The organism is Alteromonas sp. G5_S2_22_S1 (assembly GCF_054968525.1).
In genome coordinates, this window is sequence record NZ_JBQKUJ010000021.1 from 1 (window position 1) to 56188 (window position 56188).

General features: G+C 44.9%; 58 protein-coding genes and 1 tRNA gene (1 of these 59 cut by a window edge). 38 read left to right on the forward strand and 21 right to left on the reverse strand.

The genetic code is table 11. The features are described from left to right. Positions 1–28 precede the first annotated feature (28 nt). The 3 genes from ACTRWF_RS17440 (at position 29) to ilvN (ending at position 2910) form a co-directional block, all read left to right on the forward strand. The gene (locus ACTRWF_RS17440; protein WP_023559499.1) at positions 29–421 is read left to right on the forward strand and encodes a MaoP family protein; all 393 of its coding nucleotides are present in this window, start codon (positions 29–31) and stop codon (positions 419–421) included. A 273-nt stretch (positions 422–694) separates the two neighbouring features. After that, positions 695–2413 (forward strand): acetolactate synthase 3 large subunit, encoded by a 1719-nt coding sequence (locus tag ACTRWF_RS17445; protein WP_462835946.1) that lies wholly within the window; start codon positions 695–697, stop codon positions 2411–2413. Continuing rightward, on the forward strand, positions 2413–2910 hold the full coding sequence (ilvN, locus tag ACTRWF_RS17450) for an acetolactate synthase small subunit (protein WP_012517062.1): 498 nt from the start codon (positions 2413–2415) through the stop codon (positions 2908–2910). Before ACTRWF_RS17445 ends, ilvN begins: the two co-directional genes overlap by 1 nt. Positions 2911–3061: 151 nt before the next feature. Here ilvN and ACTRWF_RS17455 read toward each other — a convergent pair whose 3' ends face one another. Beyond that, on the reverse strand, positions 3062–4123 hold the full coding sequence (locus tag ACTRWF_RS17455; RefSeq protein WP_462835947.1) for a hypothetical protein: 1062 nt from the start codon (positions 4121–4123) through the stop codon (positions 3062–3064). A gap of 183 nt (positions 4124–4306) precedes the next feature. Here ACTRWF_RS17455 and tatA point away from each other — a divergent pair, with 183 nt between their 5' ends. Genes tatA through hemB form a run of 7 tightly spaced genes read left to right on the forward strand, consistent with a single transcriptional unit; the run spans position 4307 to position 9857 of the window. Next, complete coding sequence (gene tatA / locus ACTRWF_RS17460; RefSeq protein ID WP_012517065.1) at positions 4307–4546, forward strand: Sec-independent protein translocase subunit TatA; 240 nt, start codon at positions 4307–4309, stop codon at positions 4544–4546. Next, the gene (gene tatB, locus ACTRWF_RS17465) at positions 4546–4845 is read left to right on the forward strand and encodes a Sec-independent protein translocase protein TatB (protein ID WP_012517066.1); all 300 of its coding nucleotides are present in this window, start codon (positions 4546–4548) and stop codon (positions 4843–4845) included. Before tatA ends, tatB begins: the two co-directional genes overlap by 1 nt. Then, on the forward strand, positions 4846–5601 hold the full coding sequence (gene tatC, locus ACTRWF_RS17470) for a twin-arginine translocase subunit TatC (RefSeq protein ID WP_012517067.1): 756 nt from the start codon (positions 4846–4848) through the stop codon (positions 5599–5601). It begins immediately after the preceding gene. A gap of 25 nt (positions 5602–5626) precedes the next feature. Next, the gene (locus ACTRWF_RS17475) at positions 5627–6163 is read left to right on the forward strand and encodes a hypothetical protein (RefSeq protein ID WP_462835948.1); all 537 of its coding nucleotides are present in this window, start codon (positions 5627–5629) and stop codon (positions 6161–6163) included. Then, complete coding sequence (locus ACTRWF_RS17480) at positions 6164–6940, forward strand: TatD family hydrolase (protein WP_012517069.1); 777 nt, start codon at positions 6164–6166, stop codon at positions 6938–6940. It begins immediately after the preceding gene. 11 nt (positions 6941–6951) lie between these two features. Continuing rightward, a complete protein-coding gene (locus ACTRWF_RS17485; protein ID WP_462835949.1) occupies positions 6952–8850 on the forward strand; it encodes a diguanylate cyclase in 1899 nt (632 codons plus the stop codon). Then, on the forward strand, positions 8847–9857 hold the full coding sequence (gene hemB / locus ACTRWF_RS17490) for a porphobilinogen synthase (protein WP_015066116.1): 1011 nt from the start codon (positions 8847–8849) through the stop codon (positions 9855–9857). The genes ACTRWF_RS17485 and hemB overlap by 4 nt, the downstream gene beginning before the upstream one ends. An 88-nt stretch (positions 9858–9945) precedes the next feature. Here hemB and ACTRWF_RS17495 read toward each other — a convergent pair whose 3' ends face one another. Further along, a complete protein-coding gene (locus tag ACTRWF_RS17495) occupies positions 9946–11457 on the reverse strand; it encodes a Ppx/GppA phosphatase family protein (RefSeq protein WP_020742786.1) in 1512 nt (503 codons plus the stop codon). A 36-nt stretch (positions 11458–11493) separates the two neighbouring features. Further along, entirely contained in the window at positions 11494–12783 is a 1290-nt protein-coding gene (gene rhlB, locus ACTRWF_RS17500; RefSeq protein WP_020742787.1) for an ATP-dependent RNA helicase RhlB, read from the reverse strand. Between the two features lie 100 nt (positions 12784–12883). Between rhlB and trxA (ACTRWF_RS17505) the strand changes: the two genes are divergently transcribed. From trxA (ACTRWF_RS17505) to ACTRWF_RS17520, 4 genes are all read left to right on the forward strand, one after another. After that, entirely contained in the window at positions 12884–13210 is a 327-nt protein-coding gene (trxA, locus tag ACTRWF_RS17505; RefSeq protein WP_012517074.1) for a thioredoxin TrxA, read from the forward strand. Positions 13211–13481: 271 nt separating this feature from the next. Continuing rightward, entirely contained in the window at positions 13482–14747 is a 1266-nt protein-coding gene (gene rho, locus ACTRWF_RS17510) for a transcription termination factor Rho (RefSeq protein WP_012517075.1), read from the forward strand. A 226-nt stretch (positions 14748–14973) separates the two neighbouring features. Continuing rightward, positions 14974–16272: an amidohydrolase gene (locus tag ACTRWF_RS17515; RefSeq protein ID WP_278383808.1), complete on the forward strand. Its 1299-nt coding sequence runs from the start codon at positions 14974–14976 to the stop codon at positions 16270–16272. A gap of 22 nt (positions 16273–16294) precedes the next feature. Next, complete coding sequence (locus ACTRWF_RS17520) at positions 16295–19120, forward strand: ATP-binding protein (protein WP_462835950.1); 2826 nt, start codon at positions 16295–16297, stop codon at positions 19118–19120. Here the strand turns inward: ACTRWF_RS17520 and nhaA are convergent. After that, positions 19082–20356 carry a Na+/H+ antiporter NhaA gene (gene nhaA, locus ACTRWF_RS17525; RefSeq protein ID WP_012517078.1) on the reverse strand — a complete coding sequence of 425 codons (1275 nt, stop codon included), beginning with the start codon at positions 20354–20356 and terminating at the stop codon, positions 19082–19084. The two genes, ACTRWF_RS17520 and nhaA, sit on opposite strands and share 39 nt — an antisense overlap. A gap of 277 nt (positions 20357–20633) precedes the next feature. On the opposite strand from nhaA, the gene purE reads away from it, so the two are divergent. The 6 genes from purE (at position 20634) to ACTRWF_RS17555 (ending at position 25016) form a co-directional block, all read left to right on the forward strand. Continuing rightward, positions 20634–21128, forward strand: a complete 495-nt coding sequence (purE, locus tag ACTRWF_RS17530) for a 5-(carboxyamino)imidazole ribonucleotide mutase (protein WP_012517079.1) — start codon at positions 20634–20636, stop codon at positions 21126–21128. Continuing rightward, on the forward strand, positions 21125–22261 hold the full coding sequence (locus ACTRWF_RS17535) for a 5-(carboxyamino)imidazole ribonucleotide synthase (protein WP_015066123.1): 1137 nt from the start codon (positions 21125–21127) through the stop codon (positions 22259–22261). Before purE ends, ACTRWF_RS17535 begins: the two co-directional genes overlap by 4 nt. 60 nt (positions 22262–22321) lie before the next feature. After that, positions 22322–22397: transfer RNA gene (locus ACTRWF_RS17540), tRNA-Thr, on the forward strand. Between the two features lie 65 nt (positions 22398–22462). After that, positions 22463–23005, forward strand: a complete 543-nt coding sequence (locus tag ACTRWF_RS17545; RefSeq protein WP_278383810.1) for a copper chaperone PCu(A)C — start codon at positions 22463–22465, stop codon at positions 23003–23005. A gap of 186 nt (positions 23006–23191) precedes the next feature. Beyond that, positions 23192–23665 carry a Dps family protein gene (locus ACTRWF_RS17550; RefSeq protein ID WP_020742791.1) on the forward strand — a complete coding sequence of 158 codons (474 nt, stop codon included), beginning with the start codon at positions 23192–23194 and terminating at the stop codon, positions 23663–23665. Between the two features lie 181 nt (positions 23666–23846). After that, complete coding sequence (locus tag ACTRWF_RS17555) at positions 23847–25016, forward strand: PQQ-dependent sugar dehydrogenase (RefSeq protein WP_020742792.1); 1170 nt, start codon at positions 23847–23849, stop codon at positions 25014–25016. 54 nt (positions 25017–25070) lie between these two features. Here ACTRWF_RS17555 and ACTRWF_RS17560 read toward each other — a convergent pair whose 3' ends face one another. Together ACTRWF_RS17560 and ACTRWF_RS17565 are read right to left on the reverse strand one after the other, a co-directional pair. Next, positions 25071–27185 carry a prolyl oligopeptidase family serine peptidase gene (locus ACTRWF_RS17560; RefSeq protein WP_462835951.1) on the reverse strand — a complete coding sequence of 705 codons (2115 nt, stop codon included), beginning with the start codon at positions 27183–27185 and terminating at the stop codon, positions 25071–25073. A gap of 190 nt (positions 27186–27375) precedes the next feature. Then, positions 27376–27708: an Mpo1-like protein gene (locus ACTRWF_RS17565; RefSeq protein WP_020742794.1), complete on the reverse strand. Its 333-nt coding sequence runs from the start codon at positions 27706–27708 to the stop codon at positions 27376–27378. A gap of 196 nt (positions 27709–27904) precedes the next feature. Between ACTRWF_RS17565 and trxA (ACTRWF_RS17570) the strand changes: the two genes are divergently transcribed. Continuing rightward, positions 27905–28774, forward strand: coding sequence for a thioredoxin (trxA, locus tag ACTRWF_RS17570; protein WP_012517086.1), 870 nt, complete (start codon positions 27905–27907; stop codon positions 28772–28774). A 55-nt stretch (positions 28775–28829) separates the two neighbouring features. Here the strand turns inward: trxA (ACTRWF_RS17570) and ACTRWF_RS17575 are convergent, their stop codons facing one another. Next, positions 28830–29255, reverse strand: coding sequence for a hypothetical protein (locus tag ACTRWF_RS17575; RefSeq protein WP_012517087.1), 426 nt, complete (start codon positions 29253–29255; stop codon positions 28830–28832). 275 nt (positions 29256–29530) lie between these two features. Here ACTRWF_RS17575 and ACTRWF_RS17580 point away from each other — a divergent pair, with 275 nt between their 5' ends. The 6 genes from ACTRWF_RS17580 to ACTRWF_RS17605 all read left to right on the forward strand — a co-directional run bounded on the left by ACTRWF_RS17580 (position 29531) and on the right by ACTRWF_RS17605 (position 35185). Continuing rightward, the gene (locus ACTRWF_RS17580) at positions 29531–30709 is read left to right on the forward strand and encodes an aminotransferase class V-fold PLP-dependent enzyme (RefSeq protein ID WP_462835952.1); all 1179 of its coding nucleotides are present in this window, start codon (positions 29531–29533) and stop codon (positions 30707–30709) included. A gap of 33 nt (positions 30710–30742) precedes the next feature. Next, positions 30743–30925, forward strand: coding sequence for a DUF2065 domain-containing protein (locus tag ACTRWF_RS17585; protein ID WP_012517089.1), 183 nt, complete (start codon positions 30743–30745; stop codon positions 30923–30925). 306 nt (positions 30926–31231) lie between these two features. Continuing rightward, positions 31232–32530, forward strand: coding sequence for an adenylosuccinate synthase (locus ACTRWF_RS17590; protein ID WP_462835953.1), 1299 nt, complete (start codon positions 31232–31234; stop codon positions 32528–32530). 330 nt (positions 32531–32860) lie between these two features. Then, complete coding sequence (locus ACTRWF_RS17595; RefSeq protein WP_141153331.1) at positions 32861–34267, forward strand: aldehyde dehydrogenase family protein; 1407 nt, start codon at positions 32861–32863, stop codon at positions 34265–34267. Positions 34268–34278: 11 nt separating this feature from the next. Next, positions 34279–34707, forward strand: coding sequence for a VOC family protein (locus ACTRWF_RS17600; RefSeq protein ID WP_015066126.1), 429 nt, complete (start codon positions 34279–34281; stop codon positions 34705–34707). 7 nt (positions 34708–34714) lie between these two features. Next, a complete protein-coding gene (locus ACTRWF_RS17605; protein ID WP_012517093.1) occupies positions 34715–35185 on the forward strand; it encodes a LabA-like NYN domain-containing protein in 471 nt (156 codons plus the stop codon). Between the two features lie 73 nt (positions 35186–35258). On the opposite strand, the gene ggt is transcribed toward ACTRWF_RS17605, so the two are convergent. Together ggt and ACTRWF_RS17615 are read right to left on the reverse strand one after the other, a co-directional pair. Further along, positions 35259–36956, reverse strand: coding sequence for a gamma-glutamyltransferase (ggt, locus tag ACTRWF_RS17610; protein ID WP_462835954.1), 1698 nt, complete (start codon positions 36954–36956; stop codon positions 35259–35261). 51 nt (positions 36957–37007) lie between these two features. Further along, positions 37008–38384: a Na+/H+ antiporter NhaC family protein gene (locus ACTRWF_RS17615; protein WP_278383829.1), complete on the reverse strand. Its 1377-nt coding sequence runs from the start codon at positions 38382–38384 to the stop codon at positions 37008–37010. A 157-nt stretch (positions 38385–38541) separates the two neighbouring features. Between ACTRWF_RS17615 and ACTRWF_RS17620 the strand changes: the two genes are divergently transcribed. Both ACTRWF_RS17620 and ACTRWF_RS17625 read left to right on the forward strand, forming a co-directional pair. Then, entirely contained in the window at positions 38542–40605 is a 2064-nt protein-coding gene (locus ACTRWF_RS17620; RefSeq protein ID WP_462835955.1) for a glycoside hydrolase family 3 N-terminal domain-containing protein, read from the forward strand. A gap of 70 nt (positions 40606–40675) precedes the next feature. Continuing rightward, positions 40676–41746 carry a mechanosensitive ion channel domain-containing protein gene (locus ACTRWF_RS17625; protein ID WP_462835956.1) on the forward strand — a complete coding sequence of 357 codons (1071 nt, stop codon included), beginning with the start codon at positions 40676–40678 and terminating at the stop codon, positions 41744–41746. A 159-nt stretch (positions 41747–41905) separates the two neighbouring features. Here ACTRWF_RS17625 and ACTRWF_RS17630 read toward each other — a convergent pair whose 3' ends face one another. Both ACTRWF_RS17630 and murQ read right to left on the reverse strand, forming a co-directional pair. Then, positions 41906–43435 (reverse strand): exo-beta-N-acetylmuramidase NamZ domain-containing protein, encoded by a 1530-nt coding sequence (locus tag ACTRWF_RS17630; RefSeq protein WP_462835957.1) that lies wholly within the window; start codon positions 43433–43435, stop codon positions 41906–41908. Between the two features lie 18 nt (positions 43436–43453). Continuing rightward, entirely contained in the window at positions 43454–44449 is a 996-nt protein-coding gene (gene murQ / locus ACTRWF_RS17635) for an N-acetylmuramic acid 6-phosphate etherase (RefSeq protein WP_462835958.1), read from the reverse strand. Between the two features lie 190 nt (positions 44450–44639). Here murQ and alr point away from each other — a divergent pair, with 190 nt between their 5' ends. Beyond that, the gene (gene alr / locus ACTRWF_RS17640; RefSeq protein ID WP_015066134.1) at positions 44640–45716 is read left to right on the forward strand and encodes an alanine racemase; all 1077 of its coding nucleotides are present in this window, start codon (positions 44640–44642) and stop codon (positions 45714–45716) included. Positions 45717–46113: 397 nt separating this feature from the next. On the opposite strand, the gene ACTRWF_RS17645 is transcribed toward alr, so the two are convergent. From ACTRWF_RS17645 to ACTRWF_RS17655, 3 genes are all read right to left on the reverse strand, one after another. Further along, positions 46114–46818 (reverse strand): YitT family protein, encoded by a 705-nt coding sequence (locus tag ACTRWF_RS17645; RefSeq protein WP_015066135.1) that lies wholly within the window; start codon positions 46816–46818, stop codon positions 46114–46116. 222 nt (positions 46819–47040) lie between these two features. Further along, positions 47041–47352, reverse strand: coding sequence for a hypothetical protein (locus ACTRWF_RS17650; RefSeq protein ID WP_012517102.1), 312 nt, complete (start codon positions 47350–47352; stop codon positions 47041–47043). A gap of 115 nt (positions 47353–47467) precedes the next feature. Beyond that, entirely contained in the window at positions 47468–47854 is a 387-nt protein-coding gene (locus tag ACTRWF_RS17655) for a VOC family protein (protein ID WP_462835959.1), read from the reverse strand. 303 nt (positions 47855–48157) lie between these two features. Here ACTRWF_RS17655 and ACTRWF_RS17660 point away from each other — a divergent pair, with 303 nt between their 5' ends. From ACTRWF_RS17660 to ACTRWF_RS17675, 4 genes are all read left to right on the forward strand, one after another. Beyond that, positions 48158–49276 carry a TonB-dependent receptor gene (locus ACTRWF_RS17660; protein ID WP_012517104.1) on the forward strand — a complete coding sequence of 373 codons (1119 nt, stop codon included), beginning with the start codon at positions 48158–48160 and terminating at the stop codon, positions 49274–49276. A gap of 20 nt (positions 49277–49296) precedes the next feature. After that, the gene (locus ACTRWF_RS17665; protein WP_012517105.1) at positions 49297–50094 is read left to right on the forward strand and encodes a substrate-binding periplasmic protein; all 798 of its coding nucleotides are present in this window, start codon (positions 49297–49299) and stop codon (positions 50092–50094) included. Between the two features lie 166 nt (positions 50095–50260). Next, a complete protein-coding gene (locus ACTRWF_RS17670; RefSeq protein ID WP_462835960.1) occupies positions 50261–51532 on the forward strand; it encodes an NRAMP family divalent metal transporter in 1272 nt (423 codons plus the stop codon). A 115-nt stretch (positions 51533–51647) separates the two neighbouring features. Further along, the gene (locus tag ACTRWF_RS17675; protein ID WP_020745294.1) at positions 51648–52124 is read left to right on the forward strand and encodes a hypothetical protein; all 477 of its coding nucleotides are present in this window, start codon (positions 51648–51650) and stop codon (positions 52122–52124) included. 80 nt (positions 52125–52204) lie between these two features. Here the strand turns inward: ACTRWF_RS17675 and ACTRWF_RS17680 are convergent, their stop codons facing one another. From ACTRWF_RS17680 to ACTRWF_RS17690, 3 genes are read right to left on the reverse strand one after another with little or no spacing between them, the layout of a single operon-like run. Next, on the reverse strand, positions 52205–52534 hold the full coding sequence (locus ACTRWF_RS17680) for a zinc ribbon domain-containing protein YjdM (RefSeq protein WP_012517108.1): 330 nt from the start codon (positions 52532–52534) through the stop codon (positions 52205–52207). A gap of 24 nt (positions 52535–52558) precedes the next feature. Further along, on the reverse strand, positions 52559–52954 hold the full coding sequence (locus ACTRWF_RS17685; protein ID WP_287150529.1) for a GNAT family N-acetyltransferase: 396 nt from the start codon (positions 52952–52954) through the stop codon (positions 52559–52561). A gap of 56 nt (positions 52955–53010) precedes the next feature. Next, positions 53011–53433 (reverse strand): GNAT family N-acetyltransferase, encoded by a 423-nt coding sequence (locus ACTRWF_RS17690; protein WP_287150496.1) that lies wholly within the window; start codon positions 53431–53433, stop codon positions 53011–53013. Positions 53434–53694: 261 nt separating this feature from the next. Between ACTRWF_RS17690 and ACTRWF_RS17695 the strand changes: the two genes are divergently transcribed. Beyond that, entirely contained in the window at positions 53695–54117 is a 423-nt protein-coding gene (locus tag ACTRWF_RS17695) for a putative toxin-antitoxin system toxin component, PIN family (protein WP_287150494.1), read from the forward strand. Position 54118: 1 nt separating this feature from the next. Then, complete coding sequence (locus ACTRWF_RS17700; protein WP_012517112.1) at positions 54119–54340, forward strand: toxin-antitoxin system HicB family antitoxin; 222 nt, start codon at positions 54119–54121, stop codon at positions 54338–54340. Positions 54341–54433: 93 nt separating this feature from the next. Here the strand turns inward: ACTRWF_RS17700 and brnA are convergent, their stop codons facing one another. The 3 genes from brnA to ACTRWF_RS17715 are packed head-to-tail and all read right to left on the reverse strand — an operon-like array spanning position 54434 to position 55303. After that, on the reverse strand, positions 54434–54679 hold the full coding sequence (gene brnA / locus ACTRWF_RS17705) for a type II toxin-antitoxin system BrnA family antitoxin (protein ID WP_012517113.1): 246 nt from the start codon (positions 54677–54679) through the stop codon (positions 54434–54436). A gap of 52 nt (positions 54680–54731) precedes the next feature. Further along, a complete protein-coding gene (locus tag ACTRWF_RS17710; protein WP_012517115.1) occupies positions 54732–55025 on the reverse strand; it encodes a HigA family addiction module antitoxin in 294 nt (97 codons plus the stop codon). Then, on the reverse strand, positions 55025–55303 hold the full coding sequence (locus ACTRWF_RS17715; protein ID WP_462835961.1) for a type II toxin-antitoxin system RelE/ParE family toxin: 279 nt from the start codon (positions 55301–55303) through the stop codon (positions 55025–55027). The genes ACTRWF_RS17710 and ACTRWF_RS17715 overlap by 1 nt, the downstream gene beginning before the upstream one ends. Before the next feature lie 148 nt (positions 55304–55451). Here ACTRWF_RS17715 and ACTRWF_RS17720 point away from each other — a divergent pair, with 148 nt between their 5' ends. Continuing rightward, entirely contained in the window at positions 55452–55700 is a 249-nt protein-coding gene (locus ACTRWF_RS17720) for a type II toxin-antitoxin system Phd/YefM family antitoxin (protein ID WP_012517117.1), read from the forward strand. Continuing rightward, complete coding sequence (locus ACTRWF_RS17725; RefSeq protein ID WP_020742810.1) at positions 55690–55983, forward strand: type II toxin-antitoxin system RelE family toxin; 294 nt, start codon at positions 55690–55692, stop codon at positions 55981–55983. Before ACTRWF_RS17720 ends, ACTRWF_RS17725 begins: the two co-directional genes overlap by 11 nt. Positions 55984–56093: 110 nt before the next feature. Here ACTRWF_RS17725 and ACTRWF_RS17730 read toward each other — a convergent pair whose 3' ends face one another. After that, positions 56094–56188, reverse strand: partial view of a type II toxin-antitoxin system RelE/ParE family toxin gene (locus ACTRWF_RS17730; RefSeq protein ID WP_012517119.1) — the 3' portion only. It continues 202 nt past the right edge of the window; the window shows 95 of its 297 coding nt (coding positions 203–297); its start codon lies beyond the right edge, outside the window; its stop codon occupies positions 56094–56096.

Consider the following 56188-nt stretch of genomic DNA (forward strand, 5'->3'; position numbering starts at 1 on the left):
CTCTATTAATGTAACACGAGGGGCCGTAATGAAAGAGGTTAAGATGTCTGTAATCACAAAAGAAAAAATCACCAGAAAACCCTTCGCAGATAAGAAAAATTACCCTTACGGCTTTGCGCGTTCAGGAGATTTTTCAATTAACGAGAGCAAGCTTTTGCAAGGTTACGGAAGCTTGTTTGCTGCACTGGTTGACGGAAAGATCACGCCGGGAAACGACGAAGAACAAGCCTATCTAGCGTCGGCGCTTGGCCATCGCGAGCCCGCAACTTCTCAAGAAAAAGCGTGGTTAAAATACCAAGCGCGAATTAATAGACCAAAGACCGCTAGCATTTATGGCTCTAAGCGCCCATCTGCAGAAGAGGTTGACGATGATGAAGATATAAGCGATAACAGTGACATTGATATTAGCCTCGATGATTAAGGCTTTGCCTTCATTTACAAACGGTAGATAAAGGCGCTTTCTTTTCGCTCGTCATTTTTATTGTTCACACTGTTAATATTGTGTAAATAATTATCCTATTTTTTGTCAATTCAATACTGATGTCGAAATATTTATCCTAATTATTGCGAATATTGGGATATATATCTCACTTTTACGCAATTTGGTGTTTTATCTTCCTATTACCTTAGATATAGTCGGGGCATCGTCAACGTACGCTGACAAACCCCCCAACCCATTACAGGAGAAAGCACTGTGAAAATGATGTCGGGCGCAGCCATGGTGGTTGAAGCGCTAAAAGATGTAGGAGTGACACACGTGTTCGGTTACCCAGGTGGTGCCGTACTAGACATTTATGATGCGTTATTTGCGCAAGATGATGTCAAACACGTCCTCGTACGTCATGAACAGGCAGCCGCCCACATGGCGGATGGTTATGCACGTTCAACTGGCAAAACCGGCACAGTGCTCGTCACATCAGGTCCAGGCGCAACGAATACTATTACAGGTATTGCTACTGCGTACATGGACTCTATCCCGATGGTAATTTTATCGGGACAGGTGCCGTCGAAGCACATCGGTGAAGACGCATTCCAAGAAACTGACATGGTAGGGTGCTCGCGTCCTATCGTTAAGCACAGCTTCTTGGTTAAGCGCGCGGTTGATATTCCAGAAGCGATTGCTAAAGCCTATTATATTGCTAACACTGGCCGTCCAGGGCCGGTGGTTGTAGATTTGCCAAAAGATATTGTTAACGTAGCGGAAGAGCACCCTTATGTGTATCCAACTGACGTTACCATGCGTTCTTATAACCCTACCGAAAAGGGCCACCCTAAGCAGGTTAAGAAAGCGGTCGAGTCGCTACTTAAAGCAGAACGTCCAGTATTATATGTAGGTGGTGGTGCAGTAGCTTGCGACGCGTCAGAAAAAGTTATTGAGTTAGCTGAAAAGCTAAATTCTCCGGTAACTTGTACGCTGATGGGTCTTGGTGCTATGCCGGGAACACACAAGCAATTCATTGGTATGCTTGGTATGCATGGTACGCTTGAAGCGAACAAAACCATGCACAATGCCGACTGTATCATTGCGCTAGGTGCTCGTTTTGATGACCGTGTTACCAATAACGTTGATAAATTCTGCCCTCATGCAGATATTATCCATGTCGATATCGACCCTGCCTCAATCTCTAAAACCGTAAATGCACATATTCCAGTGGTGGGTTCGGTAGATAAAGTGCTAGATCAAATTTTGAGCCAGGTAAATAAGAAAGATTTATCTTCTCAAAGTGACAAGTTAGCCGACTGGTGGCAGCAAATTGAAACCTGGCGTACACGTCAGTGTTTGAACTACGAGCAAGGCGAAGAGGTCATTAAGCCTCAGCGCGTTATTGAGGCACTATACAAGCATACCGACGGCAAGGCTTATGTAAGCTCAGATGTAGGTCAGCACCAAATGTTTGCTGCGCTTTATTACCCGTATGACAAACCGCGCCAGTGGATTAACTCTGGTGGTCTAGGCACCATGGGCTTTGGTTTGCCGGCGGCGATGGGCGTACAGTTTGCACACCCAGGTTCAACCTCTGTGGTAGTAACGGGTGACGGCAGTATTCAAATGAATATCCAGGAGCTATCTACCTGTTTGCAATACAACTTGCCTATTAAAATTATCTCGTTGAATAACCGTGCGCTGGGTATGGTGCGTCAATGGCAAGATATGATTTATAAAGGGCGTCACTCACACTCTTACATGGATTCAATGCCAGACTTTGTAAAGTTAGCAGAAGCTTACGGGCACGTAGGCATTAAAGTAGACAAACTTGACGAGCTAGATGCGGCTATGGAGAAATGTTTCAGCTACACAGATCGCCTCGTGTTTATGGACATAGCAGTAGACCAAAACGAACACGTATATCCAATGCAAATTAAGTTTGGCGCAATGGATGACATGCGCTTAAGCAAGACGGAGCGAACCTGATGAAACGTATTATCTCAGTATTAATGGAAAACGCCCCAGGCGCACTATCACGTATCGTAGGCGTGTTCTCGCAACGTGGCTACAACGTAGATTCACTTTGTGTTGCACCCACTGACGATGAGAGCCTATCGCGCCTCACTATTATCACCCACGGCGACGACAAGGTTATCGAGCAAATCACTAAGCAAGTCAACAAGCTTATCGATGTGCTAAAAGTTGTTGATTTAACAGAAGGCACGCACATTGAACGTGAACTTATGTTGATTAAAGTGGCAACCCGCACTGAGTCTGTAAGAGCCGAGGTGAAGCGCAACGCAGATATTTTCCGTGCGCGCATTGTGGATGTGAACGTAAATAACTACACCATAGAGATCACGGGCACCTCTGATAAGCTAGATGCGTTTGCCACCACTATGGGGCAATGTGCAGAAATTATCGAGTCATCGCGCACGGGCGTGTGTGGACTGGCACGAGGTGACAGGGCGCTGCGCCCCTAAGTTACACGGCGTTGCGGTAAAATGTTGAAAAAGCTGTCAATCTGACAGCTTTTTTTGTTATCGCCAATAAAAATGGTTACTGCAGTCTTATGCGCAGCTTTATCTAAATGAATAGATTATTGTTAAGGTAAGGATGGTGCTCTTAGCGCGTTTAGGTATCTTTCCCATAGTATGCCTCTACCCGAAGCGCTACGCCGTATGATGTTTTAAAGTCTTCGTTGCGCAGCCATAATACGAAAGGTTCCACTTCAAAAAATAGCCAATCGCGCAGCGTGTTGTTACGCCACCTAAAACCCGTGTATACCTCTTCTACGCGATAGTTAGGCTGACTAAGTCCTTCCACCAAAAAATGGGGAATAATGGCGTTATGTTGGTCTACAGAAAATAAATGGTGCACCTCGTGGCGCCACAGCCAGTCGTTCGTATCATCGCGGAAATAAAATCGGTTATTCTGTCTGACGAGGTGTTTCTTATTGATTTCGTATTGGAAGGCGACCCCAGCTTCTGCACCTAATCGGTCGCGAGTGTAATAGTAGAGCTCTGCATCATATAACATGGCCCACTGATTCGAAAAGGCAAGGGCATCTCTGTAACGTGTTTTTGCGTATAGCTGGTCCCGTCTACCTGCCCCAATTCTGTACGAGTAGTGTGAATCTTGCTCTGGTCTAAAGCGAAGCGCAATGGTGGTTCTGTCTCTATCGTTAGCATTAACATTACGCGCTGCACGAACAGTATTGTCTTGGTTCTCATCCTCATTATCACTAACTAATAAATCCACGCGTTCTTGGAGCGCAGGAAGCCTAACTCTTACGCGAAAGCGCAGATCCGTATCAGATAGCATTCCGCTTCTCGGCTCCCAAGCAAGCTGAATGCGGCCCTCTGCTCTGGCTTGTTTTTGCCCTTGCCCGTAGCTGTTGTCATCGCTCTCAAATAAACCGTCTAGCTGCTTTACCGTAAAGTCCATGGTATCAGTGAAGCTTCGCTGCCAAATATCGAACCAGGCGTTGGTGGGGGGAAGTGACGAAGGCGACAACGTTGTGTCGTCGGCATACTTCTGACTTATTGCGCTTTCATACTCCCGATGTTGAATATTAAGTGCCGTGCTTTGTACACTGGTCGCATTTACGGGGGCGTTCACCGTGGGGGTACGGGGGACGGATGCTAGAGGGGTGGTGAGTAGCATATGGCAATAAGCCACAGTAAGGCATAGCATTACTCACTAACTCCTTGTAAAAATTAGAATAGTTGAATGTTTTAAGTATTCGTATTACGCATATACAGAGCATGGATTGTCACAGGCAAAACGTCAATCTTTATTCATTGACGTAAATATTCAGGTGAAAGCAATGGCCGGCAATGGCATACTGTCTCAATCGATGTTAGGGAGATTAATTTTATGGGTGGTATTAGTATTTGGCAGTTGCTGATTATACTGGTTATCGTAGTGCTTTTATTCGGTACTAAGCGACTTAAAGGCATCGGCACAGATTTAGGCGGTGCAATTAAAGGCTTCAAAAAAGCAGTCAGCGAAGAAGAAAAAGACGCAGACTTCGAACAAAAGAAGCAAGTTGAAGAAAAGTCAGCTGCAGAGCCTGTTTCAACAGAGACGCAGAGCGACGTTAAAGAAAAATCCTAATGTTCGATATCGGCTTTTGGGAGCTATTGGTTGTTGGCGTATTGGCACTGCTTATTTTGGGGCCAGAAAGACTGCCAGGGGCCATGCGCTCAACCATCAATACAATTCGTAGTGTACGAAATGTAGCAACCGGCTTTAAGCAAGAAGTTGAGCATCAGTTGCGTGTGCACGAATTGCATGAGAATTTGAAAAAAGCAGAGCAACAAGGGCTTAAAGATCTTTCACCTGAACTTGAACAAAGTGTCGATGAGCTTAAAAAAGCTGCAGAGTCGGTTCAAGAACCTTACAAAAAGCAATAGATGTCTGACGCTAACAACCTAATTTCTCATTTAATTGAACTGCGCAGTCGTATTCTCAAAGCGCTTTTGAGTGTACTGGTTGTGTTTATTTGTCTAGCCGCATTTGCACAGGACCTTTACCAGCTATTAGCGATGCCGCTGCTTGAAACCCTGCCTGAAAATTCAAGTATGATTGCAACTGACGTTGCGTCACCTTTTTTCGCACCTTTCAAGCTAACGTTGGTGTTATCATTTTTTATTGCGATCCCTTATGTGCTGTACCAGGTGTGGGGCTTTGTAGCGCCAGGTCTGTATCGAAACGAGAAACGTTTAGTGGCGCCGCTACTGCTATCCAGTACGCTACTTTTTTACGCAGGCATGGCTTTCGCCTATTTCGTGGTATTTCCGATAGCCTTCGCGTTTTTTACTAGTGTTGCGCCAGAGGGAGTAACGGTAAGTACGGACATCTCAAGCTATTTAAACTTCGTATTGAAACTGTTTTTTGCATTTGGGGTCTCATTCGAGATACCAATAGCCATTATTTTAATGTGTTGGACCGGTGTCACCGATGCTAAATCATTACGCGCCAAGCGCCCCTATGTGGTTGTTGGTGCTTTTGTTGTGGGTATGTTGCTAACCCCCCCTGATATTATCTCTCAAACACTATTAGCGATTCCCATGTGGCTGTTGTTCGAGGTTGGGGTCATTGTGGGTGGCTTTTACGCAGGCAAGAAACCTAGCGATGAAGTCTCAGAAGAGTCGCCTGACAACACATAAAAGTTATTAAAAGAAAGGAATAAAAATGAAAACACGACTACTTTCTCTTGCCACTTTATTGTGTGCTTTTAGCGCGTTTAACGCACATGCTGAATCAATCGGCGATGCAATGGAAACGTGCCGAAATACAGATAATAGTTTAAAGCGCTTAATGTGTTATGACCGGGTGGCTAAGTCACTCGACCAGTACGATGGTGTAAATGCACAAGTTAGTCAGGTGCAGGCCTACAAAGAGGCTAATCGCAATCAAGTTAGCCCTCGTCCTGGTGCAACCCCCGAGCGTGCTGCGACTCAACCAAAAAGTGAGTTTGGTTTAGAGCACAAGCGCGACTTAACCAAAGAAGCGTCTGAAATTGCGGTGAGTATTGACTCTCTTAAAAAGAACCTTCGCGATAAGTATGTCATTACATTTAGCGACGGTTCTGTATGGCAGCAAACTGATGATACCTATATGAAGCTTAAAGAAGGTCAACCCGTTGCGGTAGAGCGCGGATTGTTAGGTGCGTTCTTCTTAAGCGTAGAAGGGCTTAATAAGCGAATGAAAGTAAAACGCGTTAAGTAGATGCCTTGGTTCGATGCGGGTGTCAATTTGCTAGATAAGCGCTTTGACGCTGACGACATTATACAGCGGGCAAAAGATGCTGGCGTGGAAAAGCTCTGTATTATTACCACCCACCCTAATGAGTGGGACGTTGCCGTGTCTCTTTATAACCAATACCCCGATACGTGCTGTTACACAATTGGGGTACATCCTCACAACGCTAAAGACGCTACCCCGAACGACCTGGCACGGTTACGTGAGCTAGCCCAGCAAAAAGGGTGTGTAGCTATCGGTGAATGTGGGTTGGACTTTAATCGAAATTTCTCTCCCCAGCCTGTTCAGCTGTCGATTTTTGAAGCGCAGCTAAAAATAGCCGCAGATGTAAGCCTGCCAGTGTATCTGCATGAAAGAGACGCGTTTGACGAACAGCTGTCTCTTCTAACCCGATATATGCCAAATTTACAAGGCGGCATCGCTCACTGTTTCACCGGTAACGCCGAACAAGTAAAGCAGTATCTAGCCTTAGACCTATATATCGGTATTACGGGCTGGGTGTGTGATGAAAAACGGGGTGAAGCGTTACGAGAAGCCGTAAAGCACATTCCGCTTGAACGCCTTATATTAGAAACAGACGCGCCATATCTCTTTCCCAAAACATTGCGCCCGAGAAAGCGTAATAATGAACCCGCGTTTTTGCCTCACATTGCTAATCAATTAGGCGAATATCTGCAAGTTGAGACTGATAAATTGCGTATTAGCAGTTATGCTAATACATGTGAGTTGTTTTCTCTCAGCTAACATAGGTTTATATGCAGACAAATTTGAAAGCGATGCGCAAATATGATGCGGGTCTCGTATTGATAACGATAGTCGCCGTTGTTGGCTTTATATCCGTGCTGCTTAACCTTTCTCCTTTTTCGAATACTACACCGAAATATTCACAGCTTACCTATTTGCAAGAAGGCGACGAGGAACCCTTAGATTTCGCGAATGTGTCGCAAAAGCCCATGAGTGATTGGCGCCCTGTTGCGTCCCCTGTTAATTTGGGAATGGACAGCAATGTACATTGGTTTTCAATGGTGGTTTCACCAACCCAAACCTCTGAAAGCCGTTTTTTGCTTCATATTGATTACCCATTATTAGATCACATTGATGTTGCCGTATACAGCCAAATTGGCAGTAAACCTATAGTTACGTTTACTGGCGGTGACGCAATACCGTTTGTTAACCGCCCGGTTTCACACGTAAAACCATTGTTTCCGCTTCCTGAAAGTCTGCACTCCCAGCGAATTATCATTCGTGTTCAAACTTCCGGAACAATAAGGTTACCCATTCGGATATGGGAAGAAGCAGAATTTATTTCCTATACCTCAAGTAGAAATCTAGCGTTGGGAATCTTTTTTGGAATTCTCCTCGCAATGGGGGTCAGTAACGCTTTTTTAACGATTACGACGAGTAATACGTCCTTTCTATTTTACTCGGGTTATATTGTTAGTTTAGCGCTAACGTTGGCAACGCTTCACGGCTATGGTTTGGCCTATTTATGGCCAGACAGTACGTGGTTTCAGTCAAAAGCGATTATTGTTTTTGCTAATGCAACTATCATGTTCGCTACAATGTTTACGCGAAGGCTCTTGCCCATTACAACCTATAGTAAAAAGGCTGACAAAGTCGCTCAAACGATAAGTTGGGTTTGTGGTGTGAGTATCCTCGCGGGCCTAATTTTTCCCTATTCACTTATGGTGAAAGCGTTTTTACTGCTACTTACCCTTACCATAATTTTTACTATGTGGTTGGGCGTCTGGTTAACCCTGAAAGGGGTAGTGGTTGCCCGTTATTTTACTATCGCCTGGGGGTTTTTATTAGTTAGTGGTTTAAGTGCTAACTTAGATAACGTAAACATTATTCAGCTGCCTATTTCCTCAAACAACTTACTGATTATTGGCGGGGCTGTAGAGTCATTAATTTTGGCGCTCATTCTCGCGATTAATTACAGCCACAGTCGCGACGATTTAATAGACGCGCAGCAGTTTGCGCTTGAACAGGAAAAACAGGCTAGTACCGCGAAAGAAAGCCTGCTTGAAGTGCAAAAGCGCTACCAAGATGACTTGGAATATAAAGTTGAAGAGCGCACGCTAGAACTTGAAATTACGCTTCGAGAGCTTTCTGAAGTCAATCAAGAGCTTGAAAGACTCAATGCCATAGACCCGCTCACTGGGGCTCACAACCGCAGGCATTTTGATAAGCGCTTACGTTCAGAAGGTAGGCGTAGCCGTCGGGAACAAACACCACTGTCACTTGTTATTATCGACGTCGATCACTTCAAAAAAATCAATGACGAATATGGGCATGATGGGGGAGATGAGTGTTTAATTCATGTAACGAAAGTATTTCAACAACACATCCATCGCCCTACAGATGACTTGTGTCGCATAGGTGGTGAAGAGTTTGCCATTATCCTGCCTAATACCGATTTAGAAGGGGCTTTTCATGTTGCTGAAAACATGCGAAGCAGTCTTGAAGCATCGCCCCTTGAATACGAAAACGAAATGATTAACCTAACCGCCAGTGCCGGCGTATCTACCACAGTAATTGTGGGTGAAGATCACACGCAGCAATTGTTTAAGTTCACTGATGAGCTTTTATATGAAGCAAAAGCGGCAGGGCGTAATAAAGTAATACATAAACAATTACAGGAAAAATTATGACATCTTCACCTTTCCCTCATCGCCGAATGCGCAGACTTCGTGCTAAAGATGCATTGCGGGGGCTTGTGGCAGAGCATCACTTAACGAGTGATGATCTTATCTACCCTGTATTTGTGTTACCGGGAGACAATGCCCGTGAAGCAGTGCCTTCAATGCCGGGTGTGGAACGATTATCTGTCGACCTTCTTGTAGAGGAAGCGGCTAATTGGGTAAAGCTAGGCATCAAAACCCTTGCGCTATTTCCCGTTACCCCGATGAGCCTTAAAACAGAGTGCGCTAGCGAAGCCTTTAACCCACAAGGGCTTGCACAACAAGCAATGAGAGCGCTTAAAAAGGCGTATCCAGAGGTTATGTTGATGTCTGATATCGCGCTAGACCCATTTACTTCACACGGGCAAGATGGGCTGCTTGATGAAAGCGGCTATGTGATGAATGACGAAACCGTTGACGTGCTCATAAAACAGGCGCTCTCACATGCTGAAGCAGGAGCTGATATTGTGGCCCCATCAGATATGATGGACGGCCGAATAGGCAGTATTCGCAACGCGCTTGAGGAAGCAGGCCATATTAACACGTGTATCATGGCGTATTCTGCCAAGTATGCCTCTGCTTACTACGGGCCGTTTCGCGATGCGGTCGGTTCTGCAGCGAATATTAAAGGTGGCAATAAAAAGACCTATCAAATGGACCCTGCTAATACCAATGAAGCCTTGCATGAAATTGCACTAGATATTGAAGAAGGTGCAGACATGGTTATGGTAAAACCGGGTATGCCTTATTTAGACGTGGTTCGACGATGTAAAGATGAGTTCAAAGTGCCCACGTTCGCTTACCAAGTAAGCGGGGAATACGCTATGCACCAAGCGGCATTTGCCAATGGCTGGTTAAATGAGGACGCGGTTATTTTAGAATCGTTATTGGCGTTTAAGCGCGCAGGTGCAGACGGCATTCTAACGTACTTCGCGCCGCAAGCGGCAGCGTTACTTGCCAAGCAAAACGGTAATTAAAAGGGCTACTTGTAAGCCGAATGCTAGACAGAAGACAAAAAATAAAGGCGTGCTTAGCACGCCTTTATTGCAATTACCTTGATAGTAACTACTTACACACCAATTCGAAACCTGCTTTGTGTTGGAGCCAGCATTCGTTAGCGAGCTCAGCATTTATCAGCGGATGCGCTTTTAGCCAACCTTCAGGGAAAGTAAGTGTCCACTTATCTTCCTCGCATAATAAATTTACGTCGGGAATGTGTTTATTTTGACGGCGTAAACATAGCACCACGGCAATACGTAAAATTCGCAGTAACCCTTTTAGCATCGGGCGGTAGTCAATGTGATATTTCTCGAAGGCGTCGATATCAACGGTTAATCGGTGCTGCGAAACTAAATCGCGAATAGCCGCTCTCTGAAGGCGAGTATAGCCGGGTAGGTCGATATGACTTAGGATGTATTCGCCGTGCTCGTGGTGACGCTTATACTCAATATGAAGGCCTATTTCATGTAGCTGTGCTGCGGCACCTAAAATAGTCTCAGTATCTAAATGACAAATGTTCTGTTGCGCGCAGAGCTGATGACACAGCGTTAGCGCTACATGACGAACCGAGTTAGCGTGGTTTTTATCAATGTGATAGCGGTGCTTCACCTGATTTAACGTTTGTTGGCGTCTATCGTTTTCAGTAACGTTATCCAACATACCGTAAATCAGGCCTTCGCGAAGTGCGCCACCAGAGATATTCATGTGCTTAATATGCAGCGCTTCAAATAAACTAATTAAAATTGCCAAACCAGAAGGAAATATGGCTTTTCTGTTTTCTTCTAGCCCTTCAATACTTAAGGTTTTGATGTCCCCGCACTCAATACACTGTTGTTCTAAGTGATACAAATAATCCAAGCGAATGGCATCACTAATCCCTTGTGCGACCAATATTTCAGTAATCGCTTGCGGCGTTCCAGACGCCCCTAAACAGTTTTCCCAGTCAAAGCATAAGAAAGTATCAGACACTTGGGCTATTAATGCATGAGCAGCTTCCTTGGCGTTTTCAAAATTGCTTTTGGTAATGGCACCGTCAGTGAAGTAACGCTCCATAAAGGTAACGCATCCCATATCCAGGCTCTTAAGGTGAATAGGCTGCATGTCATTACCAATAATGATCTCAGTGCTCGCGCCGCCAATATCAATAACTAAGCTATTGCCTTGGTTTGCCGAAGTGTAGGCCACGCCCAAATAAATTTGCCTTGCTTCTTCTTCGCCGCTAATTACTTCAAGCTTGTGATTGAGAATTTCTTCGGCTTTGCGAACAAATAAGTGTGCGTTAGTTGCAAGCCTAAGGGTGGCAGTTGCCACAATTTTGATGTTTGAAGGGGGGATATCCTGCAAGCGTTCCGAGAAGACTTGCAGGCACTGCCAGCCGCGTTCCATGCTCACGTCATCAAGTGCTAAATCATCGTCTAAGCCTGCGGCTAGACGCACTTTCTGTTTTATTTTCCCAATGATTTGAACACTGCCGTTAACGACATGGACAATCACCATGTGAAAACTATTAGAGCCTAAGTCTACGGCGGCATAATACTCGCCGTAGGTTTGTGCATCGTGCTGGAGTTCTGCCTGCATAAAATCTCGTTTCTTATTGGCTACCTTTACGCCTTGTTATTGCGCTCTGTTGTTGCGTTGCTGAGGCTTGCCACGCCCTCTACCGTTACCACGGCGCGCACTATTGCGATTGTTAGGCGTACGTCTTCTGCGTGGTTTAGGAGGCGTTACATCATCAAGAAGCGCGCCGCTGTCATAATCGGTGACAGGAATGGCGTTTTGAATGTATTGCTCAATAGCAGGTAAGTTTAGTGCGTATTTTTCGCAAGCAAAACTAATTGCAATACCACTTTGTCCGGCACGACCAGTACGACCAATACGATGCACGTAGTCTTCCGCATCATCGGGTAGGTCATAATTGAACACGTGTGTCACCGCATCAATGTGTAGACCTCTAGCAGCAACGTCTGTCGCTACCAGAACATCTAACTTACCTTTGGTGAAGTCTTCTAAAATTCCAAGGCGTTTCTTTTGTGGTACATCGCCACTTAGTAAGCCAACGCGATGGCCGTCTGCGGTTAACCAATCAGTGACTTTCTCACAGCTGTGCTTGGTATTGGCGAAGACGATGGCTTTTTCAGGCCACTCTTCTTCAAGTAGCGTAAGAAGCAGCAGCATCTTGTCATCATCAGACGGATAGAAGAGCTCCTGAGAAACGCGTGTGGCAGTTGTTTGCTCGGGGGCTACCTGAACGTGGGTTGGATTATTCATGTGCTCATAGGCCAGTTCCTGAACGCGATAGCTCAGGGTTGCAGAGAACAACATGCTCAAACGCTCACCGGCAGGTGGCATACGGCGGAATAAAAAGCGGATATCTTTAATAAAGCCTAAGTCGAACATACGATCAGCTTCATCAAGTACGGCAACCTGAATGTTTTTCAGGCTAAACACGTTCTGTTTGTAATAGTCCAGAATGCGCCCCGTCGTACCAATTATAATATCCACCCCTTCTTCCAAAGTTTCACGTTGACTTTGGTATCCTTCGCCCCCATAAATCAAACCAAGCGACAATCCGGTATGCTCACTGAGCAGTTTGGCGTCGTTGTAAATTTGAACGGCGAGTTCTCTGGTTGGCGCCATAATAATAGCGCGTGGGCCATTTGATTTGCTGTTATCTACATTTTCTGCTTTGCTTAGCAAATAGTGAAATGTAGCCACCAAAAAGGCAATGGTTTTACCGGTTCCAGTTTGAGCCTGACCTGCAATGTCGTGACCTTCCAATAAAGGAGGCAGTGCAAGTGCTTGAATTGGTGTACAATGTGAAAAATTAGCTGCCGCTAACGCGTCAACAACCTTGCCGTTAATCGGCAGGTCGGAAAAATGAGTATCAGTTAAGTGAGTAGGCATAGCTTATAGCTTATCAGTGCTTGCATTAAAAAACAGTTTCTATATAACACTTATGGTCGGGCTGAGACAAATCAGCGACAGACCAATAATGGAGAAAAGAATGAGCGACAAAATTATCCAGTTATCTGACGATAAATTCGAAGCAGATGTTATCAATGCTGAAGGTCCTGTACTGGTTGACTTCTGGGCCGAATGGTGTGGCCCGTGTAAAATGATCGCACCAATCTTAGAAGAAGTTGCGACCGAGTTTGATGGCAAGTTAACAGTTGGCAAGTTGAATGTCGATGAAAATAACGAAACTCCACCTAAATATGGTATTCGTGGTATTCCTACATTGCTACTTTTCAAAAACGGTAACGTTGCTGCAACGAAAGTTGGCGCGCTATCAAAAGCACAATTAACAGAGTTTCTTAACGAAAACCTTTAATTGATAGCAAATTGAAAGCCGGTGCTAATTATGCGCCGGTTTTTATTAACGCCACAGGTACTTACGTTTCATTCAAGAAGAGTAAGCAACAAATTATTTAACATTTCGGTGGTAAAACGCTGGACGTTGGTTAAATATAGTGCTAACTTTTCCTCAGCGCTCATCCGAGCAGCATTCTGCTTACACCCATATCCGGGTGATATCAAATCTAAACTAGAACAGAGTGACAATAAGTCCTGTAAGCGAAGTTCAAGCACAAAGACCCACCAGTATGAATTTAACTGAATTAAAGAACAAACCAATTAGCGAGTTGGTTAACCTGGCCGAGGAAATGGGCCTGGAAAACATGGCACGCGCCAGAAAACAAGACATCATTTTCTCGATCCTTAAGACGCACGCAAAAAGCGGTGAAGATATCTTTGGGGATGGGGTATTAGAAATTTTACAGGACGGTTTCGGCTTTTTACGCTCAGCTGATTCATCGTATCTAGCAGGCCCTGACGATATTTACGTATCGCCAAGCCAAATCCGACGCTTTAACCTGCGCACCGGTGATACGATTGCTGGAAAGATTCGTCCACCGAAAGACAGCGAACGTTATTTTGCGCTTCTAAAAATCCGCGAAGTTAACTTCGACAAGCCTGAAAACTCACGTAACAAAATCCTCTTTGAAAACCTTACACCGCTACACGCAGCAGATCGCTTGCGCATGGAGCGTGGTAACGGTTCGACCGAAGACATTACAGCACGTGTACTAGATTTGGCGTCACCTATCGGTAAAGGCCAACGTGGTCTTATCGTAGCGCCACCTAAAGCCGGTAAAACACTGCTTCTTCAAAATATTGCTCAGTCAATTGCTGCTAACCACCCCGATTGTGAGTTAATGGTATTGCTTATCGACGAGCGCCCGGAAGAAGTAACGGAGATGCACCGCCTTGTTCAAGGTGAAGTGGTTGCATCAACCTTCGATGAGCCAGCTAGCCGTCACGTACAAGTGGCAGAAATGGTTATCGAAAAAGCCAAACGTCTTGTTGAACACAAAAAAGACGTGGTTATTTTGCTCGACTCAATCACCCGTCTTGCGCGCGCATACAACACGGTTATTCCTTCATCGGGTAAAGTACTTACTGGTGGTGTTGACGCTAACGCGCTTCATAAACCAAAGCGCTTCTTCGGTGCTGCCCGTAACGTAGAAGAGGGCGGAAGTTTAACGATTATCGCCACTGCGCTTATCGATACCGGCTCTAAAATGGATGAAGTTATCTACGAAGAGTTTAAAGGTACAGGTAACATGGAACTACACCTTAACCGTAAGATTGCGGAAAAACGTGTATTCCCAGCTATCGACTTTAACCGCTCAGGTACCCGTCGTGAAGAGTTACTCACCGCGCAAGATGAACTACAAAAAATGTGGATCCTTCGCAAGATTGTTCACGAAATGTCTGAGATTGACGCGATGGACTTCCTTATTAGTAAGTTGTCGATGACCAAGACGAACAACGAGTTCTTCGACGCAATGCGCCGACAAAAGAGCTAGCTAATAAATTGATATACATTGAAAAGGCGCCTGTTGGCGCCTTTTTCGTTTCTTCTGTTTGTTATATGAGGCTCTTATACTTCCGTCTAATATCCACAGGCTGATTAATGGGGTACTTTCTGAGCGTATTAACCCATTAATTTATTCTCGCATTCGCTAGTACGGTGGTGTGTTCTTCCTCGAGATGATTTACTCTAACTAAAAAACATCAAAGGAAATATTTGTTATGTACCGGAAGTTACTATCGTTTGCATTTTCAGGCCTTGTCTCTGTATCTGCTGCATGTGCTGCTCAAATCAATGTCGATAAGCTCGCGAATGACGTCGAACCCGACGTAATTAAATGGCGTCATCATTTCCATGAGTTTCCTGAACTGTCTAACCGAGAGTTCAAAACTGCTGAGTATGTTGCGGACTATCTCACTAGCTTGGGGTTAGACGTGCAAACTGGTGTTGCCAAAACCGGTGTAGTGGCTATCTTGGATTCTGGTAATCCTGGGCCCGTGGTAGCGTTACGTGCTGATATGGATGGGCTTCCAGTTAAAGAGCAAAATGATTTAGCCTACCGCTCACAGCAAATGGGTGAGTATAACGGCAAAGAAGTACCTGTAATGCATGCCTGTGGTCACGATACGCATATGGCTATGCTAATGGGGGCGGCGAAAATCCTTACCGGTATTAAAGGTGAGCTAAAAGGCAAAGTGAAATTCATTTTCCAGCCTGCTGAAGAAGGTGCGCCAGCTGGTGAAAAAGGCGGTGCTGAAGTGATGGTAGCGGAAGGGGTATTAAAGAACCCTGATGTTGATGCCATTTTCGGCCTTCACATTAACGCCAATACCGATGTGGGTAAAGTACGCTATAACGCGGGTGGTACTATGGCTGCTGTAGACCCGTTTAAAATTGTTATTCATGGTAAACAGGCGCATGGTGCTTATCCATGGAAAAGCGTAGATCCTGTCGTAACCGCTGCGCAAATGATCATGTCTATTCAAACCATAGTTAGTCGCGAATTAAAACTAATTGATGACGCCGCGGTGGTATCTATTGGTTCTATTCACGGTGGTAACCGCTCTAATATCATTCCAAATGAAGTGGAAATGGTAGGGACTATCCGCACGCTCAACAAAGCGGCCCGCGAGCATATATATGAGTCGCTGCCCCGCAAAGTAAACGCTATCGCTGAAAGCATGGGAGCGGAAGCTGAGCTTACGTTACCTTTAGATTACTCTTACCCGATTACCTATAACGACCCGGCGCTTACAAAGGCCATGCTGCCCACCATGCAGCGTACAGCAGGGGTGGAAAATACGCTGCTTTCTAAGCCGGTGACAGGCGCGGAAGACTTTTCATTCTTCCAAGAGCAAGTACCGGGTTTATATGTGTGGGTAGGAGGTAAACCATTAGATGTGTCTGAAGAAGCGAGTCCAGCACATCACACCCCTGAATTTTATGTTGATGATGAAGGTATGAAGTTAGGCGTAAAACTACTGACAAACTTCACGCTTGACTATATGGCTCAACACTAAGTGAAGCCGCCGGAGACATGCGTTGAAATTAGATAGTCTTTCGTTTTCCTTCTCATGGTCTCTGGCATTTCAAGTCGTTATAGCGTGCTTGCTGGGTGTTGGCCTCAACGCGCTTCAAGCACCTTTTGACAGTACAGGTATAGCGATTTTCGGGGTAGGTGTTGCGGTTTATTCTTCACTCCGATTTTCTCCATTTATCTCGGTACCTTTGGCACTGATTATTAGTGTTCCTCTCTGGCTTAATCACGGCAGCATTGTAGGTAAGGAAAGCCTAACGCTGTTGCCAATAGTGCTTAGCTTATTCGGTTACAATAAGTCCTTAAAGCAAGTGATAAGGGTAGGGGCCGGGTTCTGGTCGGTCGTTTTTTTACCTATTTTGCTTTTAGAGCATTCGCTCTACAACGGCGACAACATCAATATGTTGTTCTCTGGAGTCTTAGTGACTTGGGTGAGTGGAGTATTTGGTTTAATCACGGGCCACTTTGCATACTTGGCGATACATGGTCTCAGACGCCAAACTTCAAATAAATCAGAACGGGTTACTCTTCACTTTCTTTTTGGCTACTTTTTTTCTGGGTGTTTCTTTGTAGCATCTATGGCAGTGATCTATCTGTCAGTAACCTTATTTCAGCACCAGCAAGAACGACAAATTCACAGTTACATGGCGCAGCGTGTTGATGTGTTGGAGTTCCAACTTTCGAATTTTATTCGTCAGCATCAAAACGCGGTAACCAGCGCTGCGCAATTACTCTCTGGTGATGGTGGTGCGGTAAATTTTGATAATGCGGCCACGACTAACCTAGCGGTATTAGCTTCACATAATCCCGAGTTTCTCACTTTTCTAATTGCCGATGAGAAGGGTGATATTACCCATGCTTATCCACCAAGTATGCTGGAAAAGGCCCGTGAAAGTGGCGTTCCGAATGTCGCTTATAGGCCATACTTTTATGAAGCCATGCAGTCAGGCAGCCCCTTTATCTCTAATGTGTTTCAAGGTAGAGGGTTTGGCAACGACCCAATTATTGCCTTATCTGCCCCCATATTAGATAGCAAGGGAGTGCCTAAAGGAATCATTGAAGGGTCATTATCTTTAAAGAGTTTTTCTGCCATTGACAGTTTGAGCATAAATGGTTTTTTGATGCTAATAGAGGATCAAAAAGGTGAAGTTATTTATGCCTCTGAAGCGCTTGAAATAAAGCCGTTAACGAAGGCGCCATTTTACCATTGTGAGCCCAATTGCGCTGTCGAAGTGGAAAATGGCCCTCAGAATAAGAATTGGCTAAGGTTCGCTGAAAACGTGCCCTTTGCCAATTGGAAGGTTAGCTATTACTTCGATAAGCGCCTGTTGCTGATGTCTATGAGCGGCTACTTGCTGAAAGACTTATTGCTGCTGTTAGCACTATCTGCATTTGGTACGTTTACTGGCTATGTGGTGGCAAAAATGGTGGGCGCCCCCATTCGTCGGCTTATTCGCTATATTGCTGCCTTTAACCCAGAGAAAAGAGGGGGTGAAAAAGCACCGCAACGTGCCCTGCATATACAAGAGTTATCTTCATTAAGCGATGAGTTTATGCATTTAGAATCTCGCTTACTCAATGCTTTTGAAGAGCTAAAAAGTGCCAAGGAAGTAGAGCAAGCACTCAATGTTGAGCTTGGCGAATTGAACCAGTCTTTAGAAGCCCGTATTGCCGAAAAAACCGATCATTTGGCAAAGGCGCTTAAAGAAGCCGAAGCAGCAAATGTGGCGAAAACACAGTTTTTAGCGAATATGAGCCACGAAATTAGAACGCCCATGAACGGCATTATCGGTTCTTGCGAATTAATGTTAGACAGCGAGTTGCCAGAGCATGTCGCAGCAAGAGCTAAAGTCATCTCCCGTTCGGCCGCCAACCTATTGATGATCCTCGATAGCATTTTAGATTATTCCAAAATCGAGTCGGGGAAAATGCGCATTGATATACAAAGCTGCGCCATTCGCGAGTTGCTTGAATCATCATGTGAACTTTATCGGCATTCTGCAAAGGCTAAAGAATATGACATTCATTTGAATGTGGATAGCGGTGTGCCAAAAGTCTTAGATATCGACGCAGGAAAGATTAGCCAGATAATTAATAACCTATTGAGCAACGCGGTGAAATTCACGAGCGAAGGAAGCGTTTCGGTTAACGTAAGCTATGCGCATCACGCCCTTAAGGTAGTGGTTTCCGATACGGGGGTAGGTATTGCGCCAGAAAAATTAGATCTAATCTTTGAACAGTTTGAGCAAGCCGACTCGACCACAACGCGACACTTTGGTGGTACCGGATTGGGCTTACCCATTTCAAAGGGCTTAATCGAATTGCTCGACGGACAACTTTTTGTGGAAAGCGAATTGGGTAAAGGTACGCGCTTTACGTTTCACATTCCTGCCGCTGTGGGCAAAGAAGAAGAGCATGAGCCGGACGTTGACATCGTTGACGTAAAGCCTAGTCTGCCAACTAACCTAAAAGTGCTGTTAGCTGAAGACAATGATATTAATGCAGAGATTGCCATGGATATGTTAAAGACGGCCAATATCAAGTGCATTAGAACGAAGAATGGGCTTGATACGATTAACGCGGAAAAGAAGTATGACTTTGATGTTATTTTAATGGATTGTCAGATGCCGGTAATGGACGGTTATGCAGCAACAACGCTTATTCGTAAAGAAGGGAAAAATAAAGATGCGATTATCATCGCACTTACTGCCAACGTGTTTGCAGAAGACAAAAATGCCTGCTTAGCAGCAGGCATGAATGCACATTTAAGTAAGCCTCTTAGTAAGCAGGCTTTATTTGACTGTATTGCCGGTGAGCTTGCTCGCGTTTGATGCTACATCGGTATCGTCAACAGGCGCGTCACTTACAAGTCGAAGCACTATGTAGCCGAGCAGTGCCGATACTAACGAACCTGATAATATACCCACTCGCTCATCGAATATCTGATTGATGCCTGTTTGCGCAAATGCGAGGCCGCCAATAAATAAACTCATCGTAAAGCCCACGCCGCACAGAAGTGCACAGCCATAGATGTGTTTAAAGTTGAGGTCTTTTGGTAATTTTGCCAGCTTGAGCTTAACCATGAGGTAGCAAAACCCAAAGACACCGATTTGTTTACCCACTACTAGGCCTAAAAATATGCCGAAAGTCACGGGGTGAAAAATACCTTCCGGGCTAATATTCCCAAAGCTAATACCTGCATTTGCAAACGCAAACAAGGGAAGGATTGCAAAGCTTACTAAGCCATTAAGCCCGTGCTCTAAGCGCGTAACCGGCGAATAAGATTCATCTTTTTCATCGCGCATGGGGATAAAGCCCGCAAGCACTACACCGGCTAGTGTCGCGTGCACGCCAGACTTAAGCATGGCGACCCACAATATCACGCCCACAAAGACGTAAGCAGGTATATCTACCACATTGCGTTTATTCATTTGCCACAGTAATAACAAACAACCAGCGGCAATGGCCAGCGCGCCTGTGGTAATGTTTTCGGTGTAAAACAGGGCAATTATCACAATGGCGCCAATGTCATCGATAATGGCAAGCGTGACCAAAAATACTTTAAGGCTTGTGGGTACGCGACTGCCTAACAGCGCTAAAATCCCCAAAGCAAACGCAATATCTGTGGCTGCAGGAATCGCCCACCCAGCAATAGCAACTGGATTCTCCCAGTTAATGCCCACATAGATTAAAGCGGGTAATGCCATACCACCTATTGCGCCAGCGGCAGGCAGTATAATATCTTTGGGGTTGGCGAGCTCACCCTCGCACACTTCCCGTTTCAGCTCTAAGCCAACGTGAAAAAAGAACACAGCCATAAGGCCGTCATTAATCCACAGCAACAAGGGCTTATCGATTGCCCACGTACCCGCTGATATTTGAACGGGCATGCTTATCAGCTGGTCATAAATCACATCTAAGGGCGAGTTGGCAATGATAAGTGCCAACAGAGTGGCCCCCATAAGCAGTATGCCGGGAGCTGCCTCACGATTTAGGAAGTCAGATACCACATCTTGTACCTCTTCTATTACCTCGTCGAGTACGTCAGGTTCATGTTTATCTGTCATCAATAACCTCTTACGCCTTGCTATTTAATTGCAAAATTTTAAACGCGCCTCGTGCAACGCAAAACATGCAATTTAGGCCAACTTTTTATGTAAATTAATTATCGTTAATACGGGCATTATTAACGGGATAGATCACCTCAAAGTGGTGTGGCGAAAATCAAAAGCTTAGCGATGGGTACTGTATTTGGCGGCATTTACGGTGGGATTTTGAACGGTTTTACGCTACAATCGCGGCCTTTCCAAAGTTGACCATTTTACCTACCCCGAGGATCTCTAGATGGCAAAAGTCGCGATTGTTATGGGTTCAACTTCAGACTGGCCTACTATGCAGCAGGCCGCAAAAATGCTGAAGTCGTTTGGTGTTGAATTTGAAGCGAAGGTGGTGTCGGCACATCGTACACCCAACTTGCTAGTAGAGTTTGCAGAGCATGCCGCTGATGAAGGTTTCAGCGCTATTATTGCTGGCGCAGGTGGTGCAGCGCACTTACCCGGTATGATTGCCGCGCATACACACTTACCTGTGTTCGGCTGCCCGGTTAAATCAAAAGCGTTAAACGGTTTAGATTCATTGCTTTCTATCGTTCAAATGCCTAAGGGCGTGGCGGTTGGAACATTGGCCATTGGTGAGGCCGGCGCGGCAAATGCGGGTCTTCTAGCTGCGCAGGTTGTTGCATTGCAAGATGAAAATGTTCGAGATGCAGTTATCGCCTTTAGAAAATCTCAAACCGATACAGTGCTGGCATCAAGTAACACATTGGAGCTAGATGAATGAGAGTAGTCGTTTACGGCGCAGGCCAACTTGCTCAAATGATGTACCTGGCGGGAAGCCCCTTAGGTATTGAGGTTCAAGCTGTGGACGTAAACAGCGATTCCGTTGTACATCCAGTCAGCAAATCAACGTTAGACACTACGCTTGCACAAGCGATCGAAGACGCAGACGCGTTGACAGTAGAATTTGAACACGTTCCTGAAAGGTTACTTGAAGAGGCGGCGAAGACGAATAAGTTGATGCCTAATATCGACAGTATCTTAGTAGGCGCTGACCGGGTTCGTGAGAAAAAACTGCTTGAAAGTATGCAGGTGGCTAACTGCGAGCACAAGATAGTGACGGATCTTTCACAGCTTGACGATTGCGTAAAGCAACTTGGCAGCAAGTTGATCTTAAAAGCAAGCCGCGATGGATACGATGGATACGGTCAGTGGCGTTTAACCGATGAGGCTGAATTACCGGCGCTTAAGCGTTCACTTCAGGGTCTAGACCTTGTAACCGTGCCTTTAGTGGTCGAAAAAATGGTAGCTTTTGACAGAGAGCTTTCTCTTATCGGTGTGCGCAATGCCGATGGCGACGTACGAACCTATCCGCTAGCAGAAAATTTACACCATCAAGGTCAACTGCATGTATCCGTTGCGCCAGCTACAAATGTCGACGACGCGTTGCAAGCTCAGGCTCACGATATTTTTGTGAAACTTGCCGACGGCATGGATTATGTTGGCGTATTAGCGGTAGAGCTGTTTCAAGTGGGAAACAAGCTATTAGTGAATGAACTTGCACCTCGGGTGCACAACTCTGGGCACTGGAGCCAGTCAGGCGCCGTAACCAGCCAGTTTGAAAATCACTTACGAGCCGTGTGTGGTTTACCCCTTGGCGATACATCAGCCATTGGCCCAAGCGCTATGGTTAACATCATAGGTTGCAGTAGCTTCTCACGCGACTTACTCAGCATTGATGGTAGTCATCTTCACTGGTACGGGAAATCTGTACGAGAGAAGCGCAAAATGGGACACATTAACGTCACCACAAATAGTTATGAAAGTTTAGGTGAAAAGCTCATGGCATTGAGTAATTATTTGCCGCTTGAGTACTTCCCGAAATTAGTTGGCGAGGCAACGCGATTAAAAGGTTGACACCCACGCGTTTATCGCTAGAATACGCATCCGCTGCTTAAGGCAGCGGGTTTATAGTGTGCCGACTTAGCTCAGTTGGTAGAGCAACTGACTTGTAATCAGTAGGTCGCCAGTTCGATTCCGGCAGTCGGCACCATTTCCCTTTTTTCCCATGCCATTCCCACGTACACTAGTTCTGAACATTCATTCGGAGCGCACTGTATGTCATTTTTTTTCAAATCGCTAAAACCGTTATTTATCGTCACAGGCTTATTATCTTTAAGCTTATCTGCGCTTTTTAGTGCTCACGCTAATGAGCACAAAAACAAACATCAACATGACAAGCAGCATGCACACAATGAGCACGCTGACGTAATGGTAATGAACGGTTACGCCAGAGCAACATTTGCCTTAGCAAAAACCGGTGCGGTGTACTTTACTTTGCATAACCAAAGCGACAGCGACAAAACCCTTGTTTCAGTGTCGGTGGCTAAAGAGGTCGCAGACGAAGCGCAAATTCACACGACCGTTATGGAAGGCGACATGATGAAAATGCGCGAGCTAACGGAAGGTGTAAAAATCAAGCCCGGTGAAATGGTGGCGTTTAAATCAGGCGGAAACCACATAATGCTACTAGGGTTAACAAAGGGATTGGCAGAAGGAAGTAATATTCCCATCACGTTATCGTTTGATAATGGGAGTGAACTCAAGCTGGTATTACCCGTCAAAAAAGACGAAGCAAAAGGGCATCACCACCATCATTAATAAAGCTGTCGATATAGAGGGCGAGTTACTCATCGATAATTGCGATGAGCACAATTAACTAAACCGTTAATCTAAATCAAAATTTCTGTAGTACTATTAAGTTATATTGTTTAGGTTCAAATATTGTACGGTCAACGAACTGGCCAATTCAAAACCTAAAAAGGTTTTAACGAAAAGGAGTGTGACATGAGCAAGATTGATATTGGTATTTCTGAGAGCGATCGTAACGCAGTAGCAGAAGGCCTTAAGAAGTTATTGGCTGATTCTTACACCTTATACTTGCAAACGCATAACTTTCACTGGAACGTAGAAGGTCCTCAGTTCCGTGAATTACACCTAATGTTTGAAGAGCATTATACTGAGCTTGCTGAAGCCGTGGATGAAATTGCAGAGCGTATTCGTACTTTAGGTGTTTCTGCACCAGGTACGTATAAGTCTTTTTCAGAGCTTAGCTCAATTGAAGAAGTAGAAGGTGTACCAGAAGCAACTGAAATGGTTCGCTTACTTACACATGGCCACGAGCAAGTTGTAAAAACCTGTCGCGAGTCATTAAAGCTAGCACAGGACGCAGACGATGAGTCATCAGCTGCTTTAATTGGCGACCGTATGCGAGTGCATGAAAAAACAGCTTGGATGCTTCGCGCGACACTGCCGAAATAACGTAAAAAGTAATTTTCGATCGTAGTTAATCGGGTTTATACGCTTATTTCTTGCTTAATCGCATGAAAGCGTGGATATAACACAAAGGGTACAGCAGCGCTGTGCCCTTTTTTGTATACTAGGCCGCTAAACAGAAACGCACGCTAAAAATAAAAACCGAATAAACACCGAGGCCCCAGCGATGAAATCATCAATTAGCGCGGTATTAAAGCGCAATCTAACGAGCACGTTAACCCGCTCTATTACCTGTGCATTAGCACTATCTGCAAGCCAGTCTCTTTTTGCTCACGAAGGCCATGAGCACGGTATTACCGACGAAAATATTACGGTAACCACCCTTGCTGAAGGGCTAGAACACCCCTGGGGGATGACCTTTCTGCCTAATGGCGACATGTTGGTCACAGAGCGCGCAGGGGGTATTCAGCGACTGACAAAAGACGGGAAGTTGTCAGGACGGTTAGCGAACGTGCCCAGGGTAGTAGCGCAAAATCAAGGCGGCATGCTTGATATCACTATCGACCCTGATTTTGCTAGCAACAACACCATTTACTTTTGTTTCAGCAAAGCCAGTGATGTAGAAGGTAAAACAGGTAGCAGCAGTAGTGTGGCAAAAGCCACGTTAACGAATACGGGGCTAGAAGATGTCAACGTGATATTTAGCGCCGATTCTATTGTTGATAACGGATTTCACTTTGGTTGTCGCCTAGAATTTGATGCCAATAAGTACCTATACGTTGCTATGGGCGATCGCTACAAATACATGAAGGAAGCGCAGAATACGGATAACCACTTTGGCAAAGTCGTGCGCATTAATCGCGATGGCAGCGCTGTAAAGGATAACCCGTTCACTGACGGCAACGCACCAGAAGTATTTAGCTATGGTCACCGCAATATCCAAGGCGTAACAATTCACCCTGACACCGGTGCTGTATGGGCAATGGAGCACGGTCCGAAAGGCGGTGACGAAATTAATATATTGGAAAATGGCGCGAACTACGGCTGGCCTGAAATTACCTATGGCATTGACTACAGCGGTGACATCATTAGTGATAAAACGCACATGGACGGCATGAAGCAGCCTTGGGTATATTGGGACCCATCCATAGCACCAAGTGGATTAACTTTCTACCAAGGCGATATGTTTAAAGAGTGGAATGGTGATGTGCTGGTTGGTTCTTTGAAGTTCACTCACCTTCGCCGCATTCACGTAGCAGACGGTAAGCCGGGCGAGCAGTTTGAATATCTGCGTGACAACGGCGCACGTATTCGCGATGTGGAAGTTGGCCCTGAAGGTGCTATTTACCTGTTAACCGACGCTCCAAATGGCAAAGTGTTGAAGCTCACTAAGTAGCTTTATACCGAAACCAATAAAGGCGCCCTTAGGCGCCTTTAAATGGTGAATACACTATTTACCACCCTCATCTTTTTTATAGCGTTCAAACCACGCCATTATATTTCCTACTTTTTGTATTAAACGAGACGGACGGCTAGCAATACCGTGGGATGCACCGGGTATACGTACCATTGCCGCATCTACACCCTGCAGTTTCAACGCCTGATAATACTGTTCCGACTCACTTATCGGCGTTCGATAATCGGCTTCGCCGGTCAGTAGCATAGTTGGGGTAGTGACATTACCCACTAAGCTTAATGGGCTGCGTTTCCAAAGTTTATCAGCGATATTCCACGGCATATCCGCCATCCAGTATTGACTGAAAAACGGGTACGCGTCAGCGGTGAGTGCAAAGCTCACCCAATTGATAACGGGTTTAGCCACTACGGCAGCGCTGAAACGGTCGGTTTTACCAATAGACCAGGCTGTTAGCACACCGCCACCAGAGCCACCGGTAATAAATAGATTGTTAGCATCCACAAAGCCTTTATCAACGACTGCATCGACGACGTCCATAAGGTCGTTAAAGTCTTCCGAGGGATAGTTATGGTGAATAAGGTTCCCAAAGTCTTCACCGTAAGAGCTGCTGCCCCTTGGGTTCGACCAAACAACCACGTAACCCTGCGCTGCCATAAGCTGGATTTCCATCGCAAAATGAGGGCCATATGCGGCATGCGGTCCGCCGTGAATTTCTAAAATAAGCGGATACTTTTTACTACTATCAAAGCCGGGGGGTAAGGCAATCCATGCGTCAATAGGGCGCTCATCTACACTTGAAGCTACGGTGAGGTCTTGCACTTGCGCAAGCGCCTTATGACCTAAGGCGTCACTGTTCAAGTCGGTAAGTTTTGTGGCACTTTTCCCTTTTCGATAAAGTGCTAAGTCGCCAGGCATGGTACGCGCTGCTGTGGTAAATACGATATCGCCTTTTTCGCTTAGGGCGAAGTCGCCAGAGGTATAAGGGCGGCCAAACGCTTGCCCACCAACAGTAACGTCTAGCTTCTTAACCTTTCCTGTTAAGTTCACCGTTGCCAGCTTGGTTTCGCCATGATCAAGGTATGAAAACATCAGCCCTCGGCTGTCTTTACGCCACACAAACTTGCCCAAGCTTCTATCTAAAGATGAAGTGAGGCGCGTTATTTCACCGCTTTCTAGTTCAAGTACCAAAAGGTCACCGTTTTGATAAGAAAGCTTTCTATCATTTAGTTGGGTAAAAGCTAAATATTTACCATTTGGGCTTAACGTAGGTCTACTTTCAGGGCCCGCTATATCGGTAACCTGTTCAACGGCTTCAGAGCTAACGTTGACCTTGTATATATCGCTAAACAGTGGGTTCAGCGCATAGTCTTCGCGCTGAGGTGAGGCAAAGTAAATCCAATCATTGTCTTTAGAAAAAGAAAGGGTACCGCCGCTTGGAAAGTGGCCTTTGGTCAACTGGCGCGGTGTACCACCATCAACAGGCAGCACATAGATTTGGTCGAAGCCTTCGCGCAGATAGCCTCTGCCATCGCCACGGTATTGAACGCTATCAATATACTTAGCGTTGTCTGCCCACTTTGCGCCCTTTGGCTTGCTCGGCATCGCGCTAAATAACGGCTTTTGTTTTTCTTCAGTAAATAACGTAAAGGCTAGGGCTTCACTGTCATGCGACCAGGTCAACTGACGAGGCGTTTCACTGGTGTTAGTTAAGCGCACCGACTGCATGGTATCTAAATAATAAAGATGTAGCTGAGCACGACCGCTTACCGATTTGGTATACGCCACCATTTTTCCATTTGGCGATAGCGTGGCTTGGGAAAGGTTTTCGTCTAAACCGATAAACGGGCGGTGTTCACCTGTTTTTATGTTTACTTGCCACAGTCTGCTCTGCCGACTATCGGTCATAATATCCATGCTCTGGCGCGAATAAACCACGGTTTCTTTATCGATAAACTGCGGGCTGGCGACAAACTCTAGGTTGAATGTATCGTCGTAGGTGAGTGCATTAGCCGGTGGAGTATGGGTATCGGGTTGAGACCCTTGTAGTGCATTAGCTTCGCTAACACCCAAAAAGAGGAAAGATAATGCTGTTGAGGTTACCACCAGGCCTTTGCGAAAAGGGCGAGTGGAGAAACGTGACGCAAACATGACGGTTCCTTTATTATTGTTGTTGCGCGGGGCGCGATAGGTTAGGTATCTGTTACACTTAATTGTTGAATTAATGGCATTGCCCTTCAACAGGGTACACGACTAACCATATCGCTTTCGTTTCTTATATGTAAAGTATGTGCGGTAAAGCTTCCTATTTACATGTTAAAGCGAAATTTACGTCTTTGACTTACTCGCCCTTCAAACTGATTTTTCCAGTTAAGATGTCTTTAAACATCACCCAGTCGCCCATCAAGCTGTAAAGTGGGTGCTTGAACGTAGCGGGGCGGTTTTTTTCAAAAAAGAAGTGACCGACCCAAGCAAAACCGTAACCTATAACAGGTATAAGCCATAAAAGTGGCCAGTTAGCGGTATAAATTGTCAAAGCAATCACACCAATGACCAGCCATGAGCCAATAAAATGTAAGGTGCGGCAAGTTCCATCTTTATGTTCGTTTAAGTAAAAAGGGTAAAACGCTTTAAATGAAGTAAAATGCGTGTTTTCGCTGGTTTGAGTCGTCATAAACCCCTCACGGAAAGGATGTGATATGTTAATTTTACATTAGGTTAACATTTTGTTGAGGTATTAATTGTCGCTAAAACGACAATGCGATGTTTCTATTCTGTCACAGTCAGTCTTATTCACTGACTACTAACCTTGTAATTTCAGCTCGACTGCCCCATATTCCTCACAATACAAGAAATTAAAGGCCTGCGTTATGGAAAATCTCGTTGCAAATAGCCAAGCAACTATTGTTGATATTACGGTAGAAAACTTTCAGCAAATCATAGTAGAGGCTTCTCAAGAGAAGCTGGTACTCATTGATTTTTGGGCTGACTGGTGTGAGTCGTGCAAAGATTTAATGCCTATTTTGGAAAAACTGGCCGGTGAATACAGCCAGCATCTAATATTGGCGAAAGTTGACTGTGAAGCGCAGCAAGAAGTGGCGGCGCAATTTGGTATCAGAAGCTTGCCTACAGTGATGGTAGTACAAAATGGTCAGCCAGTAGATGGCTTTGCTGGAGTGCAGCCTGAGCAACAAATTCGAGAGATGTTAACAAAGTATCTGCCTAACCCTGAAGACGAGCTTCTCGCTACAGCAGGGAAAGCTATTCAGCAGGGAGAGTACGCCGAAGCATTGCCAGCAGCGAAAGAGGCACTTTCTCTTAATCCTGACAATGTAAACGCCAAGTACATGCTTATTGACTGCTACATTGAAACGGGGTCAATTGATACAGCAAAAGCACTGCTTGAGGATATTAAACTTGTTGACCAGGATTCACGGTATAAAAGCTTAGCGGGTAAAATTGAACTTGCAGAGCAAGCGGCAGATACGCCTGAAATTAGACAGCTTCAAGCTGCTGTTGAAGCAAACCCTGACGATCTTCAGCTTAAAATTGATTTAGCGATACAGCTACAGCAAGCGAATAAAGCACAAGACGCGCTAGCGCTGCTTTATAGCGTATTAAAAACAGAGTTAGGGTTTGGTGACGCTAGAAAGCTAATGATGGATATGATGAATGCGTTAGCAGATGGTGATCCGCTTAAATCCGAGTATCGCCGAAAAGTATATAGCCTGCTTTACTAAATAGACTTACTACTGCTTACAGCTATTGAATGCGCAACTGGCGACGTGAAAAGAGCTAGGTGTTGGTAATAGGGGAAAACCCTTCTTTATGTAGCCAATTAAGCGCTTCAAAGTACTTTCGAAAGTATTCGCGCTCATAGTTTTTCCCTTTAAAATCGCGAGCCCTAGAAGGATGGGTTCGCTCTAACTGGGCGCGTTTTACCATTCCGCTATCTAAAACATACGCAGAGCGGGTTAAACCGTGTTCAATATTTACTTTGATTGAATCCGCTAAACGGGTTTGGCATTCAATGGTTGAGAGAACCCAGCGTCGTCCGTCCATCAAGGCTGCCCACGGTTCGCCATTGAAGCTACCGATAAGGTCGTGCATTTCTTCGATGAAGAACTCGGTGGTTTTCAAGTTCCACGCGCCTGTCGCAAACACTTCAAGCACATTACCTGAAATGTCCAGCGAGTAATTTCCGTATTTAGGGAAACGCATAAAATACCTTTTATGTTTGTCTTGGTGGTGTCGAGGATATCTGCTCTCTCAAAAAACGACATCTACTTATAAGGTTATAGCAGAGTTATTTAAATTTGCACCCGGTCGGTAGCTATAAGAAATACCACTAAGCACACTAAATTGGGCAAAAGTATTTACACTTAATTTGTAAATAAATGTGATGGCCCGCTGCTAGATTCATGCGTAAAAAGCAGAAGTTTGATAGTGTTTAGTCGACTTTTATATTTGATACGGTTTTCACAGTGGTAATGACCATGGCATATCAGCAATTTTACTCAGGTTTTCTTAACGCGAACAAAAAAAAACAACATTATGCTTGTCACAGTCATTATTTTTGGCCTGACTGCACACGCGACGCAATGCTAGCGTACTGGGATGATAGCGCTAAATACGTAGATGCAAAGTGGGGATACTTTTTTGAAACTCTAGTGCCAGAATTGCAGCAGCGCATAAGTCGTATTCTTAATACCGGCGCGCCTCAGCAAATTGTATTTGCGCCCAATACGCACGAGTTGCTCTATCGAATAATGAGTTGTATTGATAGTCGTACTCCATACAAAGTGGTCTCAACAGACAGTGAATTTCACAGCTTTCAACGTCAAGCTAGCCGAATGCAAGAGCAAGGTTTGATAGAGTTAGTGACGGTTCCGACTAAACCTTTTGCTACGTTTACTTCACGCTTTAAAGCTGCCATAGCCGAGCACAATCCCGAACTTGTCTTTTTTAGTCAGGTTTTCTTTAACTCTGGATATGTGGTGGATGATGTTTCAGGCATTGTGAATAGCGTTTTAAATGACAACACCATCATAGTGGTCGATGGCTACCATGGCTTCATGGCGAAGCCTACTGACTTGGCTGACATCGCGCATCGTGCCTTTTATTTGTCCGGCAGTTATAAGTATGCACAGGCGGGAGAAGGCGCCTGCTTTGCTCATGTGCCTATTGGGTGTAATTTAAGGCCCGTTTACACAGGCTGGTTCGCTGAGTTTGGTGAACTGGACAAGCCTCGCAACACTGGGAGGCAAGAGAGCGTGCAGTACAGTGTAGATGGAATGCGTTTCGCCGGCGCAACCATGGACTTCACGTCATTATATAGGCTGAGAGCCGTGCTTCGCATGTTTGAAGAAAACGATATCAGCGTTGAGACAATTAACAACTATGTGATGGCAATGCAGCGTACGTTTTTAGATAAACTTGCAGCGTGTAATCACCCGTTGCTTAACGAGCAGCATTTAGCCGTTAGCGATGCATCTAACAGGGGACATTTTCTTACTTTTGAACTCGATGACGCTAACATTACAAAGGCGCTGGCATTAACGCTTAAAGCTAACGATATTCTTACCGACTATCGCGGTAACCGTTTACGGTTTGGCTTTGGCCTTTACCACACTAGCGACTATATCGATTTGTCCGCCCTATCAAAAATGGCATAAAAACTTTGCTCACACACAATAGAGGATTGCTTCATGGAGTGGCTTTTACCCGCTTTTGCATTAGTGTTAATAATTGAGGGAATTGGCCCACTTCTTTTTCCTAACAAATGGCGCAACTATTTACTGCAAATAAGCCAGCAACCAAGTAATCAACTTCGCCAAATTGGAGGTGCGCTGGTCATCATTGGCGCGTTACTGCTGTTTTATTTTAGCTAAATGGCCGCTGCGTAACGTGGCGGTAAGCGGGTATTTTGCTGAAAATAATAGAGGCAATTGATAGACCGTTTGTTCAGGTTTTCAGTAGCACTGTAAATGGAATGCTTTATAAATTAGCATTTTAGACGGCTTTTTGAATTACGTTAAACACCAAGTAGCATTAGATTACGTTTACCGCATGTTATAAAACCTAGTGTACGTATCAAAAATAAAATTTAAATAGTCGCATTTTTGTTCGAAAAAAGGGGTGATCCTAGCCCTATAATTTTGTAGAATCCCCGCCTAATTTTCTTACACATATGATTCATGGCAAAGAACGTTGTGGTACTCGGCACTCAATGGGGTGACGAGGGTAAAGGCAAGGTCGTAGACCTACTCACTGATCGCGCAAAATATGTTGTTCGCTACCAAGGCGGGCACAATGCAGGTCACACTCTAGTAATCGACGGTGAAAAAACCGTACTTCACTTAATCCCATCAGGCATCCTACGCGATAATGTTACCTGTATTATTGGTAACGGTGTTGTGCTTAGCCCTGACGCACTAATGAAAGAAATGACTATGCTTGAAGAGCGTGGCGTTCCTGTGCGCGAGCGATTAAAGATTAGTGAAGCTTGTCCGCTTATTCTTCCTTATCACATTGCACTAGACGTAGCGCGCGAAAAAGCCCGTGGCGCAAAAGCAATTGGTACGACCGGTCGTGGTATCGGCCCGGCATATGAAGATAAAGTAGCCCGTCGCGGTTTGCGTGTTGGCGACTTATTTAACGCGGAAGACTTCGCAGCCAAGCTAAAAGAAGTACTAGACGTACATAACTTCACGCTTACGCAATACTATGGCGAAGAAGCTGTAGACTTCGAAGAAACCTTAAAAGGTGCGATGGAAGTTGCTGACATTCTTAAAGCCATGGTGGTTGATGTCACCGACGAGCTAGATAAAGCGCATAAAGCTGGCCTTCCAATTATGTTTGAAGGTGCACAAGGTACGCTGCTAGACATCGATCACGGTACGTATCCTTATGTGACGTCTTCAAATACTACCGTGGGTGGCGTAGCAACAGGTGCAGGCTTCGGTCCACTTAAGCTAGATTACGTATTAGGTATTGTTAAAGCCTACACCACACGTGTGGGCTCAGGTCCTTTCCCCACTGAGCTTGATTGTGAAGTAGGTCAACATTTAGGTGTTAAAGGTCACGAGTTTGGCGCAACCACAGGCCGTAAACGCCGTACTGGTTGGTTCGATGCAGTCGCAATGAAGCGTGCAGTACAAATAAACTCTATCACCGGGTTCTGCCTAACTAAGCTTGACGTGCTAGACGGCCTTGAAAGCCTTCAAATTTGTGTTGGCTACAAAGACGCAGATGGTAACGTGAAAGACGTGCCTCCAATGGCCGCCGACGGTTACGATAAAGTAACGCCAGTTTATGAAGAAATGCCGGGCTGGACAGACAACACCTTTGGTGTAACTGAGTTTGAAGGGCTTCCACAAGCAGCGAAAAACTACATCAAGCGTCTTGAAGAGCTAACAGGTGTGCCAGTTGATATCGTTTCGACAGGCCCTGATAGAAACGAAACTATCATTTTACGTAGCCCATACGACGCGTAATAGCGCCATCGTAATACCTTTAAAAGCCCAGTGTTCACTGGGCTTTTTTGATTCTCTTGGCTGCTTCTTTTGCGCTTTCCTATTCGCTATTCCTATCACTTCGCGTATGTGTTCGGCGCCTGCACTTTATATATAGAGATATGAATGTGCATGTGTCTTATTGCGCGTTGTGCACTTTCGCATTAAACATTAATTAACAATTTTGTTGCGTTGCTCGCGAACATCCCTATTAATATAAGATAGTATCAGTTAATAAATACGCTGCTATTCCTGCGAAAAAGTTTGATATGTGAATCAATCTTACGTGGGTTACGCTATTGGAGCCTTCTTATGCCAAATAGACCTTCTCTTCACGCCGTTGAATCAAGCGTATGCTTTGTTGACGTTGTTCACAAACTTAACGACAGTTTCGATACAGGGAAAACCCAGTCCCTTGAGTGGCGTAAAAGCCAGTTAAAGGCATTAGAAAATTTACTGAAAGACAATCAGCACGACATCTTACAGGCCCTTAAAAACGACTTGGGCAAATGTAAGACCGAAGCTATGGTGGCTGAACAAGGTTTCCTGCTTTCTGATATTAAGCATACGCTTAAGCACTTGGACAAATGGGCCAAGCCTCGCAAGGTGTCTACACCCATGGTGGCATGGCCGGGTAAGAGCTTTCGAAAGCCTGAGCCCCTTGGTACTGTGCTTATTATAGGGGCGTGGAACTATCCGCTACAGCTATTACTCGCCCCTTATATCGCCGCTATTGCAGCGGGTAACTGTGCGGTATTAAAACCTTCCGAACTGGCTGAAGAAACCTCGTCGCTGGTGGCTAAACTTATTCCTCAATATATGGATACTTCATGTGTAGCGGTTATTGAAGGCGGTAAAGACGAAGCCACGGCACTGCTTGCGTGTAAATGGGATCATATTTTCTACACCGGTGGCGAAGCCGTAGGAAAAATAGTGATGAATGCTGCAGCTAGGCACCTCACTCCCGTTACATTAGAGCTTGGCGGTAAAAGCCCATGTTTTGTGGATAAAGACACTAACCTTACGGTTACGGCGCGTCGTTTAGTGTGGGGTAAATGGATGAATGCGGGGCAAACCTGTATTGCCCCTGACTATGTCATTGTAGAAAAAGGCTTTGAGCAAAAGTTTATTGAAGCGGTTAAAAAAGAGCTTAAAAAGCAATATGGCAAAAAGCCGCTATTGTCACGAGATTACGGCAATATAATAAATCATCGTCACTTAAAGCGCCTAGAGAGCTATCTTGAAAACGTAAACGTGGTGTATGGCGGCGAGCTAGATGAAGCGCGCCCTGCGATGGCGCCCACCCTTGTACTAGAGCCATCGCTTGATAGCCCGTTGATGAAAGAAGAAATCTTTGGCCCAATTCTGCCTATCATCACGGTAGATAACATGGACGCGGGCATTAAGCTTGTTAACAGTAGGCCCAAGCCACTCGCGCTTTATGCCTTTAGCGACAAAGACAGTGTACTAGATAACATCATCAGTAAAACCAGTTCTGGTAGTGTATGTACTAACGACACTATGCTGTTTATGACTAACCCCGAGTTACCGTTTGGTGGTGTGGGTAATAGCGGAATGGGAAGCTACCATGGTCAAGCAGGGTTTGATACATTTAGCCATATCAAAACCATAATGAAGCGTTCTTTTGCGTTAGACGTGTTCTTTAGGTATGCGCCGTTTTCAAAGTTTAAGCTATCGTTGCTTAAGAAGTTTTTATAACAGGAGTTTTCATGGTCCAGCCCTTTCATCTTGCCATACCGGTCACTAATTTAACCGATGCAGAAGCGTTCTACGGTGAGTTGCTAGGTTGTGAAAAGGGCCGCAGTGATACCCAGTGGATAGACTGGAATTTCTTCGGTCATCAACTAGTGACGCACTGCGTAGAGGTCATGCCGTCACCGCCTTCGTATAATGGGGTAGATGACCATGCCGTGCCCGTGCCGCATTTTGGCGTTGTTTTAACCATGAGTGATTGGCAAGCACTGGCAAATAAATTAGAAACAGCAAACACTGAGTTTGTTATTGCGCCCTATATTCGCTTTAAAGGAAAGCCGGGCGAACAGGCCACTATGTTTTTTAAAGACCCCTTCGGCAACGCCTTAGAGTTCAAAGCCTTTGCTGATATCAATCAGCTCTTTGCCACTAACAAAATATCATGAGAATCTTTTGAAAAAAGCATTATTGTTGGTAGATGTACAAAACGTCTACTACACCTGCCGTCAGGCCTATAAACGCAACTTTAATTACAACCGGTTTTGGCGCGAACTTAGCTATAACCTAGATATAGAACATGCCTTTGCCTACGCCATCGACAAGGGCGACAGCAAGCAGCGTGAATTTCAAAACATACTTCGCGCTATTGGGTTTGAGGTAAAGTTAAAGCCTTTTATTCAGCGCGCTGACGGCTCGGCGAAAGGCGACTGGGATGTAGGTATTACGGTAGATGCGCTAGAACACGCCAGTCAGGTTGATGAAATCATTCTGGTGTCAGGTGACGGTGATTTCGATATTCTTGTAAATGCCCTTAAAGAAAAAGGGAAGACCGTAACAGTGTACGGCGTTCCCGCATTAACGGCTGAAAGCATTCAAAAGGTAGCAACTCGATACGTACCTATTAACGGCGAACTCTTGCTTTAATGGGTAAGTAGGTGACGTGTTAGCCAAGAGAAAAGGCGCTTATCAGCGCCTTTTCTGTGTAAAGTCAGACGCTTTAGTAGGGCTGCACAATGCTTTTACCCCGTCCGCTTTTTTCCGACGCGGCTTCAACACCTTCTTTTGTGCGTTTAATTAAATGCACATCACCAAAGCGTCGGTTATCAATGGTATAGCCCATGGCTTTAAGCTCGTTCACCGTAGCTTCGGTAAACCCGTCGTGCATACGAATGGTATCTTTCGGTAATAGCTGGTGGTGAAAACGCGGTGAATTCACGGCTTCTTCGGCGCTCATATCGTAAAGCAGGGCATTCAATAGCGATTGAGCAACTGACGATATAATGGTGGTACCACCTGGAGAGCCTGTAACAAGCACGACCTGGTCGCCTTTGGTCACAAGTGTAGGGGTCATAGAAGAAAGCATGCGCTTGTAGGGTTCAATGGCATTCGCTTCTCCGCCCACGGCGCCGAAGAAATTAGGCACACCAGGCTTTGCGCTAAAGTCATCCATTTCATCGTTCAACAAGAAGCCGGCGCCAGTTACAACAACACCACTACCAAAAGTAAGGTTGATGGTTGTGGTATTGGCAACAGCGTTACCCCATCTATCCATAATCGAGAAGTGAGTAGTATCTTCGCTCTCTTTCAAGCCCGGCTTAACGCTTGGCGTATCAGAAATGCTGGCAGGCTGAATATCTGCTGCGCGTTCATTAATGTAGTCAGCGTCTGTGAGCGCTTTTACCGGAACACTAACAAAGTCAGGGTCGCCCATGTATTCAGCGCGGTCGGCAAATACACGCTTGCCTATTTCAGACATAACGTGAATATATTCAGTGCTGTTTTGCGCAGGTAAATCGTGGGTTGCATCATAGGCTTCAAGCATGCCAATCCACTGTGCTACAGCCACGCCCCCTGAACTTGGCGGCGGTGCAGTAATTAATTCATAACCCTGCCAAGTCAGCTGAAGGGGCTTACGCCACACTGCTTTGTAGGCTTGCAAGTCATCATGGGTAATAAGGCCGCCATTTTGTTGCATAAAGTCGACAATATGCGTGGCGACTTCGCCTTTGTAGAACCCATCTTTACCCTGCTGTTGAATCGCTTTTAGGGTTTCAGCTAGTTCAGGCTGCTTAAACGTGGTGCCTGCTTTGGCTTCTGAGAAATAATCACTGAAGTTACTTTTAATGCCTTTCTCTTGGGTTCGTGAAATATAGCGCGCAATGTTATTGGCTAACTTTTCGTGTACCACAAACCCGTTCTCGGCAAGGTCTACCGCAGGGGCAACAAGACGCTCCCAGTCTAAAGTGCCGTACTTCTTATGTGCTGCCCACATACCAGCGACGGTACCGGGAATACCTGATGCTTTCGCGCCAAATAAGGATTCATAAGGCTTTACGTTACCTGCTTGGTCTAAATACATATCGCGATGGGCGCTTTTCGGGGCCATTTCACGATAGTCGAGAAAGTCGGTGCTGTCTTCAAACTTGATGGTCATAAAGCCACCGCCGCCAACGTTACCGGCTTCTGGCAGGGTCACGGCTAAAACAAATTGCGCCGTAATAGCGGCATCTATTGCATTTCCGCCCTCTTTAAGCACCTGCATAGCGGCGTCGGCACTATAGCTGTCTGGCATGGCCACCGCAGGTTGGCTAAGACCTACGTCTGTATTGTTGGCGTTATCAATAATGGTGCTAGGAGCGTTTGAGCACGCCACCATCACTGAAATAACCGCTAAAATCATTATCCGTTTTATCATTTGAAAACTCCTTGCTACAAACTCGCTTTTCACATTCTGGGTATAAGCCCACTAACCCAGCATGACTAAACTTGCTATAAAATAGGCAATAAGCGTAAGGGCACCTGCAAACAGTGCATAGGGAAACTGGGTCTTAACGTGGGTGAGCACATCTGTACCTGCGGCGAGTGACGAGACGGCAGTGGTATCTGAAATAGGTGAACAGTGATCGCCAAAGATCCCACCCCCCAAAATAGCGCCAATTACCAAAGAAGGCGGTAAGCCTAAACTTTGAATAAGTGGTACGCCAATAGGAATAAGAATAGCAAACGTGCCCCATGAGGTTCCTGTGGTAAACGACATAATTGCGCCCGCAATAAATAGCATGGGAACAATTAGCATTAACGGAAGATACTCACCCACAATACCCGCAACAAACACACCCGTACCTAGTACCTTAAGGCTGTTGCCTAACGTTAACGACAATAACACTATGGTGACAAGGGGAAGTAGTTCACCCATCCCCTTAAAACCGATTTCTACCGCTTCTTTATGGGTGAAACGCTTGTGCAATAAAAGTAGTCCGTAGGCAATAGCGGTTGCAAGCGCTGTAGCATAGAGTACTGATTTACTGCCGCTGCCTTCAGATAACACGCCGTTCCCTGTCCAAAACATAAACCCAATCATACTTAGCACCATTATTACTAAAGGCACTAACATAAAGCGGGCTTTAGTCGCCGGCTCCGTTGTTTGGTTTACTTCAACCTGAGAGAGTGCTTTTTCTTCTTCAATCATAGGGCCGTGCACTTTGTCGGCTGATATGGTGTAAGCCACAATGAGCAAGGTGAAAATAGCGTAAAAGTTAAAAAATACGCTGCCCCATAAGATAGATGCCGAAGAGCCAGGTAATTCGTAAGCGTCAAGCAGGCTTAATATGAAAGCGCCCCAGCCATTTAGCAGAATTAAAATACAGACGGGAGCACTTGTAGAGTCAATAATATAAGCTAGGCGTGCGCGACTCATACCAAACCGATCAAACAAGCCTCTAGCAAAAATACCTGCGGTAAGCACGCTGAGGTTCGACTCTATAAAGACGGCAATACCAGTAAACATGGTTAAACCGCCCACTTGTTTGCGGCTTTTCGCCACCCCTTTATTTACGAGGTAGTTAACCGTAGCTGTTACCCCTCCTGAGTCGCGAATAAACGCCAGTAACGCGCCCACTAAAACCGAAAAAATAAGTACGCGAGTGTTGCCTGGACTCGCCGCGGTATCAACCACACGCTCTATGGCATTAATAGGGGCCATGTAGCTGGTTGCGATATCAGCATTTACCAGAATTAAGGCTTCAGCAGACAGTACGGCCAGCGCCAATGCTAAGATGACTTCTTTTTTCCAAAAAACGACGGCAATAGCCACAAGAGGGGGGATGACTGACATCCAATCCATACTTCTTTCCAAACTTAAATTTATGTGTGCCTAAACGGGTATGTCTACGTTGCGTAAGAGAGGGTGTGGTTTGCAAGTTCTATGTTGGCGAACAAGCTTCTCTCATTTATGCTAGCGTACCGTATTGTGCTTTGTGTTTCCAAGGATTAGATAAACATTGTTATTCCAGCAAGTTATTTGTAAAAAACACGTCTCTGTTATGGGGGAAATACGTATAGCCCTAGGCTTTTTAGCGATTACTTTTTTAGCGGGTATAACTTCTGCTCAGTCCTTAAGTGCTAACGCCCCGGTCAACTTAACCACAGGTAAGAGTGCCTCTATTCAAAAAGGGGGCGCACAAGGCGGTATACAGCAAAACGCAGATAGTCTTAGCACCATCAAGGCCATGCTGGGCCAAAAGATCATTTTAGATTTTCGCTATTTCTGCGAAGACGACACACCATCATCGCAATGCCGCACACCAATGACGAAAATCCCTGCAAGTTTGCTGGCACTATTAAGTAGTCACAACATTGGTGGCGTGATTCTGTTTTCAGAAAACATTGAAAATACCGAGCAGTTGATAACGCTAAATTACACTATGCAGCAGCATATGTTGAAAGTGGGCAAGCAACCATTATTTATCGCTATCGATCAAGAGGGCGGTAGGGTAGCGCGCCTGCCCTCAGACATGTTAGCGCCATTTGCCGGTAATATGGCAATTGGTGCGACGTTTCATCAACATGGCAGTACTTTTGCGCAACGCGTGGCTCGCCACATCGGTAAAACGCTCTTACCCCTTGGTATTAACACCAACTTTGCCCCATCAGTTGATATAAACAGCGAGCCGAAAAACCCGGTTATAAACGTGCGCAGTTTTTCAGAACATCCAGAGCAGGTTGCTGCGCTGGGCCAAACGTTTGTTGAAGCAATGCAGGGGACGGGCGTGATAAGTGCAATTAAGCATTTTCCAGGTCATGGCGACACGCATGTGGATAGTCACAGCGGTCTTCCACTGGTAAGTCATACCCGAGCACAAGCAATGACGGGTGATATTCTGCCGTTTTCTAATATTATTAGAAGTGCCACACCGCCGGCCATGGTAATGAGTGCACACATTCAGTATCCATCGTTAGACGATACCAGAATTACAGACAAGAACGGAAAGCGACAAATAGTTCCAGCGACTTTGTCGAAGAAGATATTAACCAACTTGCTTCGCAAGCAACTGGGGTATAAAGGTCTAATTGTTACTGACGCTCTAGATATGGCGGGTATTACACAGTTCTTCTCGCACGAAGAGGCTTTAGTTCGCGCATTTAGTGCGGGCGCGGATATTGCGCTTATGCCTTTCACTATAAGAAATAAAACGGATATAAATGCGTTTGCAAAGCTTCTCGACAATGTAGCAGTAAAACTCGCAGATAGCGCATTAGATACATCATCAGAAAGCGCTTTCTTGATATCTTCATATAATCGTATTATCGAAGCAAAACAACGGTTTACGCTAGATGGTTTTATTTCCAAGCCGAAGGTCTGGTGGCTTGATGAAGCAAACGACAATGCATTGACTAATAACCCTAACAGTTTAAAAAACAAAGGAATTAGAATAGAGAAAGCGCTTTCTGAAGGTTCGGTGTCTGTGCTTTTCGGAAAAGAAAAACTACCGATAACATCAACGCGCTGGTTGGCGCTAATGCCGGATGCGGCGAGGTGTTTAGCATTTGAAGCCGCACTTGCACATGCTAGTTCTAAAAGCACCAATAAGCCTCTAGAGTTTGCTTGTTTACCCCTAACCGCGCTACCTAACACCCAATTAGCTATGGACCTATTACAGCAGGCTGAAGCTTTAATAGTAGGTAATATTAGCCCGCTTCACGCGACCTATGAGTTAGGTGGGTTTGATCTACCTGAGCATGTGAAGCGACGTGCGCGTGAAACTGAGGTGATGGCATTTAGTAAAAAGATAATGTCTGCTGCGAAAACACAAAATAAAACCGTAGTTTTTGCACCGCTACGTATGCCGTATAGTGCACAAGATGTTAAAAGCATGACAGATATTGCTATTGCCACATTCAGTTATGCCATTAGTGTAAGCGCCCAAGGTAGCAAAGAAGAAAACAAAGACGATCAAAAGGTTACCAGCTATAGTCTGAACGCACTAGCTGATGTTTTATTAGGTAACACGGCTGCTAAAGGCCGTTCACCCGTTTCGTTAGACTCACTTTCACTACAAAAGTAGAGCCTGTGAAGGCGCGAATTTAAAAGGTAAATCAAAGGCTACCTGGAAAGGTAACCTTAAAGGAAAAAATATGGATACAGAAAAATTATCAGACACTACACAGGTATCGCTAATTGATACTGTGTTAAGTGCGCTACTTCCATTTGCTCCTTTGCTCATTGCTATCGCTTTGGTGATAAGTGCGCTCATTGCACTGCATTATCTTTTGCTGGCAAAACAGGGCCACCTTACCAGTGAACAAAAACTGCCCCGCCAAGTAGGAATGTTGGTACTTACTATCGTTGGAGCTGTTATAATTGCGATGACCCTTCCTGTAAGTGAAAGCACACGAAATCAAGTGATCGCGCTTATTGGCGTACTAATTTCAGGGGTAATTGCGTTTTCTTCCACCACCATGGTGGGAAATTTGATGGCCGGAATAGTACTTCGTGTTAACCGCCCATTTAAAGTGGGAGACTTTATCAAGGTAGAAGGCTATAGCGGACGCGTTACCGAAATGGGTCTGCTGGATGTTGAAATTCAAACCGAAAGCAGAGAGCTTATTGCCTTTTCCAATACGCTGATGGTGAATTCGCCGGTCTCGGTTACTCGCGCCTCTGGCGCAATCGTTAGCGTAGATATTAGTTTAGGCTACGACATACATCACAGTATTATCGAAAAGCACCTGCTTATTGCGGCAGAAAATGCCAAATTGTCAGAGCCATTTGTGCAGGTGGTGGGGTTGGGCGATTTTTCGGTAAGTTATCGTATTTCTGGTTTACTTACCGAAGTGAAAAGCTTGCTAAGCGCTCGTTCAAGGCTGCATAAAGCCGTACTCGATGCACTGCATAATTCTGACATTGAAATTGTGTCGCCCAGCTTTATGAATCAGCGCCCTCAGCCTGATGATTTGAAGATGATAGCTAAATCTCCTAGCCAAACTAAACAAGAGGAAACGTCTCCTGAAGACGTTATTTTTGACAAAGCTGAAGAGGCAGAGCAAAAAGAAAAGAGTAAAGAAACGCTGATGAAGAAAATTGCCGATATTGATGCAAAGATTGCAGAAAGTGACAGTGAAAGAAGGGATGAGCTTAAGCATCAAAAAGCCACAGCTGAAGCTGAGCTTACTATTCTGGTTGAAACAAAAAATGACGATGGTTAGCTTTCACTAACTTATTTAAAGACTATTTTTATTGCTTTAGGGGTTGTGTGAGTATTTACTTACATGTTGGCTTTTTTTGAATTTCTCCCTCTATTCTCACGAATGTTAGCCATCGCGAGATTTCTTTAACTCTTTGCGTTAGCGTAGCTAATTTGAACGTCATTCAATGTCTTGATAAAGAAGATACGCAGCTCTTTTTTCTCTGAACTCGACTAACTCTTTCTGCCAACTTTGGCGAATTTTCTCGGGGGGCATGCCTGCTTGAATTTGAATTCTTAGCGCATCGGTACCGGCCAATTTGTCGAAGAATTCTGGGCGAGTAAAGAAGGTTTCATTTGAGCCGTCACTGTTGCTTACAGTGGTGTTATATTCAGAAAAGCGAGAATAGGCGTTTACCAAGGTTGTGATGTCTAAACCAGTAATAGGTGAATATTCTCGAATTGATAGCCCAGGGCTAAAGCTTTGTGACTTCGTAAAATTAGCTTTGGTATAATCAGCGTTAACAAATACGTGCGCACTTAACATAGAATTTTCATGCTTAGGGTGGGGCGCTGCACTATTTGCTTTTACCGGTACTTTAGTTTCACCTAACTTAACACGGGGGTGACCGATAAGCTGAAAAGGAAAATCAGTGCCGCGACCAATGCTGACATCGGTACCTTCGAAAAAGCACAGTGTCGGGTATAGTTTAATAGACAAATCGTTTGGCAAGTTAGGGCTAGGGGCTACCGGCAGTGAATAATGTGCAGAGCGTTTATAGTCTTCCATCGGTACAACGGTAAGTTTTGCATTGTTGTAGCTGCTCGCATCAATACCCAACCAACGTTCCCCCACAATCATTTGCGCAAGTTCACCCAAAGTCATGCCGTGAAGAACGGGAATAGGGTGCATACCAATGAAAGAAGAATATTCTGACGTCAACACCGGGCCGTCGACATAGCGACCGTTGGGGTTTGGTCTATCTAGCACGATAACGTCGATATTGCGCGCGAAGGCGGCTTCCATTACGTAGTGCAAAGTACTTAAATACGTATAGAAGCGTACGCCTACATCCTGAATATCGAAGACAATGACATCGATATTTTCCAGCATAGCAGGCGTTGGCTTTTTGGTTTTGCCGTAAAGAGAGTGAATAGGTAAACCCGTTTTAGCATCAATATCGCTATGTACCTTTTCACCTGCGCCTTTATTTCCTCTAAACCCGTGCTCGGGTGACATAATGCTTACCACGTTAATACTGCGGCGTAATAAGGCGTCCAGTAAATGCTGGTAGTGATGGTTTGCATTAATCGAATTTGAATGCGCAGTTGAGCTGTTATTTGCTTCACCATTTTCAAATTCGCTTGCGGAAGAATACGTGGGCGAGGGTGGTAGATAACTATGTTCCTTAACCAAGGCACTTTGATTCACTACCAAGCTAACCCGCTTACCAACTAACAAAGGTAGGTACTTTGAGTAGCGTTCAGCCCCTACTGCAAGTTGGTCGGCGTTTAAATATTCATTAGGCAACCCTTCTTGCTTGACGTCTCTACTGTTATTATTGCTTGTATATACATGTGTAGATAAGTTTTCTGGCGCGCATCCGGTAAGGAAAGCGAAAGTGGTCAGCAGGGACAGCGCAATAACAAATGCGCTTATCGTGTAACGTCTAACCTTTATGCTCGTATTGATTAACCCGAAAACTTTCATAGCAATAATCTACTTTAACTATTCGCTTTCATTTACCGCGTTACGCAAATAGCCATCGTTGGCGTTTAGCTGCGCGGCGGCCTGCTCGGCATTTTGCCCCGTCAATACCATTAAAATGGCAACTTTAGCTTTATTATCGCACCCACTAAGAGCTGCCAAAGCGGCATCTTCACTGCACTCGGTAGCCTGCATAACAATACGTAGAGCACGTGCTTTAAGCTTTTCGTTTGTGGCATTTACATCTACCATTAAATTCTGATAGGTCTTACCAAGTTTGACCATGGTGCTCGTACTTATCATATTTAAAATAAGCTTTTGGGCGGTTCCCGATTTCATACGGGTGCTTCCGGTTAATACTTCTGGGCCAACGATTGGACATATTGACGTATCCGCATTCTCAAAGATGGCTGCATTGGGGCTACACGCAATGGCACCAGTAAAGCAGCCCAGTGATCGTGCATATTCTAAAGCGCCACTTACATACGGAGTACGTCCACTGGCTGAAATGCCGATGACGGTATCTTTTTGACTAAGCGCGAGCGTTTGTAGGTCAGTCTTTCCCGCTTCAACGTTATCTTCAGCGCCTTCAACCGCGTGTTGTATTGCGCTTTCACCGCCTGCGATTACGCCAACGACTAAACTATCGGGGACGCTGAACGTAGGTCTACACTCTACCGCATCTAATATGCCTAACCGCCCGCTCGTGCCTGCGCCTATATATATAAGCCTTCCACCACTTCTAATACTCATTGTGGCTGCATCTACCGCTTTTGCGATGTGTGGAATTTCTTGCGCAACCGCCTGCGCGACTTTAGCGTCTTCATTGTTTATACAGCGTAAAATACCCACCGTACTCAGCGTATCTATATTCAGCGAGTCTGGATTCCTGCCTTCCGAGATAATCTTATTAAGAGACTGCGCTAGTTCATTAACGGTGGAATGAGTATGCTCAGCAGGCTCTGAAGTGCTGTTTGAAAGAGAAGGTGAAGTCGTAGATGGCTTGTGGGTAGACATTAAAAACCTTGAAGCAACGTAGTAATAAAATTGTGCGAAGCCAAAGCATAACGGTATTTTACCTTACAAGAAACCTTACGTTAGATTGCGCCTTTTTCAGCATTAATCTAGCACGCCTTTAAAGTTTCTCATGGTACACTTTCCGTTTACTCTTTCGATGACAATAAACATTTAAGGAACGTGTTTTTCTGTGAGCCGACAAACGCAAGCTATCATTCACGCTGACGCCCTTTTACACAACTTTAAAGCGCTTGCCGCGATAGCGCCATCAAGCCAGTCGATGGCGGTAGTGAAAGCTGATGCCTACGGGCATGGAGCCGTAAATGTAGCGCGTATTTTACAGCATGTATCGTCGCAATTCGCTGTAGCCATTATTGAAGAAGCAATAGCACTTCGCGATGCAGGTATAAGTGCGCCCGTGGTCGTATTAGAAGGGGCGCATCAGGCGAAAGAGTGTCAGATGGCGTTTCAGCATAATTGTATTTTGGTGATGCACTGCGAAGAACAACTTCAGTGGTTGAATAACTGCCCAGAAAACCAACGTCCTCACATTTGGCTTAAAGTGGATAGCGGCATGCACCGCTTAGGCTTTGCGATTTCCGACATTGAAGATATGACGAAAAAATATCGTCACCTCCTTAGCGAACAAACGGTCATCGCCACCCATTTCGCGTGTGCCGATGATGTGGATAACGGCTTTACCGCCTCGCAATTATCAGCATTTAAACGAGTAGCCGACGCTATTGGGTTACCTACTAGCGTTGCGAATTCCCCCGCTATCGTAAATTGGCCAGCAAGCCGCAACGCGTGGAACCGGTTAGGGGTAGGTGTATACGGCGGTGCGGTATCTACAGCTAACAATGTTGGTGTTGAGATTTACCCCGCTATGACGCTTCGCTCCAGTATACTTGCGGTGCGTACCATTGCTGCGGGCGAAGGGGTTGGCTACGGTCAAAGGTGGGTGGCATCTAAACCGAGTAAAATTGCAACTGTGGGAATTGGCTACGCAGACGGTTATCCAAGGCATTGTAAAAACAAAACCCCAGTGATGGTGCGTGGAAAACGGGCTTTTCTGGCGGGCCGGGTATCAATGGATATGATCACCATTGATGTTACCCACATCGATAATGTGAGTGTGGGTGATGAAGTCGAGCTGTGGGGGCAAAACGTGCCTATCCAGGAAGTCGCTGCGTGTGCAGATACCATCGACTATGAGTTAATGACACGGGTGTCGCAGCGCGTTCCCCGTATAGTAAAATATCTATAAGTTTCAACGTAGTGCCACTTTCCCTCTAAACTATATAAGTTTTAATTAAGCACTATTCATTAAAAGAATGAGACTTTTACCCCTGTCTTGAGTCTATACTAGCGCTGCTTAGATTCAGGATTGCAGTGAATGCTTCACTTCCAACTGTACTAAGCAACAACTCAAAAGTGAGGTTTGTATGCGTACTTCGTTTTCTCGTCCAAGAGTGAATCGTGGAGTAGTAAGTCGACCGTCAAGACCTGTTCAAAAGAAGCAATAGGGTTGCTGTAGGCGTATAGGAATACAAATAAAAGATACAAAAAAGCCCGGTGGGTGTGTCACTCACCGGGCTTTTTATTTGCGTTAGTTTAGCGTTAAGTAACGCAACCTTGCGGCGGGTTGGCTAACGGGCTTTCGCTTACCCGTTTTGCGCGCGTAACTCGCTGTTTAAATTATTGTCTAGCCCACTTCCTAATTTAGGCTCGGTGCGCTCACCTTCCACCTTTTTTGTATTGTTCTCTCCCTGTACTGGGAAATAACGCTCTGGTCTATGGTTAAGAGAAATAACCATATTAAGACAAAACGCGGCTAAGATAGAGATAAGGACTAAATGCCAAGCGATAAAGAAAAGCGCACAAAGCAATATGGTGCTGTCTACCGCCAGTTGGAACGTACCCGCTCTAATATTGAATCGCTGTTGTAGGAAAAACGCCATAATGCCAACGCCGCCAAGGCTCGAGCTATGACGGAACATCATCAGCATACCTACACCAATTAATATGCCGCCAAATACCGCAGCGAATATGGGGTTAACGTGACTAATATCTACAAACGCGGGTATTTGTTCGGTTAACACCGATACCGTGGTGACAGAAATAAAAGTGTTTATGGTGAATCGTTTGCTAATTTGCGTCCATGCCAATGTATAAAACGGCAAGTTGATAAGAAAGAACAGCAAGCCAAAATCCATATCGAAGGCATAAGTACCTAACAGGGCTAATCCTGCTGCGCCACCTACCATTAGATCTTGAGATTGGAATAGGTATACGCCAAAAGCAACAAACAAGCCGGCGCTTATCAGGGCGAAAACATCCTCGATGACACTGTGTTTTGTTTTTTGCATAAGAAGAAACTTGCGTTAAGAAGACACGGCGTAATTATACGTTTACAACCTCAAAGGTAACAGCGAGATGAAAAGTTAACTCAGTGCGATAAACAACTAGGGGTAAGTCTGTCTTTACGACTCTTAACGTGGGAGTGAATAGGGTGTTGCGCCGATGTAAACATTGCACCACACTGGGTCATAGAAATGGTTAAAAACGTGCACTAACTGCCTGAAGACCGACTACTCCACATAAGAAAAGACCACAATATCTTGTTTATTAAATTCAATATTGCACTGCATTATGCCTAAGTGGAGTGGACTATATGCCTCAATCTTGCTGCCATTTGCAACAAACGTGGTATCCCATAACAGCAATTCAGCAGTATCTAACTGACGTTCTACACTCTTTTTCAAAACCCCAGGCGTGAAATTATCGCATAGAATAATGACTTCCCGCCTCGCCTCAATCCAGTAAAATGTAATGGTGATCAGCAATGCGATAGCCGCTATTGCCACCACATCAGCAATAATGGAACGTTTCATGGCTTGCACGTATTGCATCTCCTTTACTTGTTAAGTTTACAACCGCTGCTCTGATAGACAGAAAGACACTAAGCGGCAATAGCGGCAGAAAATAAATTGAAGGTCGAACCTGTATAAAGCGATGTTACGCTGTTTGGATCAAGTCCCACTTATTGCCAAACTTATCTTTAAAGATAGCGACCGTACCATATACTTCTTCGCGAGGGGTCTCTAAAAACAACACGCCTTTGTTTCGCATGTCGTTAAAGTCTCGCCAAAAATCGTTTGTATTTAGAATTAAAAACACTTTATCGGCCGCTTGATTGCCAATAAGCACGCTTTCAACCTGGTTTTTCGCCTGTGTTAATAACAAACTAGCCGGGCTATTCGGTGGCGTTACCAGCACAAATCGCGCGTCATCACCGGTAACTTTATCTTCAGTTAATGTGAAATTTAGAACCGAAGTGAAATACGCAATGGCGCTGTCGTAGTCGTCAACGAAAAAGGTAATAGCAGAAAGGTGTTGAGTCATAAAATAGGTGTTAGCCCACAATTTTGAATAAATTAAATGTGAATACTACCTAAAAGGTGGCCGAGCTGAAATGGAGATTAACCGTTATTGCATAACGCTGGGTGATTTCCGTGAGCGCAATATATTGAGCAACCATTTATGAACATTTTCTGCAAATGATCTTTTTGTAAGGTTTGCACAGTATAGTTAGTACTGAAGGATTTATTTTGGCGCACAGCCGCTTTAAACGTTCACGCCCCACTATTTACTTAGAGGCATGGCTTCGTTTAGGGTTCCCGCCAAAAGTTAAATACAGGAACAGTAATGAACAAGCTACTATCCGCATTTTCTTTAGTTTCATTGGCTACATGCACCGCAGGCCTCGCTAAAGCCGACGAGCTGCCGTTCAATTTGAGTGGGCACGTTCGGGTAAATTACGGTCACCAAGACTGGCAACAACCTGAGTTTAGGGATGGGTTCGAGTTTGAGTCGTTCAAGCTTGGCGTATCAGGCGAATCAGACCAATTCAGCTACAAAGCAGAGTATCGCTGGTACGAAAACACCGATTTCGATACCGTTCGTTTTGCCGACCTTACCTATCACTTTGATGAGCAAACACAAATCACCGCGGGAATTACGCAAACACCGTTTGGTCTACAGCCCTTCGGCAGTAATAACTTTTGGTTCTCGGTGAATTACTACCTTGGCTTCGAAGATGACTATGATGCCGGGGTTAAAATAAATCACGATTGGGAGAACTGGGATTTCCAAGCCGCCTACTTCATGAATGATGAGTACAACGACGCGGCAGAGTTTGGGCGTTATTCCTTTGACGTGGCCGACGACGGCGAATACCGTAATAAAGAAGATGGCCAATATAACTTACGCGCAAATTACTCAGCGAACTTTATCCGTGGCGCTACCACAGATATTGGCGTGTCTTATCAATATGGCAACATTTTAAATTTAGATACCTTGGATGATGGAGATATGAGCGCCTATGCCGTTCACATGCGTCATACGCAAGGTGATGTAAAAGTGGAATTGCAGTATATCGATTATGAGTACGATTTGGCTGCGCCAGAGGGGCAAGCAGATGATCGCATCGCATTGTCGTCTTTTACTTTCCCATTCTTAGCGGCAGCTGACGGTAAAACGTACTCGGCAAACCTAGTTTACTCGGTACCGTATAAATTTACCCACATCGAGTCGCTCACCTGTTATTCAGAGTATAGTGTGGCAAAAGGCCAAGGTAGCGAAGGTAAAAATTCGTCTCAATGGATAAACGGGTGTAGCTTTGGTTGGGATAAATTGTTTGTATATGTAGATAGTATCCAAGGTAAAAATATGTGGTTTTCGGGCGGCCCTGGCGTCGGCCTAGATTTAGGCGGTCGACAGGAAACGACTCACCGTCTTAATATTAACCTTGGTATTTACTTCTAAACGAATAACAGGACTTTGACATGCGATTATTACTTATAGCGACATTTATATTAGCGCTAACACCTATGCAAAGTTTTGCCCACGCGTGGATGAAACTGCGAATAGCGACCACAGAGTACGCGCCTTATACGTCAACCGATATGCAGCACGATGGTTATATTAACCACATCATTGCTGATGCTTTTTTGGAAACCGGCGTGGTTGTTGAATTTGTATCTCTACCGTGGGAAGAGGCATTAGAAGCGACGCTAAACGGCGAGTACGACGCCATTTCTTACGGCAACTTTGTGCGCGCAAGGGAAGCTGAATTTTACCACAGTAACCCGATTACCGCAGAAAGCTTGGTGTTTTATGTGAATGCTGAAAAAGGCCCAGAGACGTGGTCGGAGTTAGGTGACTTAAAAGACCTTAAAATGGGGGTAACAGAAGGTTACCTTTACAATGATGAACTGGCTGCCTATATCCAAGACAATAAAAACGTTGTTGAAGCGCCTACCGATAAAAGCAACTTAGAAGCGTTGATAGAAGGCAGCATCGACGTGTTTCCCATCGATGAGTTAACCGGTTGGTATTTGTTGCAGCGAGACTTCAATACGGGTGATCGTCGCGACGTAATGTCTATCAAACCTTTTATTTCAACGGTGACTACCCATTTGTTAGTACCTAAAGGTGAAGGCGATAGTCAGCTTATTCTCTCTTTATTCAACAAAGGGCTAGAAGAGTTAACGCTAGACGGCAAACTTACCCGTTTTAAGCGATTGCTAAAAGAAGGTTACTATCAACACCCTCAAAAGAAAGTGAACTACGACAGACGCTAGTGTCACTCACTTATACCTTCAACAAATAAGCGTGATATAGGCTGTGTTCTTTAAGCAATTGCAGCCTGTATCGCGAACTTTGCTTCTTACCCTAGACTATCTTTCCTGATTTATATTTACCTGATATGGTTGACGGCTATTTTGTCACGCCCACCTAGAGGTTGCCTTGTTGTATTCAGCTGAAACGTCATTATTTGCCCGCTTTACTGCGCTATTAAAACTTCTTGGCCCAGGCGTACTTATGGCGACAGCAGCAGTGGGAGGGAGCCATTTAGTGGCATCTACCCAAGCGGGCGCGAAGTTTGGATGGCAATTGGCACTACTTATTTTAGTAGTTAACCTACTTAAATATCCCTTTTTTAGGGCGGGGGTCAGCTATACCATTAGCACTAAACAAACCCTACAGCAGGGCTATCTAGGCATGGGTAAGCGTTACCTAGCCATTGCGCTATGCTTAAATATTATCGCATCGGTAGTGAACGCCGCTGCCTTGTTACTGTTTGCGGCAAGTTTGTTGTCGTACTCTGTTCCTTTTGATATTGCCGTGACCTTATCTGCAAGCGTGGTGCTTGCACTCATCTTACTCATATTACTGGCAGGCCATTTTGAAGGGCTAGACAATATCGCAAAAGGCATTATGGGCATATTAGTTGTGGCAACAGTGGCTGTATTTATAGTGGCACTAAACAACTACACGCCAGCTGTGGGGGCGCCGGTAGAGCAGCCTTCGCCATGGACTCTTGCTACCTTAGGCTTTCTAGTGGTAACCATGGGTTGGATGCCTGCGCCGATAGAGATATCGTCTATCACTTCTTTATGGTTAAAGCGTCAATGTTCTACCCAAGCTGTAACACCTAAAACAGCCTTGTTCGACTTTAATTTGGGGTATGCAGTCACTGTGCTTCTTGCTCTCTTATTTCTGGGGTTGGGGGCACTTATTTTATATGGCAGTGGTACGGAATTAAGTACAAGCGGCATTGGCTTTTCTCACCAACTTATCAGTATGTATTCATCAACTATTGGGCAGTGGGCCCATTGGCTTATCGCGCTGGTGGCATTTTTATGTATATTTGGCTCAGCGCTAACCGTGTACGACGGCTATGCACGTGTGGTGGCTGAAGCTATAGCTTTACTTTTTAACAAACAAAAAGCAGCGCGAAATACGCTAGTTACACCTGTGCTATTGTTCATGGCAGTTGCCAGCTTTATTATTGTTCTTTTCTTCAAGTCTGCCTTACTTGCAATGCTAGGTTTTGCGATGACACTAGCCTTTGTTACCACCCCCATGTTTGCCTGGCTTAACCACAAGTTAGTAGCTAGCACTCAATTACACCATGATGCGTCGCCCAATGTAGTGGTAAGAATGCTGAGCTATATTGGGCTAGCTTATCTGTTTGGCTTTCTCATCGTATTTGTGTGGTGGAAATGGTTCAGTTAGGCGCCTAGTCGCGGCCGCGCCTAGTAAATTAGTTTAATAACGCGTACTTAGACAACCTTTAATAAAAATCCTCCTCTATACTTTGTTCGACACTATTAAAGGAGTGCGTTATTCGGTGCCCAGCGTTAAATTATCATCTAATTCTCTTTCAGCGATTTTTAAGCGATGTAAATCTAGCCTCATCGTGTGCCTGCTATGCACGGTAACCTGGGGGTGCACAGAAGCGTCTTCGGTCGCTGTAAAGTGGCATAACGCCTACGATATTGAAAGAGAGCTTCACTTGCTTGGGCAAGAGGAAGACCCACGCAAAATTTATAAGCGGCTTCGAAGCATTAAACAGCAAGCGTCACTACAACTTTCTCAATTGCGCGAGACAGGGCCACAAGATACTGTGTTTCGCGACTGGCTTGAATCGCTCCAAATAAGCCTCTCGCTTGCGCCTTTGCATAGCAATAAAATAGAAACGTGTAACGTGTGGCAAAAAGCCATGGAAGCGTCTTGGGGTGTGGAGCTGGTACAATTTAATGAACGAGCGAAACTCGTGTGGCGCGTAATGCTAGCCACCTGCAACGCGCGAGTTCGCTCCCTGTGATACGGTTAAACGCCAAAGCCTAACTGTTAGTCTATATAAACAGGGGCGTGGTGGTACGCAAAATTTGTTGCAGGCGCCCTTTATGCTTTTTTAACGAATTGGGCTGTAAGCATCATCTCACCGGCGCCATCAACCTTACAATCTAGCTGGTGGTCTTTCGCATCTTTTACGTGGCGAATTAAGGCTTTAGTACCAATTTTTAGTACCAGTGAGCTTCCTTTAACTTTTAAATCTTTTGCTAGCGTAATTTTATCGCCAGCCACTAAAGGAGTTCCGTTAAAATCTTTTGCAGATACCTCTTCTTCTACTTCGTTAGGGTTCCACTCGTGTCCACACTCGGGGCAAATGAGTAGAGACTGGTCTTCGTATACATATTCTGATTGGCAGTGGGGGCAAGGAGGTAACGACATCGTGAATTCTCTTAAAATACTGAGTTAAAATGCTCGGGTCATGAAATGGCTGTTAGGGTCTAGAACGTAGTTAGCAAAAGGGCCGCAGTCCACAAAACCAAACTTTTTATATAAGGTTCTGGCTGCCAAAAAGTATTCTTGTGTTCCCGTTTCCAAACTGACCGAGCTGAACCCCTTCATTTTCGCATGTTCTAAGGCAAAAAGTAATAACTGTGAAGCCACACCCGTCCCCCGAAACTGCTTGGCAGTGCGCATAGATTTCAACTCAGCGCAATTAGCATCAAGGGTTTTAATTGCCACACAGCCTGCAAGTTGCTGCTGCTTCCAACCGCTAAAAAACGTAATATTTGAAGCTTTTAATGCGTTCACATCTAGGGCATGTACGCTTTCAGGTGGAGAAGTGGCGTACATATCCGATATATGCTCTTCTTAAAGGGCGAGTACTTCTCCCCCGCTAAGATCGTCAATAACAATCTTCATACATTTTTCACCATATTAAAAAAGCGCTCGTCTTCGCTTTCAATCACAAAGTTACTTCTTAAATACAGGTTAACCGCGGGACTGATTTTAAAAACGCGTAAAGAGAGGGCATTTTTCTTTGCTTTTAAAGCAAGCCTCTGCGCTTCTTGAAGTGAAGCCATACCTATTCCTTTATTTTGTGCACTACCTATAACCTGCAGGTCGCGCACCACACATGTACTCAAGTTGAAATGAAGGCGCATCACGCCTACTACCTCTTTATTGAGTAAAATGTCGTAGTTTTCCAAATCAGAAGTAACGCTTAGTACCTTATCTACCGTCCAATCAGGGGCGAACTGAGCGTAGTAAATGCGCATGTTTTCATAGGTAATGGCTGCCGCATGTGACAGGTTTGTAGTGGGTATGAAGGTAACGTCCATATTAGCTTTAGTTAAGTAGCGGGTGGTTGAAAAGTATTCTTCAGCTTACGTTATATTGTCAAACTTTCTCGTGCTTAAAGACTCACTTTTTCACAATGCCTATTACCGAAGAGTTAGCAGCGATAGTAATGAATGATACGAAAGCCACCGTGAGCAAACGCATGTGTATGCGTCTCAGCGAACGCAGTGAGTGTATTTATTGGGTTGTTAGCTGCCATTGTTAAATTGAAAAGTGATAGCATATACGCTAGCATATAAATTATGAAAAAAGTAGTGATTGACACCAGTGTACTTATCAGCGCCCTGATTGGCAAAACAGGGCCAGCTCGAGAAGTGATACGGCAATGCTTGTTGGGTAGGTTAAATCCGCTGATTAGCACGACCTTATTTTTGGAATACGAAACAGTAAGTAAGCGAGACAAAATCAAAGAGTTGTGCCCGCTTACCGAGGACGAAGTGAGCAATTTATTAGCAGCATTTTTTAGTGTTTGCGAATGGGTGCAGATACATTATTTGTGGCGACCAAATTTAAAAGACGAAGGCGATAATTTTCTCATTGAACTTGCAGTAGCAGGAAATGCTGAGAGCATTATTACGAATAACCTAAAAGATCTGCGAAATGCGGAATTACAATTTGAAGGTTTGAAAGTGTTAGCGCCAGAAGATTATTTGAGAGGAGTTTAATATGTCTACTCTAACTGTACGTTTACCAGATGATAAGCATAATCGATTGAAAGCTTTGGCTGCGCATAAAAAATTGAGCTTAAACAAATTAATAGAAGAGTTATCTACACAAGCGATAGCTGAATTTGATACAGAGGTAAGATTTAAGGCGATTGCTGCTACTGGAGACAAAAAGAAAGGTTTAGAACTTCTCGATAAGCTTGATTCACATTTTGGTAGCTAACGCTAAGCTTTGGGGCAGTGACGTAGCGGCATAATAGCGAAGCGCCGCTGCGTTACTGTCCCAGTGAACGAAGTGAAAGTGTTTAGCGCTTTGTTAGCTGCTTGTGCGTTCTAAAGACTGCGATTGCTCCAGTCTCTCAGCCAACCAAACCTTAATTATAGATTGGCGAGTAACGCCAACTCGACCGGCTTCTCTATCCAAGGAATCGACCATCCATTCCGGAATGTCCACGTTAATCCTTTTTTGTTTTTGCATTGGGCGTTTTGCTTTGGATAAATCTAAGTGCTGAAGGATTTCATCTCCACTCTCAAAATTTTCCTCGAAATTTTTAGCTTTCATATATTGCCACCTCTGACTTTCTAGCGCACCTGCGAGCGGTTTAATTTGATTGTTAGGCGGTATGCAGATCTATTGGCTGGACGTTATCCAAGTTGATGTTTTGCTTTGCCTGCCAAAGTTCATAGTTGTCTTGCATACTAAGCCAACTCTCAGGGCTGCGCCCTAATACCTTTGATAACCTTAATGCCATTTCTGGCGTTACTGCACTTTTTCCCTTAACGACACGATTTAGTGTAGAAGCGGCTACACCAAGATGGGTTGCAAGTGTCCTGCAACTTATGCCGTGTGGCTCCATGTAAATGGACTCAATAAATTCACCGGGGTGTGGTGGGTTATGCATATTCATTAGTGATAATCCTCGTAATTTAAGATGTAAGCATTACCATCCGTGAACTCGAAAGTTACTCTCCAGTTACCGTTGACAGATATCGACCAAATGTTTGACCTTTCTCCTTTAAGTTGATGTAGAGAGAAGCCTGGCAAATTAATGTCATCAATATCTTGCGCGGTGTGAATAGTAGCTAACTGCATGCGAAGTTTTTTCGCGTGCTTAGTCTGTATGCCTGAAGTTTTCCCTTTTTCGAAAAACAGCTTCAGGCCCTTATGTTTAAATGACTTAATCATGAAAAGAGTGTAGCGTGTTGCGCAACGCGGTGCAACTTGGCGCCTACGTGTTTTTGTCCCTGCGAACGTAGTGAGCGAGTTTATGCGCTTGTTAAACCGACAATGATAGCCTAAAATGACCTAATTAAAGACCTTTTAGGAGACCGATATGGCGACGAGGATTTTGGCAGACGTGGCTGCAAGTATTACTGAACTAAAAGCAAACCCTATGAAAGTTGCGAGCAGTGCATATGGCGACCCTGTCGCTATATTGAATAGGAATGAACCCGCATTCTATTGTGTCCCAGCTGAGATTTACGAAAAAATGATGGATCGTTTGGAGGATCTGGAACTACTGCAGCTTGTTAAAGAAAGGCAAGGTGAAGAAAGCGTTTCGGTGAATTTGGATGACCTATAAATTAGAGTTTAAGAGAAGCGCCCTAAAAGAATGGAATAAGCTAGGTAGTACTTTGCAGCAGCAACTGAAAAAGAAATTAGCAGAGAGATTAAAAACACCACACGTAGCCCCAGATAGAGTGTTAGGTGCCGATAATGTTTATAAAATAAAATTACGTCAATCAGGATATAGGTTGGTGTATCAGGTACTTGATGACGTAGTTGTAGTTACAGTGCTTGCAGTGGGAAAACGTGAGAGAAATGAGGCTTACAAAAAAGCATTAAAGAGACTTGATGTTGAATAAGGGTTTAACATTAAGCTAAGCGGCGCGGACGTGTGGGCTATAATGCGAACGAAGTGAGTTAGCCCGCATGGTAGTGTCCAGCGACCGGAGGGAGTGGCTTGAGCGTCTTGCTAGCCGCGTTCGTGCCAATACCCTGGTTTTCGGTGGTTGTGCATAATAGCTACCACACTAATTTCCCTGTTTTCGATAATTTTATAAATAATAG

What these genes read in the sequence shown, in the direction of transcription:
- ACTRWF_RS17440 (WP_023559499.1), top strand. Translation starts at nt 29, where the DNA reads ATGAAAGAGGTTAAGATGTCTGTAATCACAAAAGAAAAAATCACCAGA.
- ilvN (WP_012517062.1), top strand. Translation starts at nt 2,413, where the DNA reads ATGAAACGTATTATCTCAGTATTAATGGAAAACGCCCCAGGCGCACTA.
- ACTRWF_RS17455 (WP_462835947.1), bottom strand. Translation starts at nt 4,123, where the DNA reads ATGCTATGCCTTACTGTGGCTTATTGCCATATGCTACTCACCACCCCT.
- tatA (WP_012517065.1), top strand. Translation starts at nt 4,307, where the DNA reads ATGGGTGGTATTAGTATTTGGCAGTTGCTGATTATACTGGTTATCGTA.
- tatB (WP_012517066.1), top strand. Translation starts at nt 4,546, where the DNA reads ATGTTCGATATCGGCTTTTGGGAGCTATTGGTTGTTGGCGTATTGGCA.
- tatC (WP_012517067.1), top strand. Translation starts at nt 4,846, where the DNA reads ATGTCTGACGCTAACAACCTAATTTCTCATTTAATTGAACTGCGCAGT.
- ACTRWF_RS17475 (WP_462835948.1), top strand. Translation starts at nt 5,627, where the DNA reads ATGAAAACACGACTACTTTCTCTTGCCACTTTATTGTGTGCTTTTAGC.
- ACTRWF_RS17480 (WP_012517069.1), top strand. Translation starts at nt 6,164, where the DNA reads ATGCCTTGGTTCGATGCGGGTGTCAATTTGCTAGATAAGCGCTTTGAC.
- ACTRWF_RS17485 (WP_462835949.1), top strand. Translation starts at nt 6,952, where the DNA reads ATGCAGACAAATTTGAAAGCGATGCGCAAATATGATGCGGGTCTCGTA.
- hemB (WP_015066116.1), top strand. Translation starts at nt 8,847, where the DNA reads ATGACATCTTCACCTTTCCCTCATCGCCGAATGCGCAGACTTCGTGCT.
- ACTRWF_RS17495 (WP_020742786.1), bottom strand. Translation starts at nt 11,457, where the DNA reads ATGCAGGCAGAACTCCAGCACGATGCACAAACCTACGGCGAGTATTAT.
- rhlB (WP_020742787.1), bottom strand. Translation starts at nt 12,783, where the DNA reads ATGCCTACTCACTTAACTGATACTCATTTTTCCGACCTGCCGATTAAC.
- trxA (WP_012517074.1), top strand. Translation starts at nt 12,884, where the DNA reads ATGAGCGACAAAATTATCCAGTTATCTGACGATAAATTCGAAGCAGAT.
- rho (WP_012517075.1), top strand. Translation starts at nt 13,482, where the DNA reads ATGAATTTAACTGAATTAAAGAACAAACCAATTAGCGAGTTGGTTAAC.
- ACTRWF_RS17515 (WP_278383808.1), top strand. Translation starts at nt 14,974, where the DNA reads ATGTACCGGAAGTTACTATCGTTTGCATTTTCAGGCCTTGTCTCTGTA.
- nhaA (WP_012517078.1), bottom strand. Translation starts at nt 20,356, where the DNA reads ATGACAGATAAACATGAACCTGACGTACTCGACGAGGTAATAGAAGAG.
- purE (WP_012517079.1), top strand. Translation starts at nt 20,634, where the DNA reads ATGGCAAAAGTCGCGATTGTTATGGGTTCAACTTCAGACTGGCCTACT.
- ACTRWF_RS17535 (WP_015066123.1), top strand. Translation starts at nt 21,125, where the DNA reads ATGAGAGTAGTCGTTTACGGCGCAGGCCAACTTGCTCAAATGATGTAC.
- ACTRWF_RS17545 (WP_278383810.1), top strand. Translation starts at nt 22,463, where the DNA reads ATGTCATTTTTTTTCAAATCGCTAAAACCGTTATTTATCGTCACAGGC.
- ACTRWF_RS17550 (WP_020742791.1), top strand. Translation starts at nt 23,192, where the DNA reads ATGAGCAAGATTGATATTGGTATTTCTGAGAGCGATCGTAACGCAGTA.
- ACTRWF_RS17555 (WP_020742792.1), top strand. Translation starts at nt 23,847, where the DNA reads ATGAAATCATCAATTAGCGCGGTATTAAAGCGCAATCTAACGAGCACG.
- ACTRWF_RS17560 (WP_462835951.1), bottom strand. Translation starts at nt 27,185, where the DNA reads ATGTTTGCGTCACGTTTCTCCACTCGCCCTTTTCGCAAAGGCCTGGTG.
- ACTRWF_RS17565 (WP_020742794.1), bottom strand. Translation starts at nt 27,708, where the DNA reads ATGACGACTCAAACCAGCGAAAACACGCATTTTACTTCATTTAAAGCG.
- trxA (WP_012517086.1), top strand. Translation starts at nt 27,905, where the DNA reads ATGGAAAATCTCGTTGCAAATAGCCAAGCAACTATTGTTGATATTACG.
- ACTRWF_RS17575 (WP_012517087.1), bottom strand. Translation starts at nt 29,255, where the DNA reads ATGCGTTTCCCTAAATACGGAAATTACTCGCTGGACATTTCAGGTAAT.
- ACTRWF_RS17580 (WP_462835952.1), top strand. Translation starts at nt 29,531, where the DNA reads ATGGCATATCAGCAATTTTACTCAGGTTTTCTTAACGCGAACAAAAAA.
- ACTRWF_RS17585 (WP_012517089.1), top strand. Translation starts at nt 30,743, where the DNA reads ATGGAGTGGCTTTTACCCGCTTTTGCATTAGTGTTAATAATTGAGGGA.
- ACTRWF_RS17590 (WP_462835953.1), top strand. Translation starts at nt 31,232, where the DNA reads ATGGCAAAGAACGTTGTGGTACTCGGCACTCAATGGGGTGACGAGGGT.
- ACTRWF_RS17595 (WP_141153331.1), top strand. Translation starts at nt 32,861, where the DNA reads ATGCCAAATAGACCTTCTCTTCACGCCGTTGAATCAAGCGTATGCTTT.
- ACTRWF_RS17600 (WP_015066126.1), top strand. Translation starts at nt 34,279, where the DNA reads ATGGTCCAGCCCTTTCATCTTGCCATACCGGTCACTAATTTAACCGAT.
- ggt (WP_462835954.1), bottom strand. Translation starts at nt 36,956, where the DNA reads ATGATAAAACGGATAATGATTTTAGCGGTTATTTCAGTGATGGTGGCG.
- ACTRWF_RS17615 (WP_278383829.1), bottom strand. Translation starts at nt 38,384, where the DNA reads ATGGATTGGATGTCAGTCATCCCCCCTCTTGTGGCTATTGCCGTCGTT.
- ACTRWF_RS17625 (WP_462835956.1), top strand. Translation starts at nt 40,676, where the DNA reads ATGGATACAGAAAAATTATCAGACACTACACAGGTATCGCTAATTGAT.
- ACTRWF_RS17630 (WP_462835957.1), bottom strand. Translation starts at nt 43,435, where the DNA reads ATGAAAGTTTTCGGGTTAATCAATACGAGCATAAAGGTTAGACGTTAC.
- murQ (WP_462835958.1), bottom strand. Translation starts at nt 44,449, where the DNA reads ATGTCTACCCACAAGCCATCTACGACTTCACCTTCTCTTTCAAACAGC.
- ACTRWF_RS17645 (WP_015066135.1), bottom strand. Translation starts at nt 46,818, where the DNA reads ATGCAAAAAACAAAACACAGTGTCATCGAGGATGTTTTCGCCCTGATA.
- ACTRWF_RS17655 (WP_462835959.1), bottom strand. Translation starts at nt 47,854, where the DNA reads ATGACTCAACACCTTTCTGCTATTACCTTTTTCGTTGACGACTACGAC.
- ACTRWF_RS17660 (WP_012517104.1), top strand. Translation starts at nt 48,158, where the DNA reads ATGAACAAGCTACTATCCGCATTTTCTTTAGTTTCATTGGCTACATGC.
- ACTRWF_RS17665 (WP_012517105.1), top strand. Translation starts at nt 49,297, where the DNA reads ATGCGATTATTACTTATAGCGACATTTATATTAGCGCTAACACCTATG.
- ACTRWF_RS17680 (WP_012517108.1), bottom strand. Translation starts at nt 52,534, where the DNA reads ATGTCGTTACCTCCTTGCCCCCACTGCCAATCAGAATATGTATACGAA.
- ACTRWF_RS17690 (WP_287150496.1), bottom strand. Translation starts at nt 53,433, where the DNA reads ATGGACGTTACCTTCATACCCACTACAAACCTGTCACATGCGGCAGCC.
- ACTRWF_RS17695 (WP_287150494.1), top strand. Translation starts at nt 53,695, where the DNA reads ATGAAAAAAGTAGTGATTGACACCAGTGTACTTATCAGCGCCCTGATT.
- ACTRWF_RS17700 (WP_012517112.1), top strand. Translation starts at nt 54,119, where the DNA reads ATGTCTACTCTAACTGTACGTTTACCAGATGATAAGCATAATCGATTG.
- brnA (WP_012517113.1), bottom strand. Translation starts at nt 54,679, where the DNA reads ATGAAAGCTAAAAATTTCGAGGAAAATTTTGAGAGTGGAGATGAAATC.
- ACTRWF_RS17710 (WP_012517115.1), bottom strand. Translation starts at nt 55,025, where the DNA reads ATGAATATGCATAACCCACCACACCCCGGTGAATTTATTGAGTCCATT.
- ACTRWF_RS17715 (WP_462835961.1), bottom strand. Translation starts at nt 55,303, where the DNA reads ATGATTAAGTCATTTAAACATAAGGGCCTGAAGCTGTTTTTCGAAAAA.
- ACTRWF_RS17720 (WP_012517117.1), top strand. Translation starts at nt 55,452, where the DNA reads ATGGCGACGAGGATTTTGGCAGACGTGGCTGCAAGTATTACTGAACTA.
- ACTRWF_RS17725 (WP_020742810.1), top strand. Translation starts at nt 55,690, where the DNA reads ATGACCTATAAATTAGAGTTTAAGAGAAGCGCCCTAAAAGAATGGAAT.